General features: G+C 74.3%; 50 protein-coding genes and 1 pseudogene (2 of these 51 cut by a window edge). 27 read left to right on the top strand and 24 right to left on the bottom strand.

The features are described from left to right. Window positions 1–302, bottom strand: a pseudogene (locus tag ABT014_RS19895) (discoidin domain-containing protein) (its annotated part extends 2,080 nt beyond the left edge of the window); the annotation flags it as partial. Window positions 303–604: 302 nt separating this feature from the next. Between ABT014_RS19895 and ABT014_RS19890 the strand changes: the two are divergent. Then, entirely contained in the window at window positions 605–799 is a 195-nt protein-coding gene (locus ABT014_RS19890) for a DUF1918 domain-containing protein (protein ID WP_350640299.1), read from the top strand. Window positions 800–836: 37 nt separating this feature from the next. Continuing rightward, window positions 837–1,646 (top strand): DedA family protein, encoded by an 810-nt coding sequence (locus ABT014_RS19885; protein WP_350640298.1) that lies wholly within the window; start codon window positions 837–839, stop codon window positions 1,644–1,646. Here the strand turns inward: ABT014_RS19885 and ABT014_RS19880 are convergent. Both ABT014_RS19880 and ABT014_RS19875 read right to left on the bottom strand, forming a co-directional pair. After that, complete coding sequence (locus ABT014_RS19880; protein WP_350640297.1) at window positions 1,610–2,350, bottom strand: PIG-L deacetylase family protein; 741 nt, start codon at window positions 2,348–2,350, stop codon at window positions 1,610–1,612. The genes ABT014_RS19885 and ABT014_RS19880 overlap by 37 nt on opposite strands. 40 nt (window positions 2,351–2,390) lie before the next feature. Further along, window positions 2,391–3,047: an NADPH-dependent F420 reductase gene (locus ABT014_RS19875; RefSeq protein ID WP_350640296.1), complete on the bottom strand. Its 657-nt coding sequence runs from the start codon at window positions 3,045–3,047 to the stop codon at window positions 2,391–2,393. Window positions 3,048–3,327: 280 nt separating this feature from the next. Between ABT014_RS19875 and ABT014_RS19870 the strand changes: the two genes are divergently transcribed. The 3 genes from ABT014_RS19870 (at window position 3,328) to ABT014_RS19860 (ending at window position 8,259) form a co-directional block, all read left to right on the top strand. Next, window positions 3,328–6,291, top strand: coding sequence for a polysaccharide lyase family 8 super-sandwich domain-containing protein (locus ABT014_RS19870; protein ID WP_350640295.1), 2,964 nt, complete (start codon window positions 3,328–3,330; stop codon window positions 6,289–6,291). Window positions 6,292–6,333: 42 nt separating this feature from the next. Then, a complete protein-coding gene (locus ABT014_RS19865; RefSeq protein ID WP_350640294.1) occupies window positions 6,334–7,092 on the top strand; it encodes a YqjF family protein in 759 nt (252 codons plus the stop codon). A gap of 66 nt (window positions 7,093–7,158) precedes the next feature. Continuing rightward, window positions 7,159–8,259 carry a calcium:cation antiporter gene (locus tag ABT014_RS19860; protein WP_350640293.1) on the top strand — a complete coding sequence of 367 codons (1,101 nt, stop codon included), beginning with the start codon at window positions 7,159–7,161 and terminating at the stop codon, window positions 8,257–8,259. Window positions 8,260–8,269: 10 nt separating this feature from the next. Here the strand turns inward: ABT014_RS19860 and ABT014_RS19855 are convergent, their stop codons facing one another. The 3 genes from ABT014_RS19855 to ABT014_RS19845 form a co-directional block, all read right to left on the bottom strand. After that, entirely contained in the window at window positions 8,270–8,695 is a 426-nt protein-coding gene (locus ABT014_RS19855; RefSeq protein WP_350640292.1) for a DUF4279 domain-containing protein, read from the bottom strand. A gap of 99 nt (window positions 8,696–8,794) precedes the next feature. Continuing rightward, window positions 8,795–10,618, bottom strand: coding sequence for a glutamine--fructose-6-phosphate transaminase (isomerizing) (gene glmS, locus ABT014_RS19850; RefSeq protein ID WP_350640291.1), 1,824 nt, complete (start codon window positions 10,616–10,618; stop codon window positions 8,795–8,797). Between the two features lie 50 nt (window positions 10,619–10,668). Beyond that, window positions 10,669–10,944, bottom strand: coding sequence for a hypothetical protein (locus tag ABT014_RS19845; protein ID WP_350640290.1), 276 nt, complete (start codon window positions 10,942–10,944; stop codon window positions 10,669–10,671). Window positions 10,945–11,106: 162 nt separating this feature from the next. Here ABT014_RS19845 and asnB point away from each other — a divergent pair, with 162 nt between their 5' ends. The 7 genes from asnB to ABT014_RS19810 all read left to right on the top strand — a co-directional run bounded on the left by asnB (window position 11,107) and on the right by ABT014_RS19810 (window position 20,907). Then, window positions 11,107–12,957 (top strand): asparagine synthase (glutamine-hydrolyzing), encoded by a 1,851-nt coding sequence (asnB, locus tag ABT014_RS19840; RefSeq protein WP_350640289.1) that lies wholly within the window; start codon window positions 11,107–11,109, stop codon window positions 12,955–12,957. A 168-nt stretch (window positions 12,958–13,125) separates the two neighbouring features. Then, window positions 13,126–14,235: a hypothetical protein gene (locus ABT014_RS19835; protein ID WP_350640288.1), complete on the top strand. Its 1,110-nt coding sequence runs from the start codon at window positions 13,126–13,128 to the stop codon at window positions 14,233–14,235. Window positions 14,236–14,321: 86 nt separating this feature from the next. Beyond that, the gene (locus ABT014_RS19830; protein WP_350640287.1) at window positions 14,322–15,758 is read left to right on the top strand and encodes a pyridoxal phosphate-dependent decarboxylase family protein; all 1,437 of its coding nucleotides are present in this window, start codon (window positions 14,322–14,324) and stop codon (window positions 15,756–15,758) included. Window positions 15,759–15,843: 85 nt separating this feature from the next. Then, on the top strand, window positions 15,844–17,247 hold the full coding sequence (locus ABT014_RS19825; RefSeq protein WP_350640286.1) for a GNAT family N-acetyltransferase: 1,404 nt from the start codon (window positions 15,844–15,846) through the stop codon (window positions 17,245–17,247). Window positions 17,248–17,457: 210 nt separating this feature from the next. Then, window positions 17,458–18,720: a Mur ligase family protein gene (locus ABT014_RS19820; protein WP_350640285.1), complete on the top strand. Its 1,263-nt coding sequence runs from the start codon at window positions 17,458–17,460 to the stop codon at window positions 18,718–18,720. A gap of 80 nt (window positions 18,721–18,800) precedes the next feature. Further along, on the top strand, window positions 18,801–19,529 hold the full coding sequence (locus ABT014_RS19815; protein WP_350640284.1) for a type 1 glutamine amidotransferase: 729 nt from the start codon (window positions 18,801–18,803) through the stop codon (window positions 19,527–19,529). 352 nt (window positions 19,530–19,881) lie between these two features. Then, window positions 19,882–20,907 carry a 6-phosphofructokinase gene (locus ABT014_RS19810; RefSeq protein ID WP_350640283.1) on the top strand — a complete coding sequence of 342 codons (1,026 nt, stop codon included), beginning with the start codon at window positions 19,882–19,884 and terminating at the stop codon, window positions 20,905–20,907. Between the two features lie 56 nt (window positions 20,908–20,963). Here ABT014_RS19810 and ABT014_RS19805 read toward each other — a convergent pair whose 3' ends face one another. Continuing rightward, window positions 20,964–21,680 (bottom strand): VOC family protein, encoded by a 717-nt coding sequence (locus tag ABT014_RS19805; protein WP_350640282.1) that lies wholly within the window; start codon window positions 21,678–21,680, stop codon window positions 20,964–20,966. A 386-nt stretch (window positions 21,681–22,066) separates the two neighbouring features. Between ABT014_RS19805 and ABT014_RS19800 the strand changes: the two genes are divergently transcribed. Continuing rightward, the gene (locus tag ABT014_RS19800; RefSeq protein ID WP_350640281.1) at window positions 22,067–23,704 is read left to right on the top strand and encodes an RICIN domain-containing protein; all 1,638 of its coding nucleotides are present in this window, start codon (window positions 22,067–22,069) and stop codon (window positions 23,702–23,704) included. A gap of 59 nt (window positions 23,705–23,763) precedes the next feature. Here the strand turns inward: ABT014_RS19800 and ABT014_RS19795 are convergent, their stop codons facing one another. From ABT014_RS19795 to ABT014_RS19780, 4 genes are all read right to left on the bottom strand, one after another. Then, window positions 23,764–25,320: a M28 family peptidase gene (locus tag ABT014_RS19795; protein ID WP_350640280.1), complete on the bottom strand. Its 1,557-nt coding sequence runs from the start codon at window positions 25,318–25,320 to the stop codon at window positions 23,764–23,766. Between the two features lie 203 nt (window positions 25,321–25,523). Beyond that, window positions 25,524–26,411 carry a hypothetical protein gene (locus tag ABT014_RS19790; protein WP_350640279.1) on the bottom strand — a complete coding sequence of 296 codons (888 nt, stop codon included), beginning with the start codon at window positions 26,409–26,411 and terminating at the stop codon, window positions 25,524–25,526. A 255-nt stretch (window positions 26,412–26,666) separates the two neighbouring features. Then, window positions 26,667–27,263, bottom strand: coding sequence for an NADPH-dependent F420 reductase (locus ABT014_RS19785; RefSeq protein WP_350640278.1), 597 nt, complete (start codon window positions 27,261–27,263; stop codon window positions 26,667–26,669). 92 nt (window positions 27,264–27,355) lie between these two features. Beyond that, complete coding sequence (locus ABT014_RS19780) at window positions 27,356–28,174, bottom strand: inositol monophosphatase family protein (protein WP_350640277.1); 819 nt, start codon at window positions 28,172–28,174, stop codon at window positions 27,356–27,358. Window positions 28,175–28,313: 139 nt separating this feature from the next. Here ABT014_RS19780 and ABT014_RS19775 point away from each other — a divergent pair, with 139 nt between their 5' ends. Together ABT014_RS19775 and ABT014_RS19770 are read left to right on the top strand one after the other, a co-directional pair. Beyond that, window positions 28,314–29,216: a LysR family transcriptional regulator gene (locus tag ABT014_RS19775; RefSeq protein ID WP_350640276.1), complete on the top strand. Its 903-nt coding sequence runs from the start codon at window positions 28,314–28,316 to the stop codon at window positions 29,214–29,216. Window positions 29,217–29,329: 113 nt separating this feature from the next. Beyond that, a complete protein-coding gene (locus ABT014_RS19770) occupies window positions 29,330–29,812 on the top strand; it encodes a hypothetical protein (protein ID WP_350640275.1) in 483 nt (160 codons plus the stop codon). A gap of 141 nt (window positions 29,813–29,953) precedes the next feature. Here ABT014_RS19770 and ABT014_RS19765 read toward each other — a convergent pair whose 3' ends face one another. From ABT014_RS19765 to ABT014_RS19740, 6 genes are all read right to left on the bottom strand, one after another. Next, window positions 29,954–30,334, bottom strand: a complete 381-nt coding sequence (locus tag ABT014_RS19765; protein ID WP_350640274.1) for a CBS domain-containing protein — start codon at window positions 30,332–30,334, stop codon at window positions 29,954–29,956. Window positions 30,335–30,512: 178 nt separating this feature from the next. Then, complete coding sequence (locus ABT014_RS19760; RefSeq protein WP_350640273.1) at window positions 30,513–32,063, bottom strand: DEAD/DEAH box helicase; 1,551 nt, start codon at window positions 32,061–32,063, stop codon at window positions 30,513–30,515. Between the two features lie 369 nt (window positions 32,064–32,432). After that, window positions 32,433–32,636, bottom strand: coding sequence for a cold-shock protein (locus ABT014_RS19755; RefSeq protein ID WP_030918248.1), 204 nt, complete (start codon window positions 32,634–32,636; stop codon window positions 32,433–32,435). Window positions 32,637–33,240: 604 nt separating this feature from the next. Then, window positions 33,241–33,993: a response regulator transcription factor gene (locus tag ABT014_RS19750; RefSeq protein ID WP_350640272.1), complete on the bottom strand. Its 753-nt coding sequence runs from the start codon at window positions 33,991–33,993 to the stop codon at window positions 33,241–33,243. Between the two features lie 484 nt (window positions 33,994–34,477). Next, window positions 34,478–35,437 (bottom strand): hypothetical protein, encoded by a 960-nt coding sequence (locus tag ABT014_RS19745; protein WP_350640271.1) that lies wholly within the window; start codon window positions 35,435–35,437, stop codon window positions 34,478–34,480. A gap of 177 nt (window positions 35,438–35,614) precedes the next feature. Continuing rightward, entirely contained in the window at window positions 35,615–36,178 is a 564-nt protein-coding gene (locus ABT014_RS19740; RefSeq protein ID WP_350640270.1) for a hypothetical protein, read from the bottom strand. Between the two features lie 184 nt (window positions 36,179–36,362). Between ABT014_RS19740 and ABT014_RS19735 the strand changes: the two genes are divergently transcribed. From ABT014_RS19735 to ABT014_RS19715, 5 genes are all read left to right on the top strand, one after another. Beyond that, the gene (locus ABT014_RS19735) at window positions 36,363–37,766 is read left to right on the top strand and encodes an ATP-binding protein (protein WP_350640269.1); all 1,404 of its coding nucleotides are present in this window, start codon (window positions 36,363–36,365) and stop codon (window positions 37,764–37,766) included. A gap of 298 nt (window positions 37,767–38,064) precedes the next feature. Beyond that, window positions 38,065–39,267 carry a choice-of-anchor A family protein gene (locus ABT014_RS19730; RefSeq protein ID WP_350640268.1) on the top strand — a complete coding sequence of 401 codons (1,203 nt, stop codon included), beginning with the start codon at window positions 38,065–38,067 and terminating at the stop codon, window positions 39,265–39,267. A gap of 785 nt (window positions 39,268–40,052) precedes the next feature. Then, a complete protein-coding gene (locus ABT014_RS19725) occupies window positions 40,053–40,277 on the top strand; it encodes a peptidoglycan-binding domain-containing protein (RefSeq protein WP_350640267.1) in 225 nt (74 codons plus the stop codon). A gap of 63 nt (window positions 40,278–40,340) precedes the next feature. Further along, entirely contained in the window at window positions 40,341–42,017 is a 1,677-nt protein-coding gene (locus ABT014_RS19720; protein ID WP_350640266.1) for a PAS domain-containing protein, read from the top strand. A gap of 60 nt (window positions 42,018–42,077) precedes the next feature. Next, the gene (locus ABT014_RS19715) at window positions 42,078–43,025 is read left to right on the top strand and encodes a lytic polysaccharide monooxygenase auxiliary activity family 9 protein (RefSeq protein WP_350640265.1); all 948 of its coding nucleotides are present in this window, start codon (window positions 42,078–42,080) and stop codon (window positions 43,023–43,025) included. A 67-nt stretch (window positions 43,026–43,092) separates the two neighbouring features. On the opposite strand, the gene ABT014_RS19710 is transcribed toward ABT014_RS19715, so the two are convergent. The 4 genes from ABT014_RS19710 to ABT014_RS19695 form a co-directional block, all read right to left on the bottom strand. Next, complete coding sequence (locus ABT014_RS19710; RefSeq protein ID WP_350640264.1) at window positions 43,093–43,398, bottom strand: excalibur calcium-binding domain-containing protein; 306 nt, start codon at window positions 43,396–43,398, stop codon at window positions 43,093–43,095. 88 nt (window positions 43,399–43,486) lie between these two features. Next, window positions 43,487–45,073 (bottom strand): prepilin-type N-terminal cleavage/methylation domain-containing protein, encoded by a 1,587-nt coding sequence (locus tag ABT014_RS19705; protein ID WP_350640263.1) that lies wholly within the window; start codon window positions 45,071–45,073, stop codon window positions 43,487–43,489. Window positions 45,074–45,150: 77 nt separating this feature from the next. Beyond that, window positions 45,151–45,756, bottom strand: a complete 606-nt coding sequence (locus tag ABT014_RS19700; RefSeq protein WP_350640262.1) for a hypothetical protein — start codon at window positions 45,754–45,756, stop codon at window positions 45,151–45,153. A gap of 193 nt (window positions 45,757–45,949) precedes the next feature. After that, window positions 45,950–46,429: a hypothetical protein gene (locus ABT014_RS19695; RefSeq protein ID WP_350640261.1), complete on the bottom strand. Its 480-nt coding sequence runs from the start codon at window positions 46,427–46,429 to the stop codon at window positions 45,950–45,952. On the opposite strand from ABT014_RS19695, the gene ABT014_RS19690 reads away from it, so the two are divergent. Beyond that, the gene (locus ABT014_RS19690) at window positions 46,416–47,351 is read left to right on the top strand and encodes a type 2 periplasmic-binding domain-containing protein (protein ID WP_350640260.1); all 936 of its coding nucleotides are present in this window, start codon (window positions 46,416–46,418) and stop codon (window positions 47,349–47,351) included. The genes ABT014_RS19695 and ABT014_RS19690 overlap by 14 nt on opposite strands. 234 nt (window positions 47,352–47,585) lie before the next feature. Further along, entirely contained in the window at window positions 47,586–49,478 is a 1,893-nt protein-coding gene (locus tag ABT014_RS19685; RefSeq protein ID WP_350640259.1) for an FG-GAP-like repeat-containing protein, read from the top strand. 201 nt (window positions 49,479–49,679) lie between these two features. Here the strand turns inward: ABT014_RS19685 and ABT014_RS19680 are convergent, their stop codons facing one another. From ABT014_RS19680 to ABT014_RS19670, 3 genes are all read right to left on the bottom strand, one after another. Then, window positions 49,680–50,231 (bottom strand): PadR family transcriptional regulator, encoded by a 552-nt coding sequence (locus ABT014_RS19680; protein ID WP_350640258.1) that lies wholly within the window; start codon window positions 50,229–50,231, stop codon window positions 49,680–49,682. A 108-nt stretch (window positions 50,232–50,339) separates the two neighbouring features. Continuing rightward, complete coding sequence (locus ABT014_RS19675; RefSeq protein ID WP_350640257.1) at window positions 50,340–51,164, bottom strand: prepilin peptidase; 825 nt, start codon at window positions 51,162–51,164, stop codon at window positions 50,340–50,342. A gap of 236 nt (window positions 51,165–51,400) precedes the next feature. Next, window positions 51,401–51,781: a competence type IV pilus major pilin ComGC gene (locus ABT014_RS19670; RefSeq protein WP_350640256.1), complete on the bottom strand. Its 381-nt coding sequence runs from the start codon at window positions 51,779–51,781 to the stop codon at window positions 51,401–51,403. A gap of 393 nt (window positions 51,782–52,174) precedes the next feature. On the opposite strand from ABT014_RS19670, the gene ABT014_RS19665 reads away from it, so the two are divergent. From ABT014_RS19665 to ABT014_RS19645, 5 genes are all read left to right on the top strand, one after another. Then, on the top strand, window positions 52,175–53,836 hold the full coding sequence (locus ABT014_RS19665; RefSeq protein WP_502895035.1) for a GspE/PulE family protein: 1,662 nt from the start codon (window positions 52,175–52,177) through the stop codon (window positions 53,834–53,836). A gap of 61 nt (window positions 53,837–53,897) precedes the next feature. Then, on the top strand, window positions 53,898–55,109 hold the full coding sequence (locus ABT014_RS19660; protein ID WP_350640254.1) for a type II secretion system F family protein: 1,212 nt from the start codon (window positions 53,898–53,900) through the stop codon (window positions 55,107–55,109). Next, window positions 55,106–55,600 (top strand): type IV pilus modification PilV family protein, encoded by a 495-nt coding sequence (locus ABT014_RS19655; RefSeq protein WP_350640253.1) that lies wholly within the window; start codon window positions 55,106–55,108, stop codon window positions 55,598–55,600. Before ABT014_RS19660 ends, ABT014_RS19655 begins: the two co-directional genes overlap by 4 nt. Beyond that, window positions 55,597–56,121, top strand: a complete 525-nt coding sequence (locus ABT014_RS19650) for a type II secretion system protein (RefSeq protein WP_350640252.1) — start codon at window positions 55,597–55,599, stop codon at window positions 56,119–56,121. The genes ABT014_RS19655 and ABT014_RS19650 overlap by 4 nt, the downstream gene beginning before the upstream one ends. Then, window positions 56,118–57,185 carry the start of a hypothetical protein gene (locus ABT014_RS19645; RefSeq protein ID WP_350640251.1) on the top strand. The gene runs 2,820 nt beyond the window's last position, so only the first 1,068 of its 3,888 coding nucleotides appear in the window; it begins with the start codon at window positions 56,118–56,120; its stop codon lies off the right edge, out of view. The genes ABT014_RS19650 and ABT014_RS19645 overlap by 4 nt, the downstream gene beginning before the upstream one ends.

Genomic DNA, 57,185 nt, shown 5'->3' with positions numbered 1-57,185 from the left:
TACTGGCCGGGCGCGTTCAGCGTGACGGCCTGCCGGCCGGAGGCCTCCGAGGGCAGGTGCCCGTAGAGCCGGTCGGGGCCGATGACGGTGCCGTTGGTGGCCGCGTACTCGGCCTCCTGCTCGACGAACGGCACGGTGGCGCCGCGCCCGGGCACGGCGAGCGGGGACAGTGCGGGGACACCGGCGGCGTGCGCCGCACCGGCGTTGGCCAGCACGGCGGTCAGCAGTCCGGCGGCGCCCAGCGCCGCCGCGGTGAGCGCGGCGACGGTACGGGATCCGCGGGATCGGGGTGGGGGCTGCATCTGCGGCTGCACATCCTTGCGGCTCGGGGGGAGAGCTCGGGCAGGAGCACCCGGCGACAGGGGTCTCGTCCGGGCGTGCCGAGACTACGAGCCCCGATCGCAGGAAGTCCATATGTGTGCGCAAAATATCGACGCGGTATTGCAAGATCCGGATCCACTGGCGCCGCCCCCGGCACCGTTGCGCGCCGCGCACCGCGCCGGGCGGCACGCCATTGCGCCGGGCACCCACGCGCCGCAGAGTGGAAGACACACAGTGCTCATCAGCAGTCCCGTCCGTCCCAGGAGCAGAGCAGGAGCAACACATGCAGGCCATGGTTGGCGACCGGCTCCACATCCACGGCAGGTCCGTGGGCATGGTGGACCGGCAAGGCGAAATCATCGAGGTCCGGGGCACCGACGGCGAGCCGCCGTACCTGGTGCGGTTCGAGGACGGTCACCAGGGGCTGATCTACCCCGGGCCCGACACCAGCATCGAGCCGCACCAGGACGCCCGGTAGCCCCCGCACGGCCGGCGCCGGCCGGGAGTCGTCCGACGTGACCTCACCGCTGCCCGGCCCGCTGGCCCACCTGGCCCCATTGCTGGACGACTACGGTTATCCGGCGGTGGGCCTTCTGGTGTTCCTGGACAACTGCGCCGTCCCCGTCCCCGGCCAGACCATCCTGGTGCTCGCCGCCGTGTACGCCGGCACCGGCCGGATGAGCATCGCGGGCGTGGCGGCCATCGCGCTGGTGGCGGCCGTCGCGGGCGACAGCCTCGGCTACCTGATCGGACGCACCGGCGGCCCCGCCTTCGTCCACCGCTGGGGCCGCTACCTCGGGCTCACCCCCGAACGGATGTCCCGCGCCGAGGGGTTCTTCGACCGCCAGGGCGTGAAGGTGGTGCTGTTCGCCCGCTTCGTGGACGGGCTGCGCCAGGCCAACGGCGTGGTCGCCGGGGTGAGCCGGATGCCCTGGCCGCGCTTCCTGGCCGCCAACGCGGCCGGCGCGGTGCTCTGGGTCGGCGTCTGGGCGGGCGCGGGGTACCTGGCGGGCAACAACATCGGCGCGCTGTACGACCGCGCGGTGCGCTACCAGCTCTACCTGCTGGTCGCGCTGGTGCTGCTGGTGCTGGCGCTGTGCGCCCGGTGGCTGCTGCGCCGGCGCGGGCGGCCCCGGCCCCCGCACGGCCGGCCGCCGGAGCAGCCGCAGGACCGACCGCCGGGCCGGCCCCCGGAGCAACCCCCGACCGGCGACGCGCCGGAGCCGGACGGGCCGGGCCCGGACGCCCAGCCCCCGGACGCGCAGCCCTCGGACGCGCAGCCCCCCGGTCAGCGCAGCGGGATCACCTCGAACGACGAGGCGTAACGCACCCCCAGCCGGCTCCCGGTCGACTCCCCGATCCGGGCCAGGAAGCCCCGGGCGTCCGCCATGTCCCCGCCGAGCCCGGCCAGGTAGGCGGAGTGCGCCTCCAGCGAGGCGACCCCGCGGTCGAAGTGCTCGGTGGTGTCCACCGCGTGCCGGGCCAGCGGCGAGGCGGCGGCCCAGACCTGCCGCACGCCGTCCCAGGGCTGGTGCCCCTCCTCGACGAGCTCGCGGAAGACCCAGCGGTTGCCCGCGTCCCGGGCGGCGTCCAGGGCGGCCCGGCCGGTGGCGATGTGGTCCGCCTGGTTCGGGTACGCCCCGACGTACGTGTCCCGGAAGTTGGTGGTGATCACGATCTCCGGGCGGTGCCGGCGGACCGCCCGGGCGATGTCCCGGCGCAGCGGCAGCCCGTACTCCAGGACGCCGTCCGGGTGGCCGAGGAACTCGACCGTCCCGACGCCGACCAGCGCGGCGGAGGCGATCTGCTCGGCCTCACGGACCGGGCGGGACTCCTCCGGGTCCATCGAGTCGATGCCGGCCTCGCCGCTGGTGACCATCAGGTAGATCACGCGCTTGCCCTGGGAGGTCCAGCGGGCGACCGCGGCGGCGGCACCGTACTCCATGTCGTCGGGGTGGGCGACCACCGCGAGGGCGGTCCGCCAGTCCTCGTCGAGCGGTTCCAGGTCGGGTGCGGTGCGGTCGTTCACGGTTCTCCCGGTGGTGCGGGCCGGGCGGTGCCGGCGCCGGTCAGTCGGCGGTGACGATCGAGTAGTTGAAGTCCACGTGGCCGAAGTGCCGCATCAGGTCGAGCCAGAGCGGCATCAGCATCTCCAGGCCGCGGGCGGCGGTGATGCCGCCGAGGTCGAGGACGGCCGGGTCGGGCCAGCCGAACTCCACCAGCATCGCCCGCACCACCGCCTTGGCCTCGGGGTCCTCGCCGGCGAGGAAGAGGTTGTGGCTGCCGGGCACCCGGCCCGGGTCGACCATCAGGTCGGCGTTGACGGTGTTGAGCGCCTTGACCACCCGGGCCTGCGGGTACTCGCGCTGGATCCGCTCGCCGACGCTGTCGGTGTTGACCGGGTCCAGGCTGGCCTGGCCGGTGGCGGAGAAGACCAGCGGGTTGGAGACGTCGATCAACACCTTGCCGGCCAGGTGGGAGGCGCCGGCCAGGTGCAGGGCCTGGAGCGAGACCGTGCCGGCGGTCGCGTTGATCACCACCTCGCCGAACTCGGCGGCCCGGGCGAAGGTGTCGGCGTGCCCGTACGGGCCGGAGCGCTCGGCCCACTCGTTGGCTGCGGTGTTGTCGCTGGTCCGGGAGCCGAGGGTGACTTCGTGGCCGAGCGAGGCGAGCTTGGTCGCCAGGGTGCGGCCGACCGTGCCGGTGCCGATGATTCCGTACCGCATCGTTGCTCTCCCACCTCGGTCTTCGAACGCTCGATCGGGTGCCGGCCGCTCGCCGCCGCCTGATGCCCCCGGCCGGCCCCGCATCCCGGGTCGAACCTTAGCCCGAAGCCGTCCTGAGGCGTGGTCACATCGGCCCCATGTCGTCCACCGGAGCGGCCGGGTCGGCCTGCGCGCCCCGTTGACGCCCTCGCGGTAAGCGCTTACCGTCAGGCCCGACCGGACCGGAGCCGCCCCCTCCGCGGCGCCCCCATCCCCTCCGGTCCCCCTGCTTGGAGGCCCCGTGGACGCCACCCCCCGCTCCGCCCCCGTCCCCCGCACCGCGCTCAGCCGCCGCCGGCTGATCCAGGCGGGCGGCGCCGCCGCCGCGGCCCTGGCCGGCCCCTGGTCGGCCGCTGCCCACCCCGCCCGGGCCGCCGCCGACCCGTTCGACACGCTGCGGCTGCGCTGGCTCGACCTGCTCACCGGCACCGGCTACGACCCCACCGCCGCGCCGTACGCCGAGGTGCTCGCCGCGCTCGGCGGGCGGGCCCGGGCGGTGCTGGACACGATGGCCCCGGCCGCCGGCTCGCTCTGGCCCGACCTGCCGCTCGGCACCGACTCCGCGGCCGTCACCGCGAGTTACGTCCGGCTGCGCACCATGGCACTGGCCTGCGCACAACCCGGCACCGGCCTGACCGGCGACCCCCGGACGGCCGCGGCCGTCGCCACCGGCCTGGACCACCTGCACGCGCACGCCTACACCCCGACCGCCACCGCCTACGGCAACTGGTGGGACTGGCAGATCGGCGCCCCGCAGGCGCTGCTCGACACCGCCGTGCTGCTGCACGACCGGCTGACCCCGGCGCAGCTCGCCGGGTACTGCGCCGCCGTCGACCGCCAGGTGCCGGACGGCGCGGTCGCCGCCTACAGCGGTACCAGCACCGGCGCCAACCGGGTCGACCTGTGCCGGGTGCTGGCGCTGCGCGGCGTGCTCGGCCGCAGCGCCGGGAAGCTGGCGACCGCCTCGGCCGCGCTCTCCCCGGTCTTCCCGTACGTGCTGGGCGGGGACGGGCTGTACGCCGACGGGTCGTTCGTGCAGCACACCTGGGTGCCGTACACCGGCTCGTACGGGGAGGTGCTGCTGGGCGGCCTGAGCCGGCTGCTCGGGCTGCTGGCCGGCTCGGACTGGGAGGTGACCGACCCGCGGCGGCAGAACGTCTTCGACTCGGTGGCCCGCGCCTGGGCGCCGTTCATCCTCAACGGGCTGGTGATGGACGCGGTCTGCGGGCGGGCGGTCAGCCGCGGCGTGCAGAGCGCGGACCAGCTGCACCTCCAGCAGGACGACCACACCCGCGGGCACACCCTGCTCGGACACATCCTGCGGCTGGCCGACTCCGGCGCGGCGCCGGCCGGGCAGTCCGCCGCCTGGCGGGCCGCCGTGAAGGGCTGGATCGGCCGGGACACCTACCGCCCCTACCTCACCGACGGGTACCTGGACGTGCCCGAACTCGCCAGGGCGCAGCGGCTGTTGGCGGACGCCTCGGTGCCGGCCGCGGCCGAGCCGCTCGGCGCGTCGGTGTTCGGCATGGACCGCGCGGTGGTCCGCCGGGCCGGCTGGGCGGCCTCGCTGAGCCTGTGCTCGGCGCGCACCACCTTCTACGAGACCGGCAACGGCGAGCACCTGCGCGGCTGGCACAGCAACAGCGGGATGCTCTGCTGGTGGGGTGCGAGCTTCGGCAACGGCCAGTACTCGGACGCCTTCTGGCCGACCGCGGACCCGTACCGGCTGCCCGGCACCACGGTCTCGACCAGGCCGCTGGCGGACGCGGCGGGCGGCGCCTGGGGCGCGCCGCGGCCGGACGCGCTGTGGGCGGGCGGGGCCTGCGACGGGACGTACGCGGCGGTCGGGCAGGACCTGCGGGGCCTGTCCTCCACGCTGCGCGGGCGCAAGTCCTGGTTCCTGCTGGACGATTCGGTGGTCTGCCTGGGCGCCGGCATCTCCTGCGCGGACGGCGTGCCGGTGCACACCGTGGTCGACAGCCGCAACCTCGGCGCCGCCGGCACCCACGCGCTGACCGTGGACGGCGCCGCCCGGCCCACCACCCTCGGTCTCGCCGAACACTTCGGCGCCGCCCGGTCGATGGCGCTGGCCGGCTTCGGCGGCTACGTGTTCCCGGGCGGGGCGGCGGTCGAGGTGGAGCGGCGGGAGCGCACCGGCAGCTGGCACGACATCAACGGCGGCGGCGCCACCGCGCCGCTCACCCGGCGCTACCTGGACATCCGGATCGACCACGGGACGGACCCGGCCGGCGCCGGCTACCACTACCTGGTGATGCCGGGCGCGGGCGCCGCCGCGGCGGCCGCGCGGGCGGCCGCCCCGACCGTGACCGTGCTCGCCAACTCCGCTGCCGCGCAGGCGGTCCGGGACAGCGCCTCGGGGGTGACGGCCGCGAACTTCTTCGCCCCCGGGACGGCCGGCCCGATCACCGTCTCGGCGCCGGCCTCGGTGCTGCTGCGGGAGGCGGGCGACACCCTCGCGGTGACGGTCTGCGACCCGTCGCGGACCGCCGCCACCGTGCTGGTGACCGTCGCCGCCACCGGACTGACCGGCGCGGAGCCCGGCCCCGGGGTGAGCGTGCTCTCGCTGGACGGCGCCGTGTCGCTGCTGGTGGAGACCGGCGGGACCGCGGGCGCCGGGCGCAGCGTGCTGCTGCGCCGGACCACCGGGGCGGCCGCCCCGGGTGCCACGGTGACCATGCTGGCGCCGACCCGCGACACCTACCTGCGCGACGGCTCCTCGGCGGACAGCAACTACGGCACCGCCACCACGCTGACCGTGAAGAACACCGGCACGGCGGGCAGCGGCTTCACCCGGCGCGCCGTGCTCGGCTTCGACGCCTCCGCCGTGCCGGGGACGCTGCGCCGCGCCGTGCTCTGGGTGCACGGCGCGGTCGCCGACTCCGGCGGGACGCAGACCACCGTGCAGGCCTTCGGTTCGGCGGACGGCTGGACGGAGACCGCCGCCACCTGGAACCGCGGCCCGGCGCTCGGCGCGGCGCTGGGCACCGGCGCGATCTCCTCGGTGGCGGACTGGGTCGGCCTGGAGGTGACCGCCGCCGTGGCCGCCGCACTGCCGGCGGCGGGCGGCTCGGGGTCGCTCTCGCTGGCCGTCTGGCAGCCGCCGGGCGCGGCCGGCCTGGCCGTGGTGCTGGACAGCCGGGAGAGCGCCGGGCACCCGCCGGTGCTGCAACTCGTGACCGGCTGACCGGTCTTCGGGCGCCGGCGGGGCGGGCGTAGGATCGCGAGGGTGATCCAGCCGTTCGCACCGCCGGAGCCCGTCACCGCCGAGCCGCCGCGCCCGGTGCGCACCACGCTGCTCACCCAGTCCTGGCTCGATCTGACCTTCCTGCACTGGGCGGTGGAGCCGGAGCGGGTGGCCCCGCTGCTGCCGGCGGGCGCGCTGCCGGACACCGTGGACGGGGTGAGCTACGTCGGCCTGGTCGCGTTCCGGATGCACCGGATCGGCTGGCTCGGGCTGCCCGGCCTGCCGTACCTGGGCACCTTCCCGGAGACCAACGTGCGGCTGTACTCGGTGGACCGGCACGGCCGGCGGGGGGTGGTCTTCCGCTCGCTGGAGGCCTCCCGGCTGCTGCCGGTGCTGGCGGCCCGGATCGGCTTCCGGCTGCCGTACGTCTGGGCCCGGATGGCGATCGACCGGGCGGGCGACACCGTCACGTACACCAGTTCGCGCCGGTGGCCGGGGCCGCGCGGCGCGCGCAGCCGGATCACCGTCGAGGTCGGCGGGGCGGTGGCGGAGCCGACCGCGCTGGAGCACTTCCTCACCGCGCGCTGGGGCCTGCACAACGCCGTCGCCGGCCGGCCGCTGTACCTGCCGAACGTCCATCCGCGCTGGCCGCTGCACCGGGCCCGGCTGCTCGACCTGGACGAGGACCTGCTGGCCGCGGCCGGGCTGCCGGGCATCGGCGGCGCGCCGTGCAGCGTGCTGTACTCCCCGGGCGTGCCGGTGCGGTTCGGCCGGCCGCTGCGGGCGCCCGCGGCACGCTGAGCCGGGCCGGCCGCGGGCGGGTGTCACTTCCGGGCGGGGCGGGGCCGATCTGCCAAGCTCGACCGCATGATCAGTCGGATCCGCCCGCTCGCCGCGCAGTGGACCACCGTGGTGCCCGTCCTGGCCCTGGTGCTGCTCCTGCTCAGCTGGAAGAAGTCGCTGCCGGGGCCGGTGGTCGCGGTGGTCGCCTGCTTCCTGGCGGGCGCGGTGCTGGCCGCCGTGCACCACGCCGAGGTGATCGCGCACCGGGTCGGCGAGCCGCTCGGCTCGCTGGTGCTGGCGGTGGCGGTGACGGTGATCGAGGTGGCGCTGATCGTCACGCTGATGGCCGACGGCGGGGACAAGAGCGCGGGCCTGGCCCGCGACACCGTGTTCGCCGCCGTGATGATCACCTGCAACGGGATCCTCGGGCTGTGCATCCTGGTCGGCGCCCTGAAGCACCGGGTCGCGGTCTTCAACTCCGAGGGCACCGGCGCCGCGTTCGCCACCATCGCGACCCTCGCCACCATGAGCCTGGTGCTGCCGACCTTCACCACCTCGACCCCGGGCCCGCAGTTCAACGCGACCCAGCTGGTCTACGCGGCCACCGCCTCGCTGCTGCTGTACGGGCTGTTCGTGGCCACCCTGACGGTGCGCCACCGCGAGTACTTCCTGCCCGTCACCCCGGCGGGCGACCTGCTGGACCCGCAGGACCACGGGGAGCCGCCCGGCCGGCGGGCCACCACGGTCAGCCTGGCGCTGCTGGCCGTCGCGCTGGTCTCGGTGGTGGGGCTGGCCAAGGGGATCTCGCCGACCATCGAGCGCGGGGTGGCGGCGGCCGACCTGCCGGCGGCGGTGGTGGGCGTGGTGATCGCACTGCTGGTGCTGCTGCCGGAGACCATCGCGGCCGTCCGGGCCGCGTCCCGCAACCAGGTGCAGACCAGTCTCAACCTCGCGCTGGGCTCGGCGCTCGCCAGCATCGGCCTGACCATCCCGGCGGTCGCGGTCGCCTCCACCTGGTTGACCGGGCCGCTGCTGCTCGGCCTCGGTCCGACCCACCTGGTGCTGCTCGCGCTGACCGTGGCCGTCGGCACCCTGACCGTCATCCCGAAGCGGGCCACCCCGTTGCAGGGCGCCGTGCACCTGGCGATCCTGGCGGCCTACCTGGTCCTCGCGGTCAGCCCCTGAGGGGCGGCGGTCACCTGGCGGCCGACCCGCGCCCGGCCGCCAGGTCGTACTCGTCCACGTCCAGGTCGGCGCCGGTGTCCAGCAGGAAGCGGAGCACCTCCGGGTCCAGCGCCCAGCCGAACAGGCTCGGACCGGCCCCGGCCCCCGGCCCGCCGAAGTAGCGCACCACCTGCAGGGCCGCTCCCCCGCCCTCCGTCCGGAGCCGGCCGGCGAGCTCGGCGATCCGGGCCGCGTGCGGCCACAGCCGCTCCAGGATGCGGGCGATCTGCTCGTCCACCGTCAGGCCCGGCTCGCGGCAGACCGCCGTCCAGCGGTGGGTGGCGCCGCCGGGCGGTCCGGCGCTCTCGTCGGGGGCGAGGTCGAGGAAGGCCGCCATCTGCGCGGCGGAGGTGGACGGACCGGACAGGACGAACGAGACGTACTGGCGGACAGGCATGCGGGGGAAGTTACCGCCCGGTCACCGTGCGCGCTCCCCAATTTCCGCCGCGGGCCGGGGCCGGGGCCGCCGCCACCGGCCCACGGCCGCCTCCCGGGGCTACTCGACGGTGACGCTCTTCGCCAGGTTGCGCGGCTTGTCCACGTCGCGGCCGAGCGCCACCGCCGCGTAGTAGGCCAGCAGCTGGAGCGGGATGTTGAGCAGCAGCGGGTCGAGCTCCGGCTCGCTCTTGGGCACCAGCAGGCAGTGGTCGATCAGCTTGGCCTCGGGGGTGCGGTGGGCCACCGCGAGGATCCGGCCGGAGCGGGCCTTGATCTCGCCGAGGGTGGTGAGGTTCTTGTCGAGCAGCTCGTCGTCCGGGACCAGGGCCACGGTGGGCAGTTCGGGGCTGATCAGGGCGAGCGGGCCGTGCTTCAGCTCGCTGGCCGGGTACGCCTCGGCGTGGACGTAGGAGATCTCCTTGAGCTTCTGCGCGCCCTCGCGGGCGACCGGGTACCCGCGGGTGCGGCCGATGAACATCATCCCGGCGTTGTCCGCGTAGGCGGCGGCCAGCTCGGCGATCTCCTTCTCCTGCTCCAGGATCTCGCGGATCTGGTCCGGCAGGGCCTTGAGCCCGGCGACGATCCGGCGCCCGTCGGCGGGCGAGAGGTCGTGGATCCGGCCGAAGTGCAGGGCCAGCAGGGCGAAGGCGATCACCGTGGAGGTGAAGGCCTTGGTGGAGGCCACCGAGATCTCCGGACCGGCGTGCAGGTAGATGCCGCCGTCGCACTCGCGGGCGATGGCGCTGCCGACGGTGTTGACGACGCCGAGGACCCGGCCGCCCTTGCGCTTGATCTCCTGGACGGCGGCCAGCGTGTCGTAGGTCTCGCCGGACTGGCTGACCGCGACGTAGAGGGTGTCGGCCTCGATCACCGGGTTGCGGTAGCGGAACTCGGAGGCGGGCTCGCTGTGCGCGGGGATCCGGGCCAGCTCCTCGATCAGCTGGGCGCCCATCTCGCCGGCGTAGTAGGCGGAGCCGCAGCCGAGGATCTTCACCCGGCGGATCTCGCGCAGCTCGCGGGCGTCCAGGTTGAGGCCGCCGAGGTGGGCGGTCGCGAAGCGCTCGTCGAGCCGGCCGCTGAGGGTGCGCTCGACCGCGGCGGGCTGCTCGTGGATCTCCTTGAGCAGGTAGTGCTGGTAGCCGGCGGTGTCGTAGGAGGCGACCTCCCAGTCCACCGTGGACGGCTGGCGGGTGACGGTACGGGCGTCCTCGGTGAAGGTGCGGAAGCCGTCGGCGCGGACGGTGGCGAGCTCGCCGTCCTCCAGGTGGACGACCTGGCGGGTGTAGCGGACCAGGGCGGCGACGTCGGAGGCGACGAACATCTCCTTCTCGCCGAGGCCGAGCACGATCGGGCTGCCGTTGCGGGCGACCACGATCCGGTCGGGCTGCTGGGAGTCGAGCACGGCGATGCCGTAGGTGCCGACCACCTGGCCGAGCGCGCCGCGCACCGCGTCCTCCAGCTCCACGCCCTCGCCGCTGTGTGCGGCGACCAGGTGGGCGAGGACCTCGGTGTCGGTCTCGGAGGTGAAGACCACGCCGTCGGCGGCGAGCAGGGCGCGCAGCTGGTCGGCGTTCTCGATGATGCCGTTGTGCACCACGGCGATCCGCTCGGCCACGTCGGTGTGCGGGTGGGCGTTGGCGTCGCTGGGCACGCCGTGGGTGGCCCAGCGGGTGTGGCCGATGCCGGTGGTGCCCTTGAAGCGGGCCGGCACGGCGGCGGCGAGGTCGGCGACCCGGCCCTTCACCTTGCAGACCTTCAGGCCGCCCTTGGCGGCGACGGCCACACCGGCCGAGTCGTAGCCGCGGTACTCCAGGCGCTGCAGGCCCTCCAGCAGGAAGGCGGTGGCGTCCTTCGGGCCGATGTAGGCCACAATTCCGCACATTTCGGACTCCAAGGGGTTGAGCTGGGTTCGGACGGGCGCGGCCGGAGGGTTCAGCCGTAGACGATGCGGCGCAGCTGACGGGCGGACAGCTCGGGCGCCGCGACCCGGCGGGCGGCGAGTTCGGCGCCGAGCCGGGCGAAGATCTTGTCGTTGGTCAGCCCGCGCGCCTGCAGCTCCCCGTGGCGGCGGCGGACGTACTCCTCGACGGACTCGGAGAAGTACGCCAGCACCTCCGCGACCACCCGCGCAGCCTCGCCGGGGCCCAGCGGGCTGATCCGGGTGAGGTGGGCGAGGAGGTCTTCGTGGGGGTGGGGCGAGGCGGACACGAGCCAGGAGCCTAGGCGGGGGACGCCCGTCGACCAAGAATCCTGCCCGAAATCGGGCAGATCTTCAGACATTCAGCCTCCGCACGGCCATTGATCTAGTCGCCCGACCGGCGTAACGTCACAGTGCGTACCCATAAAACTACTGTGGGGAGATACGCTGACATGTGCGGGATAACCGGCTGGGTGGCCTTCGACCGCGACCTCACCGCCGAACGTGCCGTCCTGGAGGCGATGACCGCCACCATGGCCTGCCGCGGCCCGGACGCGGGCGGCGTCCACCTCTCCCCGCACGCGGCCCTCGGGCACCGCCGGCTCGCGGTGATCGACCTCGACGGCGGCGCGCAGCCGATGACGGTCGAGCAGGACGGCCGCACGCTCGCCGTGCTCAGCTACAGCGGCGAGGTCTACAACCACCGCGAACTGCGCGCCGAGCTGGAGCTCGCCGGCCACCGCTTCCGCACCCGCAGCGACACCGAGGTGGTGCTGCGCGCCTACCTCCAGTGGGGCGAGCACCTCGCCGAGCGGCTCAACGGCATGTACGCCTTCGCCCTGTGGGACCCGCGGGCCGAGGAGCTGCTGCTGGTCCGCGACCGGATGGGCGTCAAGCCGCTGTACTTCCACCGCACCGCCGACGGCGTGCTGTTCGGCTCCGAGCTCAAGGCGCTGCTGGCCCACCCGCTGGTGCAGCCCACCGTCGACCCGGACGGGCTGCGCGAGCTGCTCGCCCTCACCCGCACCCCCGGGCACGCCGTCTACCGCGGCACCGAGGAGGTCCGGCCCGGCCACGTGGTGCACGTCCGGCGCGAGGGCCTGACGGTGCGCCGGTACTGGGCGCTGGAGACCCGCGAGCACACCGACGACCTGCCGACCACCATCGCCACCGTCCGGGAGCTGCTGACCGACACCGTCCGCCGGCAGCTGATCGCCGACGTGCCGCTGTGCTCGCTGCTCTCCGGCGGGCTGGACTCCAGCGCCGTCACCGCGCTGGCCGCCCGGGAGCTGCGGGCCGCCGGGCTGGGCCCGGTGCGCACCTTCGCCGTCGAGCACACCGGGCACAGCCACGGTTTCCACCCCGAGCCGCTGCGCGCCACCCCGGACGGCCCGTACGCGCGGCTGGTCGCCGACCACCTGGGCGCCGACCACCGGATGATCGAGGTGGGCGGCTCCGCGCTCACCTCCGCCGGCACCCGGGCCGCGGTGCTGCGCGCCTGGGACCTGCCGATGGGCTTCGGCGACATGAACGCCTCGCTGCTGCTGCTCTTCCGGGCCGTCCGCGAGCACTCCACGGTCGCGCTGTCCGGGGAGTCCGCGGACGAGCTGTTCGGCGGCTACCCGTGGTTCCACCGGCCCGAGGTGGTCGCCGCCCCCGCCTTCCCGTGGGTGGCCGCGATGGACCAGCTGGCCGGCCCCGGCAGCCTCGGGCCGACCGCGCTGCTCTCGCCCGACCTGCTGAAGGCGCTCGACCTGGACACCTACCGGGCCGACAGCTACGCCCGGGCGGTGGCGGAGGTGGAGCACCTGCCCGGCGCCGACCGGCTGGAGCGCCGGATGCGCGAGCTGGGCCACCTGCACCTGACCCGCTTCGTCCGGCTGCTGCTGGACCGCAAGGACCGGATGTCGATGGCCACCGGCCTGGAGGTGCGGGTGCCGTTCTGCGACCACCGGCTGGTGGAGTACGTCCACAACACGCCCTGGTCGATGAAGACCTTCGACGGCCGGGAGAAGAGCCTGCTGCGCGCCGCCGTCCGCGACCTGCTCCCGGTGGAGGTCGCCGAGCGGGTGAAGAGCCCGTACCCCACCACCCAGGACCCGGCCTACCCGCTGGCCCTGCGCGCCGACCTGGCCGGCCTGACCGCCGACCTCGGCGCCCCGGTGCTCGACCTGCTGGACCGCACGGCGGTGGCCGCCGCGCTGCGGCCGGACGGCGACCCGCAGGCCTTCCGGCAGAGCACCGAACTGGTCCTGGAGCTGGCCTCCTGGCTGACGAAGTACCATGTGGCGCTGATGTTGTAAAACGGTGTGGGCGGGGTGCCGGGGGACGGGACCGCGTCGACCCGGGCGGCATTGGGCCGTTGGGTCGAACACATCCCCAATGGCCGACCCCGATCCGCGCTTTCGGGCTCCGGGCGGCCAGGATGGGACCACCCGCCGTCCGCGTCCGACCACCGGGGGACCACTGCCATGCACCCGCGAGTATTCGCGATCATCACCGCCGTCCTGCTCGGCGCGCTCGGCCTCGGCGCGGTGGCGCTGACCGACTGGACCCCGGGCACCGCGCCGGTCGCCCAGGTCGGCGCCGCGCTCCCCGGCGGGGCCCCGGCCGGCGGCGCGGCCGCCCCCGCACCCTCGCCCACCGGCGACCCGGCGGTGTGGACCCGCAGCACGCTGCGCAACAAGCTGATGGCCGAGATGGAGGCCACCGACCCCGGCGTGGCACTGGCCGACCTCGACAAGATCAGCAAGGACAAGCCGTACACCGTCCGGTTCTGCCACCCGATCGCGCACGAGCTCGGCCACGCGGCGGTGCTGCGCTACAAGCAGGACTTCCAGAAGGTCATCTCGTTCCCGCACGAGACCTGCGCGGCCGGCTACCTGCACGGCGCCGTCGAGGAGATGCTCGCCAACTCCAAGACCCCCGAGCAGGACATCCTCACCCTGTGCGCGCCCAAGAACACCGGCCCGTGCATCCACGGCATCGGCCACGGCATCATGTTCGTCACCAAGCAGGACATCCCGGCCGCCCGCGCGCTGTGCAACAAGTTCCCCACCGACAGCCGCCGGATCACCTGCTCCGAGGGCGTCTTCATGCAGCTGTTCGCCCCCGACGAGGAGGACGAGAAGGCCAAGGCCAACCTCCCCGCCGACCAGCTCGCCAAGGACCCGCTCTACCCCTGCCCGGAGCAGCCGGCCCTGTTCCAGTCGGCCTGCTTCTTCTACGCCCCGACCTTCTACCTGAGCTCGCACGACTACGCCAACCACCCGGAGGCCTTCGCCGACGCGCTCAAGTGGTGCCTCAACGGCAAGGCCAGCGGCGGGGCCAACGACTGCAGCCGGGGCGTCGGCTCGCGCACCATGAAGTACAACCTGGACCGCGAGGACTGGGCCGCCAACCAGTGCGCCACCGCCGCCGACGCCTGGCAGCGGCAGGCCTGCGCGCAGGGGCTGGTGAGCTACTACACCGTCAACTACACCGACGCCGGAGCGGCCGGCCGGCTCTGCGCCAAGATCACCAACAAGGAGATCGCCGGCTACTGCCGCACCGCCGGCGGCCTGTCCAGCACCCTGGACTGAACCACCTGGCCAGGGGCGTAGGATCGGGCCCCATCCCAGGTGCGCCGAGGAAGTCGCGCCGTCATCGGACCTGTTGGAGCAGCCCCGTGAGCGACGACTTCCGCGACGCGGCCCTGGCCGCCGCCGAGCTGGTCTCGGACTACCTCGACGAGCTGCCGGGCCGCCCGGTCTGGCAGCCGATGGACCCGGCCGACCGGAAGGCCCTGCTGGAGCTGGAGCTGCCCGAGCGCGGCGCCCCGCTGGAGGACCTGCTCGCGGTGATCGGCGAGCAGGTCATGCCGGCCCCGATGGGCAACGGCAGCCCGCGGTTCTTCGGCTGGGTCAACTCGGCGCCGCAGCCCGCCGGGGTGCTCGCCACCCTGGCGGCCGCCGCGATGAACCCCAGCTCGGCCGGCGGCGACCACGCCGACGTCCACCTGGAGCGCGCCGTGGTCCGCTGGATAGCCGAGCTGGTCGGCTTCCCGCACCCCGCCGGCGGCGGCATCCTCACCTCCGGCACCTCGATGGCGACCATCCTGTGCCTGGCCGCCGCCCGTAACCGGGCGGCCGCCCGGGCCGGCCACGACCTGCGCCAGGACGGCCTGGCCGGGCTCCCCCCGCTGGTCGGCTACGTCACCGGCGAGACCCACTCCTGCGTCCGCAAGGCCGCCGAGCTGCTGGGCCTGGGCAGCCGCAACCTGCGTACCGTCGCCACCGGCCCCGACGGCCGGCTCGACGTCGCCGCGCTGCGCGCCGCCGTCGCCGAGGACCGCGCCGCCGGACGGCTGCCGTTCCTCGCCGTCGCCTCCGCGGGCACCGTCGGCACCGGCGCCGTCGACCCGTTCCACCCGATCGCCGACCTGTGCGCCGAGGAGGGCCTGTGGCTGCACGTCGACGGCGCGTACGGCGCCTTCGGCGTGCTGGACACCACCATCGCGCACCGCTACGCCGGCATGGACCGGGCCGACTCGCTCGCCCTGGACCCGCACAAGTGGCTCGGCGTGCCGGTCGACTGCGGCTGCGCCCTGGTGCGCGACACCGAGGCGCTGCGCTCCACCTTCAGCCTGGTCCCCTCCTACCTGCGCGACGAGGCGGCCGGCGAGCTCGGCTGGTTCTCCGAGTACGGCATGGAGCAGACCCGCCCGTTCCGCTCGCTCAAGGTCTGGGCCACCATCGCGCACCGCGGCCGGTCCGGCATCGCCGCCGACATCGCCCGCTGCACCGCACTGGCCAGGCGGCTCGGCGAGCTGGTCGCCACCGATCCGGAGCTGGAGCTGCTGGCCCCGGTGGAGACCTCGATCGTCGCCTTCCGGTACCGCCCGGCCGGGCTGTCCGAGGCCGAGCTGGACGCGCTCAACGGCCGGCTGCCGGTCGCCGTCCAGCAGCGCGGCCGGGTCTTCGTCACCGGAGCCCTGCTGGACGGCCGCGAAATGCTCCGGGCCTGCCTGCTGAACGCCGCCACCACCCAGGACGACCTGCACCTGCTGCTCGCCGAAGTCCGGGCCGCCGGAGCCGAACTGACCGGGCGTCCGCTCGCGTCCTGATCATCGGACCGCCACCGCGCGGACATTAACCGACAGGTCACGGGGGATTCGTGATCGTGAAACACCGGCGCGACACGATGGCGGCATGGACCTCTCGCCGAACTCCCGCTCCGCCCGTCCCGCCAGCGACCAGCGCCCGTCCCGGGCCCAGCGCCGCGCCGCCCGGCAGCACCGCTGGCGCCGCGAGGCCGTCGAGCTCGCCGCGGTGTTCCTCGCCGTGGCCTGCGCCGACCTGGTCGCCAACGTCGTGGTGCACGGCCACGACGGTCCGGTGCTGCTGGCCGCCTCGGCCGCCGCACTTGTCGCCGGCGCACTGTTCCACGGCTGGTGGGCGCACCGGCACCCGCACGGGCCGCCCGCGCCCGACACCCCCGCACCGCCCGGCGCGGCCGCGGTGAGCGGCCCGCTGGACGGCTTCGGGTCCGCCGCCCTGTGGCGGATCCGGACCACCGTCGAGGACGCCCCCGGCAGCCTCGGCCGGATCTGCACCGCGCTCGCCGGGCAGGGCGTGAACATCGTCTCGATGCAGGCCCACCCGCTGCCCACCGGCGCCGTGGACGAGTTCTTCGTCCGGGCCCCGCAGGAGCTCGGCCGGGCCGAACTGGCCGCGGCGGTCGCCGCCGCCGGCGGGCACGACATCTGGACCGACCGGGCCGACGCGCACGACCTGGTCGACGCCCCGACCCACGTCCTGGCGCTGGCCACCAGGACCGCGCTGGACGCCGCCGAGCTGCCGGTCGCGCTGCGCCAGCTGTTCGGCCGGTGCGCGATCCGGCAGTACCCGGCCGCCGGCGCGGGCGCCGCCGCCGGGGTCGACGGCCACGTGATGCGGCTGCCGGTGCCCTCCGGCGACCTGATCGAGCTCTCCCGCCCGCACCTGCCGTTCACCCCGACCGAGTTCGCCCGCGCCCAGGCCCTGGTCGAGCTGGACAGCCTGCTGGGCCCCCGGGTGCCCAAGGTGGAGGCCCGGCTCACGCTGCCCGCAGGGGCCGACCTGACCGTCCGCCGGGCCGAGCCCGCCGACCGGGCCGCCGCGCTGGAGATGCACCGGCGCTGCTCGCCGGAGACCCTGCGCAAGCGCTACCACGGCCCGGTCCGGGACGCCGACCGCTACCTCGAGCACCTGCTGGACCCGCGGCACGGCCAGACCCTGGCGGTGGAGTCCGCGGACGGCCGGATCGTCGCGCTGGCCCACCTGCTCTGGGACGACGAGGGCGCGGAGGTCGCCCTGCTGGTCGAGGACGACTGGCAGCGCCGGGGCCTGGGCGTCGACCTGCTGCGGCGGATGGCCGCACTGGCCATGGAGGCCGGCCTGCCGACCGTCTACGCCGTCACCCACGCCTCCAACAGCGGCCTGATCGCCACCATGCGCCGGCTCTCCGCCCCGCTCGACTACCAGGTCGAGGACGGCACCCTGGTGATCACCGCCCACCTCACCGAGGCCACCGAGCAGCTCCCCACCCCCTGGCCCTCCCGGCCCCGCCGCTAGGACCCGTCCGTGCGACCGGGCCCCCGAGGCACCCGCCCCGGGGGCCCGGTCGCACACCCGTCCGGTCCCGCCCCCAAGGGCCCGTCAGGGTGCTGCGGCGGGTCCGGGGATCAACGCCGCGGCGCGGAGTGGGTAGGCTGGCCCCGTCCCCGCCGCCCGATGGTCACTGCTCGACCCGGGTGGTGCCGCAGCAAGGAGGAACCACTGAGCATGCCAGGCACCGATTCGGAAGCCACGGGCGCGCGCGACGCCTCGCTGCCCGCCCGCGCCAAGATCGCCGTGACGGCCGGCCGGATGGCCGCAGCCCTCTCCCAGAAGGCGGGCCGCGGCAGTGGCTCGGTGATCGGCGGCAAGGTAGCTCTCAAGCTCGACCCCGACCTGCTCGCGACCCTCTCCGACCACCTCGACGTGGTCCTGGTCAGCGCGACCAACGGCAAGACCACCACCACCCGGCTGATCGCCGAGGCGCTGCGCGCCGCCGGCCCGGTCGTCTCCAACGCGCTGGGCGCCAACATGCCGGCCGGCATCACCGCCGCGCTGGCCGGCGGCTCGGACGCCAAGTTCGGTGTGATCGAGGTCGACGAGAAGTACCTGCCGATGGTCGCCCGGGACACCCGGCCCAAGGCCATAGCGCTACTCAACCTCTCCCGCGACCAGCTCGACCGCGCCGCCGAGACCCGGATGATGGCCGAGAAGTGGCGCGAGGGCCTCAAGGACACCGACGCGGTGATCATCGCGAACGCGGACGACCCGCTGGTGACCTGGGCCGCCTCCTCCTGCAAGAAGGTGGTCTGGGTGGCCGCCGGACAGGCCTGGAAGGAGGACGCCTGGTCCTGCCCGTCCTGCGGCGGCGTGATGCAGCGCCCCGGCGACGACTGGTTCTGCCAGGAGTGCGGCTTCCGCCGTCCCAACCCGCACTGGGCGCTCCAGGGCACCCACGTGATCGACCCGCACCGCGGTGCCTGGCCGATCCAGCTCCAGCTGCCCGGCCGCGCCAACCTGGCCAACGCCACCAGCTCGGCCGCCGTGGCCGCGGTGTTCGGCGTGGCCCCGCAGGTCGCCCTGCAGCGGATGCAGTCGGTGGCCGCGGTCGCCGGCCGCTACGACGTGGTCTCCTACCTCGGCCGCGACGTGCGCCTGCTGCTGGCCAAGAACCCGGCCGGCTGGCTGGAGACCTTCTCGCTGATCGACGGCCCGCCGGCGCCGGTGATCCTCTCGGTCAACGCGATGGACGCCGACGGCACCGACACCTCCTGGCTGTGGGACGTCGACTACGAGCGGCTGTCCGGCCACCCGATCTTCGTGATGGGCCAGCGCAAGCTGGACCTGGCCGTCCGGCTGGAGGTCGCCGGCCTGCAGTTCCAGGTCGTGGAGAGCCTGGAGGAGGCCGTCCGGATCGCCCCGGCCGGCCGGATCGAGGCGATCGCCAACTACACCGCGTTCCAGCAGCTGCGCAAGGCGGTGGTGAGCTGATGTCCGTCCCCTCCCACCAGAACCCCGGTTTCGGTTCGGACCCGCGCTTCGGGTCGCAGCAGCACGGAAGGCCTTCCAGGATGAGCGAGAGCAGCCTGCGGGTGGTCTGGGTCTACCCGGACCTCCTCAGCACCTACGGCGACCGCGGCAACGCGCTGGTGGTCGAGCGCCGGGCGCGCCAGCGCGGGCTCGGGGTCACCCGGATCGACGTGCGCTCGGACCAGTCGGTGCCCACCAGCGGCGACATCTACCTGATCGGCGGCGGCGAGGACCGGCCGCAGCGGCTGGCCGCCGAGCGGCTGCGCAACGACGGCGGCCTGCAGCGCGCGGCCGAGAACGGCGCGATCATCTTCTCGGTCTGCGCCGGCTACCAGATCCTCGGCCGGGAGTTCATCAACGACCTCGGCGAGCGCGAGCCGGGCCTCGGCCTGCTGGACGTCTGGACCACCCGCGGCGAGGGCGCCCGCTGCGTCGGCGACGTGCTGGCCGGCGTCGACCCGATCCTCGGCCTGCCGCAGCTGACCGGCTTCGAGAACCACCAGGGCATCACCCACCTCGGCCAGGGCGTCAAGCCGTTCGCCTCGGTCCAGGTCGGCCGCGGCAACGGCACCGGCGACGGCACCGAGGGCGCCTGGCGGGACACCGTCTTCGGCACCTACCTGCACGGCCCGGTGCTGGCCCGCAACCCCGCCGTCGCCGACATGCTGATCAAGCTGGCGCTGGACGTGAACGCGCTCCCGCCGGCCGACACCACCTGGTACGACGCGCTGCGCGCCGAGCGGATCGCGGCCGCCGGGCGCCCCTCCTAGGTCCCGCGCGGGGGTCCCGGCCCGGTCGGGGCCCCGGCGCGGCGGGGCGGGAACGACCAGCATCCGGTCCACCCGTGCCCTAGTGGCCGTCGGCATAACAGAATAGGAAGAGCTGGACGCACACCCTCCTCGGCGTCCAGCCGCAGTCTCGCGCGGAGGCGTCGACGATGCCGCTCCCGCGCCGGTCCCTGCTCGGCCGGACGCAGGAACCGTATGCTGTACTGCACGGTCGATTTGGGGCTTGATGTCCGAAATCGGCCGACCGCGGTGGCGACACCGAGGTGGTCGTCCGGCCGTCCGGTTACTCCCCCAGCCTGGCGGCTGGGGGTGCCCCCTGGGGAGTTGCAAAGCAATGCGTATTGGTGTCCTGACCAGCGGCGGTGACTGCCCCGGCCTGAACGCCGTGATCCGTTCCGTGGTCCACCGGGGGGTGGTCGACCACGGCGACGAGATCATCGGCTTCCAGGACGGCTGGCGCGGTCTCCTCGAAGGCGCCCACCGCCCCCTGACCCTCGACTCGGTGAGCGGCATCCTCGCCCAGGGCGGGACCATACTGGGCTCCTCCCGGGTCCAGCCGAGCCACCTGCGCGACGGCGTGGAGCGGGCCAAGAAGTTCTGCGCCGACCTCGGCATCGACGCGGTCATCCCGATCGGCGGCGAGGGCACCCTCAAGGCCGCCAAGCTGATGAGCGACGGCGGACTGCCGGTGGTCGGCGTGCCGAAGACCATCGACAACGACATCGCCTGCACCGACGTCACCTTCGGCTTCGACACCGCCGTCTCGGTCGCCACCGACGCGCTGGACCGGCTGAAGACCACCGCCGAGTCGCACCAGCGCGTCATGGTGGTCGAGGTGATGGGCCGTCACACCGGCTGGATCGCCCTGAACGCGGGCATGGCCGCCGGCGCCCACGCGATCGTGGTCCCGGAGCGCCCGTTCCACATCGACAAGCTCACCGAGGTCGTCCGGGAGCGCTTCGAGCGGGGCAAGAAGTTCGCCATCGTGGTCTGCGCCGAGGGCGCCAAGCCCGAGCCCGGCACCATGCACTGGGAGGAGGGCACCCGGGACATCTACGGCCACGAGCGGTTCACCGGCATCGCCACCCAGCTCTCCGGCGAGCTCGAGCACCGGCTCGGCAAGGAGGCCCGCCCGGTGATCCTCGGCCACACCCAGCGCGGCGGCACCCCGACCGCGTACGACCGGGTGCTGGCCACCCGCTTCGGCTGGCACGCGGTCGAGGCCGCGCACAAGGGTGCGTTCGGGCACATCACCGCGCTGCAGGGCACCGAGATCAAGCTGGTCCCGCTGGCCGAGGCGGTCGCCGAGCTGAAGACCGTCCCCGCGGAGCGCTACGTCGAGGCCGAGACCGTCATCTGACGGCCCGCGCCCCACCCGGCCCCCGACCGCCGCGCGGTCGGGGGCCGCTGCGTGGTCTACCCGGGCCGGCGGAGGGTGAACTCGTTGCCGTCGGGGTCGAGCAGGGCGAGGTGGTCGGTGCCGGTGGTGGCGCCGCTGCGGCGGGCGCCGAGTGCGATCAGGCGTTCGACCTCGGCGTCCCGGTCGGCGCCCGCGGGGACCAGCAGTTCGAGGTGGATCCGGTCGGCACCGGTCTGCGGCGCGACCGGCGGGCCACCCCAGGTGATCTTCGTCCCGCCCTCCGGCGACTGGATCGCGGTCTCCTGGCCCTGGTCCCAGACCAGCGGCCACCCGAGCGCCGCGCTCCAGAAGAGGCCGACCTCCCGCGTCCCGTCGCAGGCCAGCGCCCCGACGAAGCCGGTACCGGCGAGGAAGGTGTTGCCCGGTGCGATGACGCAGAACTCGTTGCCGTCCGGATCGGCGAGCACCACGTGCCCCTCCTCCGGGAGTTGGCCCACGTCGATGTGGTGCCCGCCGAGTGCGAGCGCCCGGGCCACGGTCGCGCGCTGATCCTCCGGGGAGGTACTCGTCAGGTCGAAGTGCGCCCGGTTCCGACCGGTCTTCGGCTCCCGTCCCGGCAGGAAGCGGATCAGGAACCCGGCACCGCCGGGCGGCAGGAGCACGACTCCGTCCGGTCCCTCGCCAGGCTCCCGGCCCAGGACCCCCGCCCAGAACTCCGCGAGGTCGGACGGCCGGCCCGCCCGGAAGCAGATCGCGTACAGCTGACTGGTCATGACCCGTGCCTTTCCGATCCCCGACGGCCGGCCCGACGGCAGGCCGCACCGCGAGCGCAGCCTAGGGGTTGCCCGGGGGCTCCCGCAGGCGCTTTTCCGCCCCGCGGCGGCGCCTGCTCGCTCCTCCGCGCCCCACTGGGTAAAGGTTCGGCAAAGGCGCGGGTCGGCCGATCGCCGGGCCGGTCTCCCCTCCGGAGCCACGGGACAGGGGGCGATCCGCGATGACCTTCGGCCGGCACGGCCGGCGCGGTCGGCCCTCGTGATCGGCGGCGCCACCTGTGGGGGAAGGCGCGGCGGGCCCAAGCACGGCGAGCACTTCCCATCGACCGATCCGGGCGCCCCGAGACGGCTGGCCCGGAGTACCTACCCAAGGATCGGGACACCCCGTGTCAGACCCCACCAGCGCCGGGCACGGACGCCGTTCGGCCGCGCGGACGCTCACCGCCCGCCACGACGGCGCCCTGCTCGCCCACACGAAGCTGCTGTGCCGCGACGAGCGGAGTGCGCGCGCTCTCGCCGACGAGGTGTTCGCGGAGGTCCTCGACGCGGTGCGCCGCGGGGTGGGCCCCCGCCATGCGTGGCGGCCCCACCTGCTGGCGACCGCCCGGCGCACCGCCGCACGCTGGGCCGACACCGGCCGGGCCGACCTGCTCGCGCCGGGCTTCACCGCCTGGCTGCACGCCATTCCCTGCCCGCCCGGCCTCGTCCCGTGCGCCGAGACCGCCCTCCTCACGGCCGAGGAGAATTCGCCGGCGCTCCAGGTCTTCCAGCGGCTCCCCGAGAGCCTCCAGGTCGATCTGTGGCGGGATCTGGAGAGGCCGGCCGAACCCGGCGCCTCCTGGTCGACCACCGGAGTGCCCTCCGAGCGACAGCGTCTCTTCGACGCCTACGTGCAGTTCCGCGCGCTGCACACGCCGCGCCGCGACTGCCGGCAGCTGACCGCGAGGCTCGGCGACGCCGTGCGCCGCGGCGATCCGAGCGACCGCGTCCTCACCGGCCACCTGGAGCGCTGCCCGGACTGTGCCCGCACGTGGGCAGAGCTCACCGCCATCCACAGCTGGGACCGGCCCGCGATCCTCGAAGCGCTGCTGCTGTGGACGGGGGCCCAAGCGCCGGCCGCGTCCGCCCCCGCGATCCCGGCACCGCGGCCCGCCATGGTCCCGGCACCGCGGCCCGCCGAGGGCGCCGGGCCGCTGCTCCCCGCTCCGGGAACTCCGCCGGAGCAGCCACCCACGACCGGGAGCCGGCGCGAGCGCCCGTCCGACCGGGCGATCCTGCTCGGCCTCGTCGCGCTCGGCCTCGGTGTCCTGACCATCTCGGCCGCGACCCTGGCACCCGACGCACCGGACCCGCTGGTCCCGGCCCCGGTACTCCCGGCCCCACGTACGACCCCGCCGTCCCCGTCGCCGTCCCCGTCGCCATCCCCGCCGCCGAGCCTGCCCTCGCGGCCCGCGTCGTCCCCGTCCCGGGCCGCCCCGCCCTCCGCACCGAGCCCCGGCTCCGCCGCGCCCGATCCGTCGCCGAGCACCGGCAGCTCCGTACCGTCCGCCACCGGTTCGCCCTCCGGGGCGCACCTGGTCAACAGGCGGACCGGCCTGTGCGTCACCGCGGGCAGCGGTGACGGCGCCGGCGTCCGCCTGACAGCCTGCACCGGCGACGACGCGCAGCGCTGGCAGTTCGTGAGCAGCGGGGGCGCGGGCCTCCAGCAGATCCGCGCCGCGGCCGGCGGCCGCTGCCTGGACGGGACCACCGGCGGGGGCAACAGGGTCGCCGTCGTGCTGCGGGAGTGCCGGGCGGACCGCCGGGAACAGCTGTGGAACGTCGTCCCGGACAAGAACCCGGCCGACTTCCGCCTCGCCTTCGCTCCTCAGGTCGCCGCCAGTGACTACGCCGACCACCTGCTCGGGCCCGCCGACATCTGGCCGGGTCCGGCCGCTGACGGCTCCGCGCTCGTCCACCAACCCAACTACTACAACAAGGCCGACTTCCTCTTCACGCTGGCGCCCCCGACCGGTTCGCCCTGACGGCCCGCCGCACGCCGTGGCCCGCGTAGTGGCCCGACCGGGGCGGCCCGGCCGTACGGCTACCGCTCGGCGCCGTGCCCTTCGCGCGGCGCCGAGCCGGCGGTGGCCCGGCCGGTGGGCGCGGCGGCGGGCCTCGCGGGGAGGGTGGAGAGGTCCCAGGCGTAGGTGCCGACCGAGTCCGCGATCACGTCGACGGAGATGTCGAGGGACCTGCGGTCGAGGTTGGCGAGGGTGTCGCAGGCCTGGTGGTAGCACGGGTCGTACGCCACCCCGGCGGTGCCGCCGTAACGGGCCGCCTGGGCCTCGGACTTGATGCCCTCCGCGCCGGTGTCGACGCCGCCCGCCGGGATCCCGGCCTCGATGAAGGGGCCGTAGTCGGAGCGGCCGGTGAAGTCGGTGCCCTCGTGCGGCAGGCCCCGGCGGTCCAGGTAACCGGTGATCCGCCGTTCCAGCTCCGCCGAGCCGGCCGGACCGGGCCCGGAGCCGGTGCGGTCGGAGTCGTCGCCGTCGTAGACGAAGCGGGCGCCGTTCGGCGAGGCGATCATGTCGAAGTTGAGGTAGAGCCGGATCTGCGCGCGCTGCGCCTCGGAGAGCGCGGCCACGTACTTCTCCGACCCGACCAGGCCGAACTCCTCGGCCGACCACCAGGCGAACCGCACCTTGTGCTGCACCCGGTGGCCCGCCAGCGCCTTGGCCACCTCCAGGATGCCGGCCGAGCCGGAGCCGTTGTCGTTGATCCCCGGCCCGGCCTGGACGGAGTCCAGGTGCGCGCCGACCAGGACGGTGTCGCGCTCGTCGCCGCCGCGGGTCTCGGCCAGCACGTTCCAGGTCCTGCGGGTCTCGTGGAAGGTGCGGATCTCCAGGGTGACCGTCACCCCGCCGTCCGCCGCCCGCGCCGCGAGCGCCTCGCCGCGGGCCCGGGTGATGCCACCGGTCGGGATCGCGGCGACCGCCGGGTCACCCAGGGTGCCGTTGAGGTCCCCGTCGGTGGTGTTCCAGACGATCGCGCCGACCGCGCCCGCGGCGGCGGCCGTGGCCTGCTTGACCGCGAAGCTGCAGCCGCCGCGCCGGATCAGCGCGACCTTGCCGGTGAAGGCGCCGGCCGGGTAGTCCGCGTCCTCGCAGCCGGTGGTGGCGTCCGGGGCGACCACCGCGAGGGGCGCCGTGAGGCCGCCGTCCGGGGTGCTCGCCGAGTAGGTCATCGCGAGCACCGGCAGGTCCTCGGGCGCGGGGCCGAGCACCGTCAGCCGCTCGGCCACGGTCTGCGCGTACTCGTAGTCGAACTCCTGCCGGGAGACCGCCAGTCCGGCGCGGCGGGCCTGCTCGGCGACGTACTCCGCGGACTCCCGGTGGCCGGGCGAACCGGCCACCCGGGTCCCGCCGTTGCGGTCCGCGATCCGCTGGAGCGCGCTCAGCGAGCGCAGGGCGCCGTCGGCCCCGGCCCGGCGGGTGAGCTCGCCGGCCAGCCACTCGGCGCGGGCGGCGCGGGCGCTCCCGGCGGACGGGCCGTCGGCGGCGGTGGCCTGGGCGGCGCCCGCCAGCAGCAGGGGCGCGGTGAGTGCGGCCGCGGCGAGGGCGGCGGGGAGAGCGGCGGTCCGGCGGTTCCGTACGGTCAAGGCGGGTCCTTCCGGCGGGTCCTGGACGGGGCGCCGGATGGGCGCCGCCGGACGGGAAACTACCGGCAACGGGATGGCATGGACACACCCAAGGCGCCGGACCGGCCGGAATTCACGCCATTGCCGGACACGCCGGTGCCGGACACGGCGGTGCCGCCCGGCGGCAGGGCCGGGCGGCACGTGGGCACGCGTGGGAGGTCGGGTCAGCCGGCGTAGACCCGCGCGGCGGCGATCGGGCGTTCGGCCACCGGGTGGGCGACGGTGGAGTTGACGCCCCAGCGGTACCCGGCGAACAGTTTGGTGACCGGGTCGGCGTAGAACACCACGTGCCCGTACCCCGCGCCGTCGTGCTCCACCCAGGTCGGGTTCTGCCCCGGCCGCTCCTCGATCCGGGTGTCCGGGAAGGCGCGGTAGATCGCCTCGGCCCCCGCCGAGGCGGCCGGGTTGCCGTGCGGGTTGCTGGTGCAGTCGATCACCTCGAAGACGTACGGCACCACCCCGGCCCCGACCTGGCTGTCGGCGGACGAGGCCCAACTGCCCTCGCGCTCGCGGATCATGACGATGTGACCGGTGTACGGCTCGGTGGTCTCCTCGCCGTCGTGGTCGAAGGCCACGAAGTCTCCGGGGCGCAGGTTCACCGGCTTGGTGACGGCGGTGAAATGCTGGATGGCGGCGGCGTTCGCGAAGCCGGCCCGGAACTTCTCGGCCGTCGGGTAGAGCTTGCCGGGCTCGGTGCCGAAGGCGTCCCGGAAGTACTGCGTGGTCGCCCAGCGGGTGGGGTCCGTCGCCTCGGCGGGCGTGCGCGGGCCGTAGGTGCGCTCCAGCACCAGCGTCACGAACGAGGAGCACTGGGCGAGCACCCGGTACTGCTCGGGGTGGCCCGGATCGCCCCGGACCGCGGCGGAGTTCTCGTCGGGGAACTGGCCCGCGAGCTTGTACCGGTTGGCCGGGTCGCCCCACGGCAGGCCGCGGAGGTACTCGATCAGCTGCTCCGCCTCGATCTGGTGCGGCGGCTTCAACTGGTACGGGCTCGCCGGCGGCACCTCGACCGCCGAGCGGCATCCCGCGGCGCCTCCTGCCACATCAGCCACACCCACCACCCGGGCCCAGGCGCGGCTGCTCGGTGGACGATCCCCTCGACCGGGAAGGCGGTGCGGTACGCGGTTCGCCGGCCGACGGGAGCCGGACGCGGGCGGCAGCCTCGCGCTCGACATCTCGGTGCCGGGCGGAGACGGCGAAGGGGCGACCCGTGCACGGGCCGCCCCTTTCCGTCGCTGTGCTGCCTGCCGCCCGGCCGGGCGCCGATGGCCGGCCGGCCGTCCGTTCCGGTGGTGGAGCTGGGTGGGTCAGCGGGCGATGGAGACCGCGAAGGGGGTGAAGCCCGTGGAGCGGATGACGTGCGGGACGAACAGGATCGCGGCCTCGGTGGCGCGGGCGGTCGTGATCCCGCCGAGGTCGGTGATCCACTCGGGGTGCCAGCCGAGGTCGGTGAGCAGGCCGTGGACGGTCTGCTTGGCCTGCTGGTCCTCGCCGGAGAGGAAGACGGTCGGCGGCTGGGTGAGGCTGGCGGGTGCGGTCATCACCGGGAAGAGCATGGTGTTGAGGGACTTGACGACGCGTGTGTCGGGGAGGGCCTCCTGGAGCTGCTCGGCGAGGCTGGAGCCGGGGTAGATCAGGTCGGCCGGCAGACCGTCCGGGCCGTCGGTGGTGGCGTTGGAGACGTCGATCAGGATCTTGCCGCGCAGTTCGTCGCGCAGGTCGGTGAGCAGCTTCAGCGAGCCCGCGCCGGGGGTGGCGTTGATGACGACCTCGGCGGCCTGCGCCGCGGCGGCGGCGTCGCCGGGCTCGCGGTCCGCGACCGTCACCTCGTGCCCTGCCAGGGTGAGGGCGGCGGCCAGGTTGCCGCCGACGCGGCCGTTACCGAGTACAGCAATCGTGGTCATGGTGAGGAAGTCCTTCCAGGGGGTGGGTCGCACCGTGCGCTAGGTCGTACGGTGCGGTGGTTCGTGGCGTGCGCTGGGTCGTGGCGTGCGGGTCAGCGGGAGAGCGTGGCGACCGTTTCGGCGTGGATGCCGGGGGCGGTGGCCAGGAAGCTTTCGCTCTGCGGGGTCCAGGGGCGGCCGTGGGCGTCGGAGACGCGTCCACCGGCTTCGGTGACGAGCAGCGCGCCGGGGAGCAGGTCGGCGCGGGCGCCGGCGAACTGCCAGAAGGCGTCGATACGGCCGGCGGCGAGGTTGGTCAGGTGCAGGGTGGCGGGGACGGCGATGCGCACGACGAGCGCGTCCAGGAGCATCGCGGTGATCGAGGAGCCGACGGCCCGCACCACGCTCTCGTCCTCGTCGGGGCGGGCCTGGCTGGTGGCCACGATGCCCAGGCCCAGGTCGGTGGTCGGGGCGACGCGCAGCGGCCGGCCGTCCAGGTGGGCGCCGGCGCCGGTGCGCGCGGTGTACGTCTCACCGGTCAGCGGCAGGTGGACCACGGTCAGCACCGGGCTGTTCTCCCGCACCAGGGTGGCGGTGACCGCCCACTCCGGCAGGCCGTGCAGGTGGTTGACGTTGCCCTCGGCCGGATCCACCACCCACCACTCACCGGGCGGCAGCGCACCGCCGTCCAACTCGTCCTCCACCCACCGGGCCTGCGGCCGCAGCCGCGTGAGGGCGGGCCGCAGGACCTCCAGCGCGGTGTCGTCGTTGACGGCGAGCGCGCTCATCAGCTCCTCGCGGGTCTCGTAGCGGACGATGTCGCCGAAGAGCTCGCGCAGCGCGGCTCCGGCCTCGCGCACGGCGGCGGTGGTCCCGGCGAGCAGGTCGGCGTCGGAGGTGGCGACGTCGACGGTCTGAAGGGTTTCGGACATGGCGGTGCTCCTGTCTGAGGAGAGGGGGTCGAGGGGCGGTCCGGCCCGACCGGGCGTTCCGTTCCGTGCTCTGGTAACGACGATAGGCAGCCCGATGATTAACATCAAATGCATGTCAGGAACGCCTAGAGTTACTCGCATGCAACTGGATCTGAACCTGCTCGCCGCACTCGACGCACTGCTGGAGGAGGGCAGCGTGACCGGCGCGGCCGCGCGCCTCCACGTCACCGCCCCCGCGATGAGCCGCAGCCTCGGCCGGATCCGGCGCACCACCGGGGATCAGATCCTGGTGCGCACCGGCCGCACGATGACACCGACGCCGTACGCGATCGCCGTCCGGGCCCAGGTGCACGAACTCCTGCAGCAGGTCCAGGGAGTGCTGGCACCGAGCCGGAGACTCGATCTGGCGACCCTGGAGCGCACTTTCACCCTCCGCTGGCACGATTCCCTGGTCGCCACCAGCGGCCCCGCGCTGCTCGCGGCCGTACGCGACCAGGCGCCGGGGGTACGACTGCGGTTCGTCGCGGAATCGAGCACCGACTCGCCCGAGTTGCGGCGCGGCGAGGTCGACCTGGAGGCGAACGCCAACCGTCCCGGCGCACCGGACATCCGCGCCGAGAAGGTGGCCGAGATCCACCTGGTCGTCGCCCTGCGGCGCGGGCACCCCCTCACCCGCCACCAGGCCGTCACCGCAGAGCAGTTCGCCGCCGCCGAGCACATCACCGTCTCCCGGCGCGGCAACCTCGTCAACGCCCTCGACGACGCCCTCGCCCGGCTCGGCCTCGCCCGCCAGGTGGTGGCGACCGCACCCACCGAGGCCGCCGCACTGGAGTTCGCCCGCGACTCCGACCTCCTGGTCACCGTCCCCGAAGCCACCACCCACCGCGCGGTCACCGACCTCGGCCTGGCCGTACTCCCCCTCCCGCTCGAACTGCCGTCGGCGCCGATCCACCTCTCGTGGCATCAGCGCTACGACACCGACCCCGCCCACACCTGGCTCCGCGGCCAGGCACGCACCGCACTGACCGCGGACGGCTCCTGACGTACCGGGACCCGCGAACGTAGCCCGTGACGACAGGTCGCGGGAGCACGCCCGGGCCTCGAGTGGCCGCCCGACGGCCGGTACGTGGCCGGTGTGCCGGTCGTTGAGCCGGTGTGAGCGATCCGATGGAGCATCACGGCGGGGTGCCGGCGCCGGTACGGTGGGTGTTCGTGGTGCGCGAGGCGGCGTTCGGACCGCCGTTCGCCGAGGCCTTGCTGGAGGTCGGCCCGCCGCTGTACGAGCAGTTGGCGGGGGACGCGGTGGACAGCGGGTTCGTCCTGGCCGCGGGTGAGCCGCCGGCCACGACCGCCGAGGTCCGGCTGCGGGCCGGTGCCCTGGTGGGCCTCGTCCTGGTGGGAGGGCGTCGGACCTGGGAGCCCGCCGAGCCGGCCGTCCTGTCGCCCGGGTGGCTGGCCGCGGCGGACGCCCGGGGCGGAGTGGTGATGGTGCTGGCGCCCCCGGCGACACTGCCGCCCACCGACCCGCGGGCGAGTGCGGAGACCCTGAAGGCGGCGTTCAGCACCGCACTGGAGGCGGCCCGGGAGCGGGGTCGACTGCTGCACGGCATGGCCGCCCTGACCGTCGAGGGCGCCTGACCGCCTACCGGCTCGGCGCCGGTCCCGGGACCTCCGGCACCTCGAAGGCCCGCTGCACGTTCGGGGGACCGATCCACCGCTGCTGCCGCAGGAGGGGATCCGGCGCGGGAGGGACTCGTCCCGCCCGGATCCCCCACGGTCCTACAGGTCGAGCAGGCCGATGACGTGACCGTCGCGGTCCACGACCGGCCACACGTCGAGCCCGCGGGAGCGCATCGCGGCCGCCGCGGCGGCGATGGGCATGCCGACGGTGGCGAACGGACCGCGGTCGAGGACCACGTCGCGCACCGGGGTGCGCTCGGTGTACCAGGACCGGGCCTGGAACGGTGCCAGGTGCAGACGGGTCAGCAGCCCGGCGCAGCGGCCGTCCTCGTCGCGGACCAGGAGGTGGTCGGCGCCGGAGCTCTGCATGATGTCCATCGCCGTGTCGACCATGACGTCGTCGCCGATCTGCAGCTCCGGGTGCTTCATGAGGTCGCCGACGGTGGCGGCGGTGGCGGGCTGTTCGACGGTGGCGGGCATGGACGGGCTCCTTGGTGTCTCTCCCGCCGAGGCCGGCGGTGGGCGGGGCACTGCAGGGGGAGGGCCGGCGGGGTCGGCATGGCGCTGCCGGGCGGATTCCCGGCACTGACGCGGCGGGAATCCGGGGCCGGGCGAGCTGCGCGGGCCGGCTCGCGGCGCGAGCCCGGTCCGGTGGCGGCTACCCGGCGAGCGCGGCGCGCGCGGGTGCCCGGCGGCGGTCGGCGGCGGGGCGGGCGCCGCCGGCGGTGTAGGCGCCGCGAGCGCGGCGGTTACGGCTCGTGGAGGTGGTGCGGCGGGGGCGTTCGACGACGGGAGCGGCGATCACGGTGGGGATGCCGGTGGGCACCCGGGCTCCGGTGATGCGGGCCAGGTCCTCGTCGCCGGCGCTGACCCGGGTGGTGACGGGGGTGATGGCGGCCGTGGTCATCATGCGGGCCATCTCGCGGCGCTGGTTGGGCAGCACGAGGGTGACGACGGTGCCGGACTCGCCGGCCCGGGCGGTGCGCCCGCCGCGGTGGAGGTAGTCCTTGTGGTCGGCCGGCGGGTCCAGGTTGACGACGAGGTCCAGCCCGTCGATGTGGATGCCCCGGGCGGCGACGTTGGTCGCGATCAGTGCGGTGACCTGGCCGGTGCGGAACTGCTCCAGGGTGCGGTTGCGCTGCGGTTGGGACTTGCCGCCGTGCAGGGCGGCCGCCTTCACCCCGTTCGCCAGCAGGTCCTCCACCAGGCGGTCCGCGCCGTGCTTGGTGTCGATGAACATGATCACTCCGCCGTCGCGCGAGGCGATGTGGGCGATGGTGGCGTTCTTGTCGGAGCTCTGCACGTGCAGCACGTGGTGTTCCATGGTGCTGACCGCGCCGGCGGACGGGTCCACCGAGTGGGTGACCGGGTCCTTCAGGAAGCGGCGCACCAGGCGGTCGACGTTGCGGTCCAGGGTGGCGGAGAACAGCATCGTCTGGCAGCCCTCGGCCACCTGCTCGAGGAGTTCCGTGACCTGCGGCAGGAAGCCCATGTCGGCCATCTGGTCCGCCTCGTCGAGGACCGTGACGCCGACCCCGTCCAGCTGGCAGTCGCCGCGCTGGATCAGGTCCTTGAGGCGGCCGGGGGTGGCCACCACGACCTCCGCCCCGCGGTTCAGCGCCTGCGCCTGGCGGCCGATCGACATCCCGCCCACCACGGTCGCCAACCGCAGACGCACCGCGTGGGCGTACGGGGTGAGTGCGTCGGTGACCTGCTGCGCGAGCTCACGGGTCGGGACCAGGACCAGGGCGAGCGGGCGGCGCGGCTCGGCCCGCTGCCCGGCGGTGCGGGCCAGCACGGCGAGGCCGAACGCGATGGTCTTGCCGGAGCCGGTGCGGCCCCGCCCGAGGACGTCGCGCCCGGCCAGCGAGTTCGGCAGCGTCGCGGCCTGGATCGGGAACGGCGAGGTGACGCCCTGGCGGGTCAGCACCGACAGCAGGGCCTTCGGCATGTCCAGCTCGTCGAACGTCTCGACGGCGGGGAGCGCGGGGGTGGTGCTCACCGGCATCGCGAACTCGCCCTGCGGGGAAGAGCCTTGACGGGCGCCGCGGCCGGAGGTCGGCCGGCGACCGGAGCTGGGCCGGTCACCGTAGAAGGAACTGCCACCGGAGCGGGAGCCGGTGCCGGAGCGGGAGCCGGCTCCGGAACGGGATCCCGTGCCGGAGCGGGAGGTGGCGTTCTGGTAGGAGGAGCGACTGGAGCGGTTCATGCGGGAGACCTTCCTCGGGGCGGCACGTCACGAGGAAGGCTCCGCGGCGCAGGGCAGCGCGGAGACCGCAAGGGAACGGGCCGGATGGGTGACGGGGTGGGGCGTGGACGGCAGAACCGTGCGGCACGTCACCTCGGTCGGCGCTCACCGCGCAGTGGCGGGAGCGAGGAACCTCGAAGCCGTGGGGGGTCCACGGCAGGGGCCGATCCGGACGCGACGCCGTGCGTCTCGCGTGGGACGGCCGCCGGTGGCGGAGCCAGGGGACCCTGGGGGCCGGGAGGATGCGCTTGGCGCAATGCCGAAGGGCCCGCACCGGGCATGTACGCGGTGCGGGCCCCTCGCTGCTGGGCGGGTGCCGTGGCAGAAAAACTACAGCGGGCGAATGTTCTCGGCCTGCGGGCCCTTCTGGCCCTGCGTGACGTCGAACTCGACCTTCTGGCCCTCGAGCAGCTCACGGAAGCCGTTGGCGTTGATGTTCGAGTAGTGGGCGAAGACGTCGGGGCCGCCACCCTCCTGCTCGATGAAGCCGAAGCCCTTTTCCGCGTTGAACCACTTCACAGTGCCATTAGCCATAAAAAATCTCCTTCAAGGGCTGTCCGAAATCCGCACAGTACGGACTTCGAGTCGCCGTGATGAGCACCCACCCGCCCGAAGAGCACGGGAAACAAAAATGCGCCTGCAGAACATCAGCAGGCGCACACAAAGTTCATGGGAACCACTACTGCAACTAGGACGACAGTAGCAGGCCGCGGCCCGTTGCGGTGGGACATTTCCGGCCCGGATCTCCGGGGTCCGCCCCTGGAGCTGCCGGGGCCGAGCCGACAGGGCTTTCAACGTGCCTGGCGAGCAGGCCGGTTGACCGAATCGATCACTCCGCACGGCCGACCGCAGGTGCGACGTGTCGGCCCTCACGTCGGCGGCCACCGGGGTCGGATCCCCCTGCCGGCGCCGCCGAGGGGGCGAGCCGGCCACGCCGTTCCCCGTCCCCCGGAAATCGAATGCGCCGGGAAGGTCGACCCCGCCGCTTTCCGGCGCACATCGGGGCCGACAGCGGAATTCGCAGCCCCATGCCCCCCTCCCGCCCGCCCCGGAAAGGCTCGGGAACCGTCGCTGCCGCACGGGTCGGACCACCTCCGTTCCGGCGGCTTCCGCAGGGGACACGCAGGCGCTCGGGGTTTCAGTGACGGTCGTCCGGGGCTTCGAAGCGGAAGCCGACGCCGCGCACGGTGTGGAGGTAGCGGGGAGCGGTGGGGGTCTCGCCGAGTTTGCGGCGGAGCCAGGAGAGGTGGACGTCGATGGTCTGGGCGCTGCCGTAGCTGTCCTGCCACACCTCGGCGAGGATCTGCTTGCGGGTGATGACCGCGCCGGGGCGGGCGGCGAGATGGGCGAGCAGGTCGAACTCGCGTCGGGTCAGGTCGAGCCGTTGTCCGTCGAGGCTCGCCTCGCGGCGGCGGATGTCGACGGTGAGCCCGCCGACCTCGAGGAGGTGGGTGGTCGGGGGCGCCGCGGCGGCGGAGCGGCGCAGCACGGCGGCGATCCGGGCGCTCAGGTGACTGCCGGAGAACGGCTTCACGAGGTAGTCGTCGGCACCGTCGTTGAGCAGCCGGACGATGTCGTTCTCGTCGTCGCGCGCGGTCGAGATGATCACCGGCACATCGGTCACGCTGCGGATCATCTTGAGCACGTCGGCGCCGTCCAGGTCGGGCAGGCCGAGGTCGAGCACCACCAGGTCGCAGCCCGCCCCCGCCACCTCGCGCAGCGCGCCGAGCGCGGTGCCGACGCTGCGCACGGGGTGGCCGACGGAGGTCAGGTGGCGGATCAGGACGGTGCGCAGGAACGGGTCGTCCTCGACGACCAGGACGGTCGGCGCGTTCGGGTGCGGCGCTCCGGGGGCGGGGGGCGCCAGGTGCCGCGCGGATGGTTCGGGCATGCTCGGGCTTTCTCGTGGGCAGGTGGATCCGGCCTCGGCGGAGCCGTGCACAGGCGGGCCGCGGGCGAGGCAGGGGGCGGGGGCGGCGAACTGCCGGGTGGTCGTGCGGCGTCCACCGCCTGGCGGAGACCGAACGGCGGCTGTTGAGTACCCCTCCCCCCGGCATCCGCTCCGGAGTGCCGCTCACACCTGCTCGACCTGAAAGCCCTCGGCCACTCCCCCGCCGCCCGGGAACCGGCGGCGGCCGGCACGGTGGAGCACCGGTCGCACGGGCGTGACCCGCGGTGAAACCTGAGGGTGGCTCAGGAGAAGGAGCATACAGTTGATCATTTGATCAACTGCTCCGGTTGGGCGTGCTACCTGCGGTAGTCCGTCCGGATCGGCAGTGGACGGGCCGGCGCCCGGCCGGTCGGCACCCGGACGGTCGGCACCCGTCGCCGGCGGCCACGGTCCGTGGCCGTGCGCCCCGGAGCGGAGTGCCCGGTCAGTCCACCGTCCACTGCCAGGGCGCCGGTCCGCGCTCCCCGCGCAGGCAGGAGAGGCGGTGCAGCGCCCCGCGGTGGTGCCGGGCGCCCAGCGCGGCCCGGCGCACCTCGCGGAGGGTGTCGGCGAGCGCCAGGATCTCCCGCAGCACGGCGTAGCCGCTCCACGGCGCCAGGTCGCCCCCGTAGGGCAGCCCGGGGCCGAACCGGGCGTAGGCGGCGGCGAACTCCGGGTACCCGTCGTCCTGTCCGTGCAGCAGGTCGGCACGCCAGCGGGCGGCCGCCAGATCCCATGCGCGCTGCCCGCGCAGCAGCGGCCGGGTGAGCACCAGCTGCCGGGTGCCCCGGTGCTCGTCGCAGAGCGCCGGGTGACGTCCCGCCAGGATCGTGGTCGGCGGGGTCGGCCGGTCGAGCTGTCGCCAGTGGTCGGCCGGCAGCGCCGACCGGTCGCGGATCCACTCGGCGTCGCCGGCCCGCAGCACCGCCCGCTCCAGCCCGTCCAGCAGTCCGTCGAACGGGTCGTGGTCGCTGGTCGCGGAGGGCGGTGGCGGGGGCAGCAGGTGCACGGCGGCGGCCGCGTAGGCGGCGGCGGACGGGTCGCCGCCGTCCCGCCTGCCCCGGGGACGCTCCCAGAAGGTCACGAAGCGGGAGCCGCCGGCGACGGCCCGGTCGAACCGCGGCAGCAGCACGTCGAGGCCGCAGTCCCGGACCCGGTGGGCGGCGGCCATCAGCGGATGGGCCTGCCAGGCCCGCTCGGGCGGGTGCACGTAGGCCAGCGCGTCGGCCCGGGGCAGCGACCAGACCGCGAAGGCCTCCTCCTCCCCGGTGAACTCGGCCTGTTCGGCGGGGAGTCCGAGGGCGGCCGCGGCCCGGGCCACGGCCTCGTGGTCGGACTCGATCCGCTGCGCGCGGGCGGCGTTGCCCAGGCGGATCAGGGTACGGGTACGCGGTCCTGGCGACATGGGGGTCCTTCCTGGGGTGGCTCCGCCCCGGGCCGCGGGGCCGCTCCGGACCGGCGGGGGCGGCACGGGGGATGCGGCGGCGGAAGCGACGCTAGGGGACCTGACGACCGGCGGGCAGCCCTGTTGGGGTTTCCTGAGGCGCAGTTGGGGACTTCTTCGAAGTCCGGCCCGGCACGGTCACTGCTCGTAGGTCTCCACCAGCGGCGGGTGCCCGTTCCAGGTGGCGAAGACCGAGGAGGTGTGACCGTCCTTGGTGAAGTCGACCCGCAGCCAGGTGTCGGTGCGCCACGTCCGGACGGCCCAACCGGGGGCGGGCGAGGCCGAGATCAGGGTCGCCGAGTCACGGCCGAGGGCCAGCGCCACCTGGCCGCCCCGGACGGTGTAGCCACGGCTGTCGCCCGACCCGCCGGCCGTGGCCGAAGCGGCAGCCGTCGCGGAGGCGGTCGCCGTGGCGGACGGGGTGGCCGTCCGCGGGGCGGCGGCCGAGGGGCTCGGGGTCGGGGCGGACGGGCCGGTGCTCCTGGGGGCGGTGGTCGCGGGCGGGCCGGCGGACGGGGCGGCCGCCGCGGCGGGGACCGGTGGCAGGGCGCCCGGGTGGGCGCCGGTCCGGTCGGGCACGAACACCGTGTCCGGCGGCCCGAAGACCGCCTCCCGCAGCACCAGATTGACACCCGCCCAGGAAATGGCGGCCGCCGCCGCGGTGGCGGCGAGCCACGCCGTTGCCAGGGTCCGGATTCGCATGGCCGCCATCCTGCACCACGCCACCGGGATTGCGGACACCGAGGTGGGGGTTGTACGGCGGATTGGTACCGGGGCCGTCGGGTGGTGTATTCATCAGCGACAACCGGAGCTCTCGAATCGCGGGTGGGAATATGTCGTGGACGTGGCGGGCAATACCCCGGGCGCGGCAGCGGTGAGGGGTGGAATGGCCCGGTTCGCCGTCGCCGTGGCGGCAATGGTCGCGCTGGCGTTCCTGATACCGCTGGCGCTGACCGTCCGCGAGTTCGCCCGGGAGCGGGCGTTCACCCAGGCCGAGCAGCAGGCCGCCGCGATCGAGCCGGTCCTGGTGGTGACGGTCGAGCAGGAGCAGCTGCGGCGGGCGCTGGCGAGCATCCCGGCGGGCCGGGCGGAGCGGATCGCGGTCCATCTGCCGTCCCGGGCGGTGGTCGGGGCACCGCACGCGGAACCCGCGCAGGTGGGGGTCGCCGCCGGGCAGGGCCGGTCGTACACGGCGCGGGTGCCGGGCGGCTACGCGGTGCTGCGGCCGGTGGTGGTGGAGTCCGGGGAGGTCGCCGTGGTGGAGGTGTACCTGCTGGACGCCGACCTGACCCGGGGCCTGTGGAGCACCTGGCTGGTGCTCGGCGGGGTGGCCGCCTGCCTGGTGGTGATCTCCAGCCTGGTCGCGGACCGGCTCGCGGCCCGGCTGGTGGGCGCCACCCGGGACCTGGCGGCGGTCGCCCGCACCCTGGGCTCGGGCGACCTGAACGCGGTCGCCGACACGCGCGGACCGTACGAGCTGCGCGAAGTGGGGCTGGCGTTCAACGCGATGGCCCGGCGGATGCGGCAGATGATCACCGCGGAGCGGGAGTTCGTCGCCGACCTCTCGCACCGGCTGCGCACCCCACTGACGGCGCTGCGGTTCACCGCGACCGCGCTCGACGACGGCCCGCTGGCCGACCAGACCCGCGAGGTGGCGGACTGGCTGGAGCGCGAGGTCGACTCGGTGATCGCCGGCGCGCGGGCCGGCAGCGGCGGGCGGCGCGAGCCGGCGCAGTGCGACGCCGCCGAGGTGCTCGGCGAGCGGATGGCGTTCTGGTCGGCGCTGGCCGAGGACCAGGGCCGCCGCTGGGAGTGGACGGCCGACCCGGGACCGGCCCCGGTGCCGGTGGGGCGGGTGGACCTGGCCGCCGCGCTGGACGCCGCGCTCGGCAACGTCTTCCGGCACACCCCGCCCGGCACCGGCTTCGCGGTGGCGCTGCGGACCGGCGAGCAGGTGGTGATCTCGCTCGGCGACGCGGGGCCCGGCATCGCCGACCCGGCGGCCGCGCTGCGCCGCGGCCACGGCGCTGCCCGGAACGGCTCCACCGGGCTCGGCCTGGACATCGTCCGCCGGCTGGCCGAGGACGCGGGCGGCGGGCTGCGCCTGGGCCGGGCCGCACTGGGCGGCGCGGAGGTCGAACTGACGCTGCCGGCCGGCCCGGCCCCGGCGCTGTTCGTCGCCCCGGCCGGACCGCGGCGGCGCGCGGGCGGGCGGCGGCGCGGGCTCCGTCCGGTCCGTCCGGCCGGGTCCGGCGCGACCTTTCGAGGGGCCCGGCGCGGGGAGTTGTAGTTTCTTAAAGGACGGCAGGAAATGCTTTAAGGCTTCCGTTGCCGGAACGTTATCGGGGCACTTTTCGACGGCCGCGGCGCTGTTAGAGTCCGGTGCCGTGAAGACCGGAACCATAAACCTCGCCCGCATTTCCGTACCGCTTTCCGTGGCGCTCGCCACGACGGCCTGCTCGGGAATTCTCCTCGCCGGTTCGGCACAGGCGGCCGACCCCGTTCCCGGAAACGGTCGGTCGGCCGCCTGCCCGGGCGTCGGCCAATTCCCGCCGATCGGCCACGACCCGAAGTTCACCGACGGCAATGTGGCACTGTTCGCCGGCGGCAGCTACTCCGTCACCGACGGCGCCGCCGAGGCGGAGGGCCTGCTGGTGGTGGCCGGGGACGCCACCTTCGCCAAGAACCCCGGCGGGGTGTTCAACGTCGGCCGGGTCGGCGCCGGTTCGGGCATCCTGCCCGCCTCCGGCCAGGTGATGCTGGCCGTCGGAGGGAACCTGCGGATCGCCAAGGGCACCACGGTCGACATCGGCTCCGGGCTGATCACCGGGCCCGGCTACGGCGGCGGCGTCCGGGCCGGCGGCCGCATCGACGAGCAGGGCGTCCTGCAGACCAACGGCGGCGACCGGCGCTCGGGCGAGGGCGCGGCGGCCGCGCTCGACCCGTACGCGGGCTTCGGCGCGACCGTGCAGGCACAGTCCGCCGCGCTCGGCGCGCTGAAGCCCACCGGCACCACCAAGGCGGCCGGCGGCACGGTGACCTTCCGCAGCACCGGCCCGTCCGACGGCGGCCTCCAGGTGTTCGAGATCGCCTCCGCCGACCTGGACGGGGCGTCCACCTTCGTCTTCGAGTCGATCCCGGCGGACGCCTCGGTGCTGGTCAACGTCACCGGCACGCACGCCGTGTCGATCTCGCCGATGGCGGTCGGCTACAACGGCGACCGGGTCGACCTGTACAGCTCCGCGCACTTCGGCGAGGCCTCCGCCAAGGTGCTCTACAACCTGCGGGAGACACCCGCGCTGACCCTCGGCGGCGGCGGCAACTTCATCGGCTCGCTGCTGGCCCCCAAGGCGTCCGCCGACCTGACCGCGAGCACCAACGGCCGGGTGTACGTCGGCGGTGACGTCCGCACCCACGGTTCCGGCAACGAGAGCCACAACTACCCGTGGACCGGCACCCCGGTGTTCTCCTGCACGCCCACCCCGCAGCCCCCGACCACGCCGAGCCCCGCTCCGACGCCCAGTACCCCCGGCACCGTGCCCTCCCCCACGCCGAGCACCCCCACCGGGCACAAGCCCTCCCCGACGCCCACCGCCCCGAGGTCGACCACGCCCGGCGCACCCGTCCCGTCCGCTTCGCCCAGCACTCCGGCGGAGCGCACCCCCGGCACCTCGCTCGCCTTCACGGGCTCCACGGGCACCTTCGCCATCGCCGGGGCCGGGGTGGCCACGGTGGCCGTCGGCAGCGCCCTCCTGATGGGCTCCCGACGACGCCGCCGACGCGGCAACTGACACCCCCCGGCCGCGGGCGCGGCACCCCGGACGCCGCGCCCGCACCCCGCCTCGACCTGACGCCCGTCCCACCCGCCCCTCCCGCTGCGCCCCGACGCCCGACCGCCCCCACCCGGAGGGACCGCACCATGTCGTACCCGCGCTGCACCGACTGCGGTCGGCCAAGGACCGGGGACGTGTGCCCCTGCGCCCGCACGTCCGTCGAACCCGTCCCGCTGGTGCGGCCGTACGCCCCGCCCGCCCACCGCTCCGAACGCCCGGCGCCACCAGCACAGTTCACCCTTCCCGGGACGCCCGAGCCGCAGGGCGCGACGAGCCTGGGCGGGTACGCGATCACCCCGGCCCGGGTCCTCCCGGCCGGCTCCGGGCCGCGGGGCGGCGCGCACCGGCTCCGGGCCTGGACCGCACGCCGTGCCGGTGTCCTCCTGGTCTCCTCGTGCGTCCTCGCGGTGTGCGGCGCCGGCCTGTGCGCCACCCTGCCGGGCATGCCGCGCACACTGCGCGCCGACCCTCCGCCCCCGACCCTGGCGCTGCCGCTCCCACCGCCCGATCCCTCCCCCGCGACCACCGCAGTGCCGTCCGTGCCGTCCGCCTCGCCGAGCCCCACCGGAGGCCCCACCGCCCCACCGAGCAGCACCATCCAGCCCCGGCCGACCACCCCCCGCACTCCGGCCACCCCCACCGGACGTCCGTCGGCGCCCGTCACGCCGTCCCCCGGGCGGAGCACCCCGGCCCCCGCCCCGCCCAGCAGTCGGCCACCGACGCCCACCGCCGACCCAGGGCCGGTGCTGCGGTACGGCGACAGCGGCCCGGCGGTGCGCCGCCTGCAGACCCTGCTGCTGGACCTGGCCTGCGCGCCGGCGCGCTACCGGCACACCACCGGGATCTTCGACGACTGGACCAGGTCCGTCCTGACCTCGTTCCAGCGCGGCGCGGGCGTCCACGGCGAGGACGACACGTACGGCCCGGCCACCCGGGCGGCGCTCGAAGCCACCGTGCCGCACTGCTGAACCGCACCCCACCGACCCCCGACGACCGACGACCGACGACCGACCTCCGACGGAACGGACATCGTGAACGCTCCCCTGCCCGGCGACGTGCTCGCCGCGGTCCTCGACGCCCTGCCCGACCCGGTCCTGCTGATCAACAGCAACGGCACGGTGCTCGCCGCCAACTCCCCCGCCCACCAGGCGTTCCAGGCCCCGGGCACGGTGCTGGTCGGCCTGGGCGTCCTCGACCTGCTGCCCGGGTTGGACCCGCGCCGGATCCCGGGATCGATGCGGCCGGCGGACGGCCCGGGGCCCGCCGAGACCGTCCGGACCACCGCCCGCCGGACCGACGGCACCGCCTTCCCCGCCGAGATCCGCACCAGCGAACTCGACAGCGGCCCGGCCGCCCTGCTGATGCCGTCCACCGCTCACGCCCCCACCGGCCTCCTCCTGCTGGTCGCCCGCGACCTGACCGACAGCCGGCGCATCCACCGCGAACTGCTGCGGCTGCGCGCCGAGACCGAGACGGTGCTGCGCACCTGCTCCGAGGGGCTCCTCGGGATCGACGCCGAGGGCCGCTGCGTCCTGGCGAACCCGGCCGCGCTGCGCCTGCTGCGCTACCGGCCCGACGAGATCTCCGACCTGCCCGTCCAGTCCCTGCTCCAGCCGGGAGCGCCCGCCGCCCCGCCCGCGGTCCTCACCGCGCTCGCCACCGGCCGGCGCTGCGGCGGGACCGCCCTGCTCCGCCGCAGCGACGGGCTGCCGGTCGCCGTCGACCTGCAGGCCGTGCCCGTGCACGTCGACGGGCAGGTCGTCGGCGCGATGATGGCGTTCACCGACCGGAGCCGCGAACTGGCCGCCGAGGCGGAACGCGCCCAGCTGACCGCCCTGCTGCGCGATCGCCTCGGACCGTCCACGGCCGTGCTCGCCGACCGGCTGGCCCGGCTGGCGCACGACCCGGCGTCCCGGCTGTGGCCCGAGGCGGTCGGCGAACTGCGCGAGCTGGCGGGGGAGTTCGCCAGCTCACGGGAGCTGGTCGAGGTGGCCCTCGCCGACTGCCCGCCGCCCGCCGGGGCCGTCGATCCGGTGCGCGCCGAGCCGGTGCGCGCCGAGCCGGTGGAACTGCGCCAGGTGCTCTGCCGGGCCGTCGACCGGGCCAGCTCCCTCGCCGGTTCCGGCCGGGTGCGGTTCACGGTGCACGCCGCCGCCGTCGAGGTCAGCGCCGATCCCTACCTGCTGGCCGAGGCACTGGCCCACCTCGCCGCCGACGCGGGCGGCGCCGGGCCGACCACCGACCCGGTGCCCGGGGACCCGAGGGACGGCCAGGACCCACCGACGGTACGGCTGGCCGGCGAGCGGGACGGCAGCGGGGTCCGGATCGAGATCACCGGCCCGGGCGGCCACGGCAGCTCCGGGCACCTGCCACTGGCCCGCGAGATGGTCGCGGTGCACGGCGGGGTGCTGCAACCGCGTCGCCCGACCGACCGACCGGGCATCACCTACGTCGTCGACCTGCCGCTCGTCCCCGTCGATCGGCCGGCGTTCGGCGGCCCCGAGCGGCCCGCGCCGGGCACCGGGCGTCGGCGCGCCCGCCCCGCAGCCGTCCCCGAACTGCCCCACGGGGCAGCGATCGCGGCCCTGCCGGCCAGGATCGCGCAGCCGGCCCTCGGCCCGGCGCCCACCGCGGCACGCGTCGCGGCGGCCGGGCGGCACCGCGCCGCCCCCACGCCGCCGGGAGCGGCCGCACTCCACCTCGCCTGACACGCCGTCAGGTTCGTCACTCACCCCCACCGGTCCGTGCCCCGAAGGGAAATCACCCCCATGCCCCCGTACCGCCGGCTGCTCGCCCCCGGACTGCTCGTCGCCGCCTGCACCGTGGCCGCCACCGCCGGAACCGCCCAGGCGCACGGCTCGCTCCAGAACCCGCTCAGCCGGCTGGAGGGCTGCTACCTCGAGGGCGCCGAGCACCCGAAGTCGGCCGCCTGCCGAGCAGCCGTCGCCACCGGCGGCACCGCCGCACTGTACGACTGGATGAGCCTGCGGATCGGCGACGCGGCCGGACAGCACCGCCGGCTGATCCCGGACGGCAAGCTGTGCAGCGCCGGGAACGACCTGTACAAGGGGCTGGACCTGCCACGCGCCGACTGGCCCGCCACCAACCTGAGGTCCGGAGCGCCCTTCACCTTCGAGTTCCGCGCGACCGCGCCGCACAAGGGCACCTTCCAGCTCTTCCTGACGAACTCCGCCTACTCCCCCACCAAGCCGCTGACCTGGGCCGACCTCGACCCGCAGCCGTTCCTCACGGTCACCGACCCGCAACTGTCGAACGGTTCCTACCTGCTCCCCGGCAAGATCCCCGCCGGGCGGACCGGACGGCAGCTGATCTACGTCATCTGGCAGCGCTCGGACAGCCCCGAGGCCTTCTACTCCTGCTCCGACGTGGTCTTCGACGGCACCGGCACGGCCGCCACCGCACCCACCGCACCCACCGCCACCCCGAGCGGCACCATGGCCGGGCACAGCCACGACGCCGCACCTCCGTCCTCCCCCACGTCCAGCCTCACGCCCACCCCGAGCACGGCTCCACCCTCCGCCCCAGCGATGCCCACGGCGACGCCCACCGCGCTCGACCGGCCGCAGCAAGCCGCCCGGAGCGGCCCGGACCGCTCCACCGGCCTGATCGCCGCGATCTGCGCCGCCTTCCTGCTCTCCGGGGTGACCCTGCTGTTCCGCCACCGGCTGCGCCACGGCCGGGGCACCCACCGCTGAGCGGGACCACCGCGCCGGGTGACCGCGCGCGTCACCCGGCCGGAGCGGCACCGTGCTTCGCCTCCTGCTACGTCGGCGGCGACCTGATCGGCTCCGTGATCGGCGCGCCGTCCAGGTCGGTCAGGAAGTCGCGCTGGACCGGCTTGCCGTCCTTGGGCCCCGGGAGGCCCGGGCACGCGATGCCGTCGCCGTCCCGATCGAGTGCGTTCGGATCGAGGGCGTCCGCCCGCAGCACGGCCTGCGCGTCGGCCTGCGCCTTGAAGGCGTCGCAGTCGACGACATGCCCCTGGTGCACGTACGGAGCGACGTCGAACGGGCGCGCCGGGGGCCCGTCGCCGCCTCCGCACGCGGTCAGGGTGATCGCCGCGATCACACCGATGACCGCGAGGGAGGTACGACGAGACGGTCGTGGCCGATGTTCCCGACCCTCGTGGGTGGTGCGTGGCTGGTCCGGCATGGTCCTAGGCCGCCGATCCGGTCCGGAACACGGCGACCGTTCCGTTCACCGGATCGACCGCGTACACCTTGCCCGTGGTGTTGTCGGCGGCCAGCGCGCCGAACTGGCGAGGTGCGCCGAGCGGAGCCTGCGTCAGCAGTGTGCCGCCGTCGGCCGACCCGAGACCGCCGGGCCCGCCGTCGCCGCTCTGCTGAGCGAAGAAGACCCGGTTGAAGTTCTTCAGTACGACGGTCTTGTGCGCCTGGTTCCCGGGAGCGCTCGACGTGCCGCAGACCGATGCCTGGCCCGTGACGGTGGTGCCGACGATCCGGTCGATGCGGCCGCCGCTGCCGCCGCAGTTCGTTCCGCCTCCCGAGTACACGTACACCGACCCGGCCGCAGCGTTGTGGAGCACCGCGAAGGGCAGCAGGGGCGATCCCACCAGGTCGTTGATCGGTGTCGAACTGCCGTCGGCGGGGTTGACGGCGATCGTCGTCGCGACGGTCGCCCACTTGCCCGAGGGATTCGCCGGGTTCGGGACGCACCGCCTGGCCAGGAGGTAGACCAGGTTGCGGCCGGGGTCGACGGCGATGCTGCCCCGGGCGCTGCCGCCGACGAGGACGTCCCCGGCGTTGGCGAGGTTGCAGCTCGTCCTGGTCGGGTACCGTGCCACGACGGTGGCGGTGTGGGTCTGCGCGGAGATGCCGAAGAGGCCGATGCCGGCGGCTTCGCCGTCGCCGAGGCCGAGGTTCGCCTTGGCGAGGTACACGGCGTGGTGCACGGGGTCGAAGGCGAAGTCCATGCCGGCGCCCACGGGCACGACTCCGGCCAGGGGCAGGGGGATCGGCGTCGCCGAGGAGCTGCCGGCCAGGATGTAGGCGACCGCCGAGGAGCCGACGGTGCCGCCGCCCACGTAGACGTCGCCGTTCTCGGGCGAGACGGCCAGGCCGGCGACGGTCGTCGTGTAGCCGCTGACGCGGGTCACCTGGTTGCCGTGGGCCGTGTCGATGACCGCGACGCCGCCCGTGCCCCCGACATAGACCTGCCCCGTGCCGGGGTTGACCGCGATCCGGGTCGGGTCCGACACGGCGCCGGAGACGCTGATCGGCGCACCGATCGGGGTGTCGGTCCTGCCGTCGATCACCGTCACGTCGTTGCTGCCGGTGGACACCACGTACACCCGGTTCGCCTTCTCGTCGACGGCGAGATCGGCCGGGTTGGTGCCGGCCGGGACGGCGTCCGCTCCACGCTCGGTCGCCGTGGAGGTGTCGTGCAGCACGAACGAGGACTTCTCGCCCCGGCCGCACCTGTTCTCCTCGCCGACCTCCACCATGGTGTACACCGGCTCGCCGGTGAGCAGTCCGTCGGCCTTGAGGTCGTCGACCGTCCCGTACCGTCCGTGCTTCGCGCAGTAGGACTCCTCCGCCGTTCGCAGCGTGGCCGCGTCGGCGGCGATCGCGCTCCTGCGGCCCTTGTCGCCGACGCCCCGGACGGAGAACACCACGATGGCGGCGAGGACGCCGAGGATCACGATGACCACGAGCAACTCGACGAGGGTGAAGCCGTCCTGGCGTCCGGCACGCGGTGGGGAAGGGCGATGATCGGTGGTCATGGCAGTGGGTGCTTCCTTCGATCGATGGTTCACGTTCGACCCGGGCCCACGTGCGGGCCGGTGCGGTGCCACGGTGCTCACCGCCGCACGGGCTTGACGTCCTTGGGTGCCGGCAGGTCGGGACAGGCGATGCCGTTACGGTCGTCGTCGAGGTGGTTCGGGTCGGCCGGACCGAAGCGCAGAACGGCCTGCGCGTCGGCCTGGCTCGCGAAGTCCCGGCAGTCGTAGGCGTCGGTGCCGAAGCGCAGGAAGTAGCGGGCGTCGAACGGTCGTTCCGGCTGCGGGCAGCGCGCGCTGCGAGTGTCACCGGGGCCGCATCCGCCCTGCTGGGCGGTGACGGCGACCGGTGTGGTGTCGCGCGGTTCCGGCAACCCGCGGCAGGCGACACCGCCGCCGTCGTCCAGCCGGTTCGGATCCTCGGGGTCGGCCCGCAGCACCGCCTGGGCATCCGCCTGACTGGCGAAGTTGACGCACTCGAAGGCGTCGCCGTGGGTGGCGTACTCCTTCGGGTCGAACTCCTTGCCGTGCGGGCAGAGCGCGCTGCGCTGGGTGCCGGGCGTGCACCACGCGGGGTCGGACTTGCGGGCCTTGGCGGCCGGGTCCGATCCACCGCGCGCGACGAACGCCACGACGGCGACGGCCAGCACGGCCACCCCGAGGACCAGCACACCCCACCTGGTCACGCGCGAACTCGACAGTCTGCTCACCAGTGCCACACCACGTCTCTGCCCATCGTGCCGCCAGCCGCTTCCCTGCGCATGGCAACGGACCGACGGCCCTCGGCCGCCGGCCCCGCTGCAGGCTGGATACGGGCATTACATCCACCGCTCCTGTGGTTGTCAACCATTGACTACTGACCTGACGAGTGACCACCATCTAGGCATGTGCGGTGCCGTCGTGCCCGTAAGCCTCGCAAATGCCAGGGCAGTTCGGACGATTGCCCGATCCCGCCGGCAGGGTGCCCGTCGCAGTTCGGACGTTCACCCGATGCCACCGGCCGGGCGCCCGCGCGACGCCCGCCGCCACCCGGATCGATGAGGAGCAACAGATGCAACAGAGGTCGAGGCGCGCATGGAGCGCCCCGAATGCCGCCCGCAACACGCTGCGCCGGATACGGAACGCGTTCGCGGTGGGCGCTCTCGCGACGGCGCTGATCGCCGTCGCGTCGCCGGTGGCGTCGGCCACCACGAACGCGCAGGTCGGTATCGCGAACAACATGTACCCCGCGGCGCGGGACATGAAGGGGACGATCGCGTCGCTCGAGTCGTTCACCGCGTTCACCGCGAACACCGCGTCGCAGGTCGGCGGGTTCTGGAACAAGCCGGCGATCGACACGTCGACGATGCGCGGGATCACCTCGGGCAACCTGCGCCAGCAGCTGAAGAGCGCGGGCCCGTACACCACGTGCAACCCGTCCTCGTCCAACAACTGCGTCGACGGGCCGCTGCACATCGACGCGTTCCTGTCCGCCGACGCGACCAACGTGGACGCGGTGATCCCGACCATCGACGGTGGCACCTGCACGGCGAGCGCGAGCGTCGAGTGCAACGGCACGGCCTCCAGCCGGCACGCGGTGGCCATCGGGCACCTGGCGATCTACAGCTGCAGCGGCAGCTGGTCCGGCTCGACCAAGGGTGACGACCCGTCCAACGGCGCGACGCCGCCGCTGGCGTTCGGTGCGGACGCCAACGGCAGCGGCAACGGCAAGGCGCAGTCGCCCCGTTGCGACGCGGCGGCGGTCTCCGGCGGCGCCCCCACCACGATGTCGGGGGTCGTGAGCTGGCTCGCGACGAGCGGGCACCGGATCGCGGTCGCCGACCCGGCGTCCGCGCCGTTCGGTGCGGCGTCCAAGCAGGCGCTGATCCAGAACGGCTTCTCCTGGGTCACCAGCGGCGTGGGCCAGAACGTCTTCACCGGTAGCGCCTGCGACAGCGCGGGGACGGCGTGCAAGGTGCGCCTGGAGTCCGGCATCAGCCAGGTGCGGGGCGCGGTGACGGCGAACGCCGGCGGCAACACCCAGCTGGGCCTGGTGGCGAAGTCGAACATCATGCACGTGAGCTGGACGTCGAGTTCGCTGAACGGCACCACCGGCAACGACCCCAACACCTGGACCGACGTCGATTCGAGCGACTACTCCGGCTACGGGGAGATCGAGCAGTACGGCGTCGCCCTGACCGGTGGCAACGCCGGTGCAGCGGCCGCCTGGGACGACCTGTTCAACAACAAGTGGGACGTCAACAGCACCATCCAGTCGACCCTCGCCGCGTACGGCTACTAGGCGGTCCGGAGCACTGCGCGCGGGGCCGTCGGCCGGGCAGCGACACCGCCCGCCGGCGGTCCCCCGCGGACCGGCGGTCGTACCGCCGGAGTGCGTCACCCACTCTCGTTCACCAGGCCCTGAGGAGGGGCCTCATCCATGGGCAGATCACCACGTCGGCACCTCACACCCGGCGGCCGCTCGGCCGCGCTCACGCGCACCCGGCCCCGCCGGGTTCCGGCACTCGTCCTCGCGGTGGCGAGCGTCGTGCTGGCCACCGGCCCGGCCTCGGCCGTCGGCGCCGACACCACCGCCTTCGCCACCGCGGTGAACCTCGACGACCACGGCCGCGGGAGCTCCGCCGTCGCGATCGGCGATCTCGACAACGACGGGAAGCCGGACCTCGTGACGGCGGTCCGCTCCGAGGGCGTGGCCGTGTTCCTCGGCTCGGGCGGCGGCAGCTTCGGCGCCGTGACGAAGTACCCGGCGCCGCGCACCGTGTCGAGCGTCTTCCTCGGCTCCGCGGTGATCCGCGACGTCAACGGCGACGGCCACCAGGACGTCGTCAGCCAGGACGCGCGCGGCAACGTCGCCCTGGTCTGGCTCGGCGACGGCTCCGGTGCGCTCGGCGCCGGGGCGAAGGTGGAACTCAACCCGACACCCGGGTGCGACACCACGGGCGACAACCCGTGCGTCGCGCGCTTCCCGACCGGCATCGCCGTGGGCGACTTCGACGCGGACGGCACGCCGGATCTCGCGACCTCCGACGCGAACACCGACAACGTCTCGGTGGTGCTCGGCAACGGCGACGGGACCTTCGGCGCGGCGACGCAGTTCGCGCTGGGCGGCGCCACCAACCCGCAGGGCATCGCGGCCGCCGACCTCGACGGCGACGGACACCCGGACCTCGTCACGGCCGACTCGTCGGCCGGCACGCTCTCCGTGCTCCGGGGTGACGGCACCGGGGGCTTCGGCGCGGCGTCGAGCGTCCCGGCCGGTGTGACCCTGCCGTCCAGGGTCGAGCTCGCCGACGTCGACCAGGACGGCCGGCTCGACGCGGTCGTGGTGGCGCCCGGCTCGCCGGGACACGTCGCCGTCCTGCTCGGCGACGGCGCCGGCGGGTTCGGCACGGCGAACGTCCTGTCCGCGGGGACGAACCTCAGCTCCGCGTCGGTGGCCGACCTGAACGGCGACGGCCACCCCGACCTGGTTGTCGCCAGCGCCGATTCGAACGAGGTCGTCGTGCTGGAGGGCGACGGCACCGGTGCGTTCGGCAGCCCGCTCGGCTTCGGGCTGAACGGCGGCCGCAACCCGCAGGCCACCGCGGTCGCGGACCTCGACGGCGACGGGCGCCCCGATGTCGCCACGGCCAACAGCAACAGCTCGGCGACGTTCGTCAACGACGCGTCGGTGCTGTTCAACACCACGAACCGGCCGCCGACGGCCGCGAACGAGACGTACGGCCACATCGGGGCGGACACCCCGCTCGTCGTCGGCGCTCCCGGTGTCCTCGGCAACGACGCGGATCCCGACGGCAACCCGCTGACGGCGTCGGTCGTCACCGGGCCGGCGCACGGCACCCTCACGCTGAACCCGGACGGCTCGTTCAGCTACCGGCCCGCCGGCGGCTACGTCGGCGGCGACAGCTTCACCTACAAGGCGACCGACGGCACGGACGACTCCGGCGTCGCGACCGTGACGATCACCGTCTCGGCCGGCTGCCACGGTCTCCCCGCCACGATCACCGGCAACGGGGTCGTGACCGGCACGAGCGGCGCCGACGTGATCGTGACCGGCAACGGGAACGACAGCGTCAGCGGGAACGGCGGCAACGACACGATCTGCACGTTCGGTGGCAACGACGCCGTGTCCGCCGGCAGCGGCGCCGACTACGTCGACGGCGGTGACGGGAACGACGCCGTCAGCGGCGGTGACGGCAACGACGTGGTCAACGGTGGCGCCGGCGACGACGCGCTCTCCGGCGGCGCCGGCAACGACCTCGTGGTCGGTGGCGCCGGCAGCGACACCCTCGCCGGCGGCAGCGGTACGGACGTCTGTGCCGGCGACGCCAACGGCGGTCCGACGCTCCCGGGCACGGATGCGATCGCGGTCGGCGGCTCCTGCGAGACCGTGGTCGAGGTGCCGTAGCCGACGGGCCGTCCCGGCCTGTTGGGATGCGACGCCGACAGGCGTCGAGGGCTCGGCGATCGCGGTGACGCGAGCGCCGAGCCCGTCCCGTCGTGGTCGTTCCGGCGGCTGCCGGTCGGATGCATCGTCGCCCGCGCACGGCGGTGACGTGGTTGCCGAGGAAGGACGACCAGGAGCGGGAGGTCAGCCGGTAGCGGGAGGTCAGCCGGTCCGGACGGCCGGCTGCGCCGCGTCGACCTCGACGGCGTCGAGGAAGCGGCGTGCGGCGCGGACGTGTTCCAGGCGCCAGGCGTAGATCGCGCGGGCCAGGTGGTCGCCGGCGCCCTCCTCCTTGGCCCGCAGCGACTCCTCGATCTCGTCGATGACGACCCGTTGACGCTCGACCAGGCGGGCCGGGCCGGCGCCGCGGCGCTGGAGCAGCAGCAGCTTGCAGGTGAGGTCGGCGCGGACGTCGAAGAGCTGGGTCACGGGTTCGGCGAGCCAGCGGGTGACCGTGGTCTTCGCCGCGCGGGTGGCGGCGTAGACCACGCGCTGCGGTCCGCGATTGCCGTCCTCGGTGCCGACCGGTGTGATCAGCCCGCGCTCGACCAGCCGCGTGATCGACCGGTAGACCATGGGGCGCGAGATGTACCAGAACTCGCCGATCTCCGCGCCCTCCGCGGTGAGGGTGGCGATGGCGAAGCCGTGGCTGGGCCCTTCGGCGATGAGTGCGAGCACGATCCACTCGGCCAGTGGGAGATCAAGTTCCTTCATGGTGACAAGGGTAAGGATCTCGCGATGCGGACAGAACCCTCCGGCCCGAGGAGCCGATCACGGCACCCCGCGGAGCCGTGCACGGCGGCCGGGTCCCCGGCCCGGGTGTCACGGTCCGCGGTGGTCCACGGTGAGCGGCGCACCCACCGCGTCGGGGTCGCCGAGGCCGTCGTACCAGTGGACGACCGGAGCTCCGGCGAGGATGGCGGCGATGGCGCCGGTGACGAGGAACACCCCGAACGGGAGCCGGGTGTGGCGGGTGGCCCGTCCCGACGCGATGAGCGCGATCCCCACCAGCAACCCGCCGGCGCTGCCGGCCAGCAGGGCGAGGACGAGGTGCGCCGGACCGAGCCAGCCCAGCCCGGTGCCGAGCAGGCCGGCCAGCCGCACGTCACCGAATCCGAGCCAGACCGGCCGCACCTGGTGCAGGACGAGGAAGACGGCGAACGCCCCCACGCCGCAGGCCGCGGTCACCCCGAGCCTCGGCCATTGGCCGGTGGCCGAGGCGGCCCCGATCAGACAGGCGGCGGTGAGGCCGAGGGTCGGGTAGATCAGCTTCCGAGGGAGCAGGAAGTGTTCGGCGTCGCAGGCGGCCAGGGCCAACAGCCCGGCGGTGAAGACCAGTTCGGCCGGCAGCACGGCCGATCGGCCGAAGCGCAGTGTCTCGGCGACGAACAGGATCGCGGTGAGCGCTTCGAGGAGCGGGTAGCGCACGGGGATCGGCACCCGGCAGGAGCGGCAGCGCCCGCCCAGCAGGAGCCAGGACACGACGGGGACGTTGTCCCGGGCCGCGATCGGCGTGGCGCACTGCGGGCAGGCGGAGCGGGGCCGCACGACCGAGCGGCCGGCCGGTACCCGGGAGACGGCGACGTTGAGGAACGACCCCACCGCGAGCCCCGACAGACCGATGATCACGACGAGTGTGGGTGGCATGGGCGCAGTGGTGCCGTTCCGTGCGGGCCGGTCGGGACCGGCGCGGTGTCAGTGGTCCGGCTGGTGCCCCGGAGCTCGGCAGCCGGATGCGCCGCCGCCGAGGCGGTTCGGCGCGGTTCGGTCCGGCGAACGCCTGGGCCACCAACCGGTGTCGGCCAGGCGGCAGTTGAGCCGCCTGGCGGGCCCGACGGCCCGAGGGCCGCCGGTCGGTCAGGTCCGGTGAGGACTCGGCCGGCTCAGCTGCAGGGGTTCGGCTGGCCACCGGCGGGCGGGGTGGTCGGCGTGATGGCGTACGTGTCACCGGTCGGAGCGGCGTCGTACCAGACGGAGGCGGTGGACAGGAACCCGCCGCTCACCAGCTCCGCCATGGTGGCGTACGCGCTGTGGCCGCTGGCGAAGTACGCCTCCTCCGCGGTCTGGATCGTGGCCTTGTCGGTCTTGCACGCCGCGCCCTGGCCCTTGTCGTTGATGCCGCGCACGGAGAACACGACGATGGCGGACAGCACGCCGAGGATCACGATGACCACGAGAAGCTCGATCAGGGTGAAGCCGGCTTCCGCCGTCCCGTTCCGCGCACGCAGATGTCTGCGCGAGGCGCCTTGCAGCTTGGTGAACATCTTTGCTCCATCCATGGCACCCGATGCGGATCGCACCGAGGGTGATAGTAACTACCTGAGTAATCAGCCGTAGACTACGTAGCAAGGCAAGGGCTTGCAAGGGTTTGCTTTTGCGAGAGCTGGTCCCGGCCGGAGGGTCGCAGATCCGATGGCTTCATGTAGTATCCCGCTGACTAATCAGCAGCTGACATAGGGGTGGGTTCCTTGGCGGATCGCCGACTTCTCCGGCGCCGCGCGGCGACCACGGGCCCGTCGGAGTCTCCGGCTCGGACCGACGGGCCGGTCCGCGACGCGACGCCCGGCGCGGACCGGCCGTCGCCCGGCGGCGAGCCGTCGCCCGGCGGCCGATCGGCGCCCGCCCAGCCGTCGCCCGCAGGGCCGCAACGGCCGAGGATCGGCGAACTGCTGGTGCAGCGCGGGCTGCTCACCCCGGCGCAGGCGGACGAGGCGCTGCTGCAGCAGTCCGCGTCGGGCAAGCGGCTCGGCGCCCTGCTGGTCGAACTCGGTATGGTCGACGAGCGGGCCTTGATCGAGGCGCTGTCGGTCCAACTCGATGTGCCCGTCGCCGACCTGCGCCAGAACGAGCCCGATCCCGAGGCCGCCGCCCGGGTGCCCGAGGCGCTGGCCCGCTCGTTGGGCGTCGTCGCGGTGCGGCGGGCCGAGGGCACACTGCTGATCGCGGCGGGCGACCCGGCCGACCCCCGGGTGCTCGACGAGGTCGGCCGGGCCGTCGCGCCGGACCGGGTGCGGTTGGCGATCGCGGCCCCCTCGGACATCCGGCGCTCGATCGACAACACCTACCGGGCGCTGGCCGGCGTCAGCAGCCTGGTCGAGGCGTTCGAGGCGACCGAGACCGGCCGGGGCGCCAACTCCGGTGCCAGGGTGGTGAGCGAGGACGCGCCGGTGGTGCACCTGGTCAACCTCATGCTGACCCAGGGCCTGCGCGACCGGGCCTCGGACATCCACGTGGAACCGCACGCCGACCGGGTCCGGGTCCGGTACCGCATCGACGGCGCGCTGCACGACGTGCTGAGCCTGCCCGCGACCATGGGCCCGTCGCTGGTCAGCCGGATCAAGATCATGGCCAACATGAACATCGTCGACCGGCGGCGCCCGCAGGACGGGCAGATCGCCACCGAGATCGACGGCAGGTCGGTCGACATCCGGGTCGCGACCAGCCCCACCATCTGGGGCGAGAAGGCCGTGCTGCGACTGCTGGACAGCAACCGCACGCTGCTGCGGCTCGGCGAGCTCGGCATGCCCGCCGCGACCTACCAGCGGTTCGCGTCCCTGCTGCGCTCCCCGTACGGCATGGTCGCGTGCGCCGGGCCGACCGGCAGCGGCAAGACGACCACCCTGTACGCCACGCTCGGCGAGCTGAACCAGAGCGAACGCAACATCACCACCATCGAGGACCCGGTGGAGTACGTCGTCCCGTCGGTCAACCAGATCCAGATCAACGACCAGGCGGGCATCACGTTCGCGACCGGGCTGCGCTCGATCCTGCGCCAGGACCCGGACGTGATCCTGGTCGGCGAGATCCGGGACGCCGAGACGGCCAGGATCGCGGTCGAGTCCGCGCTCACCGGCCACTTCGTCCTGTCCTCGATCCACTCCGCCGACGCCTGCTCCGCGCTGCACCGGTTCGCCGACATGGGGATCGAGCCGTTCCTGATCACCTCCACGGTCGCCGGGGTGGTCAGCCAGCGGCTGGTGCGGCAGATCTGCGACCAGTGCCGCGAGCCCTACCGGCCCGGCGTGGACGAACTGGCCTTCTTCGCCGCGGCCGGCGGGTCGACCGACCACGGGTTCTGGCAGGGCCGGGGCTGCAACTTCTGCTCCCGGACCGGCTACCAGGAGCGGATCGGCGTCTTCGAACTGCTCGTGACGAGCGATGCGATCAAGCGGCTGCTCGTCGAGAACGCGCCGATCGACCGCCTGCGCGAGGCCGCCCGTGAGCAGCAGATGGACAGCCTGCTGGACGGCGGCGTCCGCCTGGTGGAGGAGGGGACCACCACCATCGCCGAGATCATGTCCAGCGTGTACGTGGCCTGAGGCCCTCTCCCCCACACCGACCACGCACACCTCTCACCCCGGAACCCAGGAGGGCACCGGCATGGCCACCTTCAAGTACGTCGCGCTCGGCCCGGACGGGAAGCGGGCCACCGGCGTGCTCAAGGGCTCCAGCGTCGACGGCGTGACCGACAGCCTGACCCGGCAGGGCTACCACGTACGGTCGGTCAAGGCCGCCGGCCGCAACCTGCTGCAGCTCGAACTCACCGCGGACAAGGTCGACCTGGTCGAGCTGAGCAACTTCTCCCGCCAGATGGCCGCCTTCATCAGGGCCGGCATCCCCATCCTGGACGCTCTGGAGATCATCCGCGCCGAGACCAAGGACAAGAAGCTGGGCCGGGTGCTCGTCGACGTCATGGACTCGCTGCGCTTCGGCGAAGGCTTCGCCGCCGCGATGGCCGCCCACAGCAGGGCGCTCCCGCCGTTCTACGTCGCCGTCCTCCGCTCGGCCGAGGCGACCGGTGAACTGGACCTGGTGATGGCCCAGTTGGGCCGCTACATCGAGCGCGACGTCGAGGGCCGGCGCGGGATCCGCTCCGCCCTGACCTATCCGGTCCTGGTGATGGGTCTGGCCGTCGCCGTCGTGCTCGTCCTCGTCGTCTTCGTACTGCCCCGTTTCGAGGAGTTCTTCGCGTCCTTCGACGCGCAACTGCCGCTGCCGACCCGGATCCTGCTGGGCTTCACGGACTTCGTCACGGCCTGGTACCCGGCCATCCTCGGTGGGCTCCTCGCGCTCGTCGCGGCGCTGCTCGCCGGCCTGCGGACCGAGCGGGGACGGGCCCTGCGGGACCGCTTCCTGCTGGCGACGCCGGTGGTCGGCGACGTGGTCCGGTTCATGGTCATCGAACGGTTCTGCCGCATCCTGACCTCGATGATCAAGGCGGGCGTGCCCCTGCCGGAGGCGCTCGGCCTGGCCGGCTCGGGCGCCGACAACCTGGTGTACGAGCGGTCCATCGCGGCGGCCCGGACGGAGATGCTCGAAGGCGGCGGCATCTCCCGGCCGATCGCCCGCACCGGACTGTTCCCCGGGGCGGTCACCCAGATGATGCGCGTGGGCGAGGAGACCGGGACCCTCGACGAGCAGCTCGAGAACGTGTCGGACTTCTACGAGAAGGAGCTGCAGCACCGGATCAAACGGCTGACCAGCCTGTTCGAACCCGCCGTGGTGATCATGGTCGGGGTCGTGGTGGGATTCGTGGCCGTCGCCCTGCTCTCGGCGATCTACGGCGTCTACAGCCAGGTCGACGTCCGGTGACCGGCCGGACCGGCCCGACCCGCCGCCTGACCCGCTGCCCGACCTGCCGCCCCACCCCCCGCCCCGCCCTCCGCCCGCGCCGCCGACCCCGCGGCGAGGAGGGCGAGACCCTGGTCGAGGCCCTGGTCGCGGTGGCGCTGATGGGCGTCGCCTTCGTCGCCGTCCTCGGGGGCGTCGGCACCGCGATGATCAGCTCGGCCACCCAGCAGAAGGTGACCGGCGCCGACTCGCTCATCCGCAGCGCCGCCGACACGGTCGTCGGCGACCCGTACGTGCCCTGCGCCGGGAGTTACGGGACGCCGACCCCGCCGGCCGGGTTCACCGTGACCGTCGAGGTCGAGTACTGGGACGGGACGGGCGCGTTCGCCCCCCGCTGCCCGGCGGCCGACACCGGCGTGCAGAAGGTGACGCTCACCGTGCGCTCGACCGGCCCGCACCCCGTCCGGGACACCACCCTCGAGGTGATCAAGCGGGAGTCGATGCTGTCATGACGGCGCAACAGCCGACCGGGCGCCCGGAGTCGGGGTTCACCCTGACCGAGTTGCTGGTCACCATCGTCATCGTGGGCCTCGTCGCGACACTGCTGCCGAAGGCGGTCGTCCTCGGACTCCGGTTCACGGCGGGCACCGGCAAGCGGGTGGCCGCCACCAATGCGACGGGCACGCTGACCCGCTACTTCTACGACGACGTGCACAGCGCGGACAGCGTCACCACCGCCCCCGCGTGCGGCGCCGTCGGCGCGATCGTCCACCTGAGCCGGCCCGGCACCGAGGTCGTCTACACCTACGACCCGCCGACCGGCGCCCTCGACCGGGTGACGTGCAGCGGCGGAGCCGTCGTCACCACCTTGCTGGGCCGGTTCGACACCGCCGCATCGACCCGTCCGGTGACGCTGATCTGCGGTGCCGAGACCTCGTGCACCTCACCCATGGAGGTAACACTGACCGTGCGGAGCGACCCCGCCACGCCCCCGACCACCCTCACCGCCGTCCGCCGATCGAGCCCGTCATGACCGGCCGCCCGCATCCGAACCGCCCGGCTCCCAGCCGCCCGGAGGCGCACAGCCCGCGCGACGACGACCAGGGCGCGATCCTGATCGTCGCGCTGGCCTTCGTCGTCGTCTGCAGCCTGCTCGCCGTGTCCGTCCTGACCTTCGCCGGCACCTCGCTGAAGGCCTCGGGCGTGTACGTCGACCAGGGCAAGCGGGCCTACGGCGCGGACGGTGCCACCCAGCTCGCCATCGCGAACTTCGCGCAGGGCAACCCGTGCGCCGACTACACCGCTCCGCCGATCAACGGCCGGCAGATGACCGTCCACTGCGACCCCCTCAACGCCTCACCCACCTCCACCCGGGCGACCCAACCGCAGGACGCGCTGCGCAGCCTGGGCCAGGGGGCCGACGAGGGCATCAACGTGACCACGCCCGGCCTGCGCGTGCAGGGCAGCGTGTTCTCGCACGCGAACATCACCACCGGCGGCGGTGCCTCGATGGTGGTGACGGGCGACGTGTCCGCCGTCGGTACCTGCTCCGGCGCCGTGTCGCGGACCCAACTGCCCCCGACCCAGGCGCCGTACGCGCACGACTGCGCCGACGACACCCCGCCGGCCCCCGCCGACGCGGTGGTGGGCGCCGACCCGGACCACACCCCGCCGACCACGGCCGTCCCGGTCCGGCGGACGGTGCCCGGGTGCCCCGGCGCCGGTGCCTGGCTGGTGCGGTTGCAGCCCGGCTACTACGACGACGCCCGCGCCCTGACCCGTCTCACCGGCGGCGACTGCCCGAACGTCGTCGTGTGGCTGCAACCGGGTCTCTACTACTTCGACTTCACCTTCACCAGCACCGCCGCGCTCTGGACGATCGGCGACCCGACGGTCAGCGTGGTCGGCGGCACGCCGGCGGGCTGGGACCCGGCGGCGCCCACCCGCCCGGCCGTCCCCGTCCCGGGCGGCTGCGACCGGACCCGGCCTGCCGGCGTCGAGGTCATGATGGGCGGCGGCAGCCGGTTCCAGGTCGACCGCGGGCACGTCGAACTGTGCGCCCCGGTGACCCCGGACGCGCAGCAGGTGGCGGTGTAC

Origin of the sequence: Kitasatospora sp. NPDC094015, assembly GCF_040304075.1 — a bacterium.
GTDB lineage: Bacteria > Actinomycetota > Actinomycetes > Streptomycetales > Streptomycetaceae > Kitasatospora.
The sequence above is the reverse complement of the archived record's forward strand: the minus strand, read 5'-3'. Positions and strand labels throughout refer to the sequence as shown.

Bases quoted from the DNA above. Each gene is read 5' to 3' on its own strand.
- ABT014_RS19660 (WP_350640254.1), top strand. From the start codon at position 53,898: ATGGCCACCTTCAAGTACGTCGCGCTCGGCCCGGACGGGAAGCGGGCC.
- ABT014_RS19890 (WP_350640299.1), top strand. From the start codon at position 605: ATGCAGGCCATGGTTGGCGACCGGCTCCACATCCACGGCAGGTCCGTG.
- ABT014_RS19815 (WP_350640284.1), top strand. From the start codon at position 18,801: ATGAGCGAGAGCAGCCTGCGGGTGGTCTGGGTCTACCCGGACCTCCTC.
- ABT014_RS19735 (WP_350640269.1), top strand. From the start codon at position 36,363: ATGGCCCGGTTCGCCGTCGCCGTGGCGGCAATGGTCGCGCTGGCGTTC.
- ABT014_RS19855 (WP_350640292.1), bottom strand. From the start codon at position 8,695: ATGCCTGTCCGCCAGTACGTCTCGTTCGTCCTGTCCGGTCCGTCCACC.
- ABT014_RS19765 (WP_350640274.1), bottom strand. From the start codon at position 30,334: ATGCCCGCCACCGTCGAACAGCCCGCCACCGCCGCCACCGTCGGCGAC.
- ABT014_RS19750 (WP_350640272.1), bottom strand. From the start codon at position 33,993: ATGCCCGAACCATCCGCGCGGCACCTGGCGCCCCCCGCCCCCGGAGCG.
- ABT014_RS19740 (WP_350640270.1), bottom strand. From the start codon at position 36,178: ATGCGAATCCGGACCCTGGCAACGGCGTGGCTCGCCGCCACCGCGGCG.
- ABT014_RS19825 (WP_350640286.1), top strand. From the start codon at position 15,844: ATGGACCTCTCGCCGAACTCCCGCTCCGCCCGTCCCGCCAGCGACCAG.
- ABT014_RS19805 (WP_350640282.1), bottom strand. From the start codon at position 21,680: ATGACCAGTCAGCTGTACGCGATCTGCTTCCGGGCGGGCCGGCCGTCC.
- ABT014_RS19780 (WP_350640277.1), bottom strand. From the start codon at position 28,174: ATGTCCGAAACCCTTCAGACCGTCGACGTCGCCACCTCCGACGCCGAC.
- glmS (WP_350640291.1), bottom strand. From the start codon at position 10,618: ATGTGCGGAATTGTGGCCTACATCGGCCCGAAGGACGCCACCGCCTTC.
- ABT014_RS19670 (WP_350640256.1), bottom strand. From the start codon at position 51,781: ATGTTCACCAAGCTGCAAGGCGCCTCGCGCAGACATCTGCGTGCGCGG.
- ABT014_RS19835 (WP_350640288.1), top strand. From the start codon at position 13,126: ATGCACCCGCGAGTATTCGCGATCATCACCGCCGTCCTGCTCGGCGCG.
- ABT014_RS19785 (WP_350640278.1), bottom strand. From the start codon at position 27,263: ATGACCACGATTGCTGTACTCGGTAACGGCCGCGTCGGCGGCAACCTG.
- ABT014_RS19690 (WP_350640260.1), top strand. From the start codon at position 46,416: ATGCGCGGGATCACCTCGGGCAACCTGCGCCAGCAGCTGAAGAGCGCG.
- ABT014_RS19860 (WP_350640293.1), top strand. From the start codon at position 7,159: ATGATCAGTCGGATCCGCCCGCTCGCCGCGCAGTGGACCACCGTGGTG.
- ABT014_RS19675 (WP_350640257.1), bottom strand. From the start codon at position 51,164: ATGCCACCCACACTCGTCGTGATCATCGGTCTGTCGGGGCTCGCGGTG.
- ABT014_RS19745 (WP_350640271.1), bottom strand. From the start codon at position 35,437: ATGTCGCCAGGACCGCGTACCCGTACCCTGATCCGCCTGGGCAACGCC.
- ABT014_RS19760 (WP_350640273.1), bottom strand. From the start codon at position 32,063: ATGAACCGCTCCAGTCGCTCCTCCTACCAGAACGCCACCTCCCGCTCC.
- ABT014_RS19775 (WP_350640276.1), top strand. From the start codon at position 28,314: ATGCAACTGGATCTGAACCTGCTCGCCGCACTCGACGCACTGCTGGAG.
- ABT014_RS19650 (WP_350640252.1), top strand. From the start codon at position 55,597: ATGACGGCGCAACAGCCGACCGGGCGCCCGGAGTCGGGGTTCACCCTG.
- ABT014_RS19875 (WP_350640296.1), bottom strand. From the start codon at position 3,047: ATGCGGTACGGAATCATCGGCACCGGCACGGTCGGCCGCACCCTGGCG.
- ABT014_RS19820 (WP_350640285.1), top strand. From the start codon at position 17,458: ATGCCAGGCACCGATTCGGAAGCCACGGGCGCGCGCGACGCCTCGCTG.
- asnB (WP_350640289.1), top strand. From the start codon at position 11,107: ATGTGCGGGATAACCGGCTGGGTGGCCTTCGACCGCGACCTCACCGCC.
- ABT014_RS19715 (WP_350640265.1), top strand. From the start codon at position 42,078: ATGCCCCCGTACCGCCGGCTGCTCGCCCCCGGACTGCTCGTCGCCGCC.
- ABT014_RS19705 (WP_350640263.1), bottom strand. From the start codon at position 45,073: ATGACCACCGATCATCGCCCTTCCCCACCGCGTGCCGGACGCCAGGAC.
- ABT014_RS19810 (WP_350640283.1), top strand. From the start codon at position 19,882: ATGCGTATTGGTGTCCTGACCAGCGGCGGTGACTGCCCCGGCCTGAAC.
- ABT014_RS19680 (WP_350640258.1), bottom strand. From the start codon at position 50,231: ATGAAGGAACTTGATCTCCCACTGGCCGAGTGGATCGTGCTCGCACTC.
- ABT014_RS19755 (WP_030918248.1), bottom strand. From the start codon at position 32,636: ATGGCTAATGGCACTGTGAAGTGGTTCAACGCGGAAAAGGGCTTCGGC.